Source organism: Pseudomonas sp. FW305-28, assembly GCF_017351395.1.
GTDB lineage: Bacteria > Pseudomonadota > Gammaproteobacteria > Pseudomonadales > Pseudomonadaceae > Aquipseudomonas > Aquipseudomonas fluorescens_AA.
Genome location: NZ_JACNDD010000047.1, coordinates 1 through 43,296, shown reverse-complemented (window position 1 = coordinate 43,296; position 43,296 = coordinate 1). Strand labels below are relative to the sequence as shown.

General features: G+C 63.3%; 44 protein-coding genes and 1 pseudogene. 28 read left to right on the top strand and 17 right to left on the bottom strand.

Annotation, left to right across the window (positions count from 1 at the left end; all coding sequences use genetic code 11):
* Positions 1 to 45: 45 nt before the first annotated feature.
* A complete protein-coding gene (locus tag J4E53_RS13260; protein WP_060739489.1) occupies positions 46 to 348 on the bottom strand; it encodes a cell division protein ZapA in 303 nt (100 codons plus the stop codon).
* A complete protein-coding gene (locus tag J4E53_RS13255) occupies positions 345 to 575 on the bottom strand; it encodes a hypothetical protein (RefSeq protein WP_053117769.1) in 231 nt (76 codons plus the stop codon). The genes J4E53_RS13260 and J4E53_RS13255 overlap by 4 nt, the downstream gene beginning before the upstream one ends.
* Positions 576 to 831: 256 nt before the next feature.
* Here J4E53_RS13255 and J4E53_RS31085 point away from each other — a divergent pair.
* The 5 genes and pseudogenes from J4E53_RS31085 to selO all read left to right on the top strand — a co-directional run.
* Positions 832 to 1,554 (top strand): annotated as a pseudogene (locus J4E53_RS31085) (MCP four helix bundle domain-containing protein); the annotation flags it as partial.
* Between the two features lie 30 nt (positions 1,555 to 1,584).
* Positions 1,585 to 2,457: a methyl-accepting chemotaxis protein gene (locus J4E53_RS31080; protein ID WP_409077846.1), complete on the top strand. Its 873-nt coding sequence runs from the start codon at positions 1,585 to 1,587 to the stop codon at positions 2,455 to 2,457.
* Positions 2,458 to 2,741: 284 nt separating this feature from the next.
* Positions 2,742 to 4,484 carry a potassium/proton antiporter gene (locus J4E53_RS13245; RefSeq protein WP_060739492.1) on the top strand — a complete coding sequence of 581 codons (1,743 nt, stop codon included), beginning with the start codon at positions 2,742 to 2,744 and terminating at the stop codon, positions 4,482 to 4,484.
* Positions 4,485 to 4,518: 34 nt separating this feature from the next.
* Entirely contained in the window at positions 4,519 to 7,881 is a 3,363-nt protein-coding gene (gene mscK, locus J4E53_RS13240; RefSeq protein ID WP_060739493.1) for a mechanosensitive channel MscK, read from the top strand.
* A 37-nt stretch (positions 7,882 to 7,918) separates the two neighbouring features.
* Positions 7,919 to 9,382: a protein adenylyltransferase SelO gene (selO, locus tag J4E53_RS13235; RefSeq protein WP_060739494.1), complete on the top strand. Its 1,464-nt coding sequence runs from the start codon at positions 7,919 to 7,921 to the stop codon at positions 9,380 to 9,382.
* Positions 9,383 to 9,627: 245 nt separating this feature from the next.
* On the opposite strand, the gene J4E53_RS13230 is transcribed toward selO, so the two are convergent.
* From J4E53_RS13230 to J4E53_RS13215, 4 genes are all read right to left on the bottom strand, one after another.
* The gene (locus J4E53_RS13230) at positions 9,628 to 10,029 is read right to left on the bottom strand and encodes a type II toxin-antitoxin system HigA family antitoxin (RefSeq protein ID WP_103308865.1); all 402 of its coding nucleotides are present in this window, start codon (positions 10,027 to 10,029) and stop codon (positions 9,628 to 9,630) included.
* Positions 10,026 to 10,322 carry a type II toxin-antitoxin system HigB family toxin gene (locus J4E53_RS13225; protein WP_103308864.1) on the bottom strand — a complete coding sequence of 99 codons (297 nt, stop codon included), beginning with the start codon at positions 10,320 to 10,322 and terminating at the stop codon, positions 10,026 to 10,028. Before J4E53_RS13225 ends, J4E53_RS13230 begins: the two co-directional genes overlap by 4 nt.
* A 165-nt stretch (positions 10,323 to 10,487) precedes the next feature.
* Positions 10,488 to 10,766: a hypothetical protein gene (locus J4E53_RS13220; RefSeq protein WP_060739497.1), complete on the bottom strand. Its 279-nt coding sequence runs from the start codon at positions 10,764 to 10,766 to the stop codon at positions 10,488 to 10,490.
* A 266-nt stretch (positions 10,767 to 11,032) separates the two neighbouring features.
* Positions 11,033 to 11,941: a LysR family transcriptional regulator gene (locus J4E53_RS13215; RefSeq protein WP_060739498.1), complete on the bottom strand. Its 909-nt coding sequence runs from the start codon at positions 11,939 to 11,941 to the stop codon at positions 11,033 to 11,035.
* 204 nt (positions 11,942 to 12,145) lie between these two features.
* Between J4E53_RS13215 and ycaC the strand changes: the two genes are divergently transcribed.
* Positions 12,146 to 12,772 carry an isochorismate family cysteine hydrolase YcaC gene (ycaC, locus tag J4E53_RS13210; RefSeq protein WP_025211469.1) on the top strand — a complete coding sequence of 209 codons (627 nt, stop codon included), beginning with the start codon at positions 12,146 to 12,148 and terminating at the stop codon, positions 12,770 to 12,772.
* 175 nt (positions 12,773 to 12,947) lie between these two features.
* The gene (trxC, locus tag J4E53_RS13205; RefSeq protein WP_060739499.1) at positions 12,948 to 13,370 is read left to right on the top strand and encodes a thioredoxin TrxC; all 423 of its coding nucleotides are present in this window, start codon (positions 12,948 to 12,950) and stop codon (positions 13,368 to 13,370) included.
* A gap of 3 nt (positions 13,371 to 13,373) precedes the next feature.
* On the opposite strand, the gene J4E53_RS13200 is transcribed toward trxC, so the two are convergent.
* The 8 genes from J4E53_RS13200 to J4E53_RS13165 all read right to left on the bottom strand — a co-directional run bounded on the left by J4E53_RS13200 (position 13,374) and on the right by J4E53_RS13165 (position 21,126).
* The gene (locus J4E53_RS13200; RefSeq protein ID WP_060739500.1) at positions 13,374 to 14,570 is read right to left on the bottom strand and encodes a PotD/PotF family extracellular solute-binding protein; all 1,197 of its coding nucleotides are present in this window, start codon (positions 14,568 to 14,570) and stop codon (positions 13,374 to 13,376) included.
* On the bottom strand, positions 14,570 to 15,574 hold the full coding sequence (locus tag J4E53_RS13195; RefSeq protein ID WP_060739501.1) for a GTP-binding protein: 1,005 nt from the start codon (positions 15,572 to 15,574) through the stop codon (positions 14,570 to 14,572). Before J4E53_RS13195 ends, J4E53_RS13200 begins: the two co-directional genes overlap by 1 nt.
* Complete coding sequence (locus J4E53_RS13190) at positions 15,571 to 15,870, bottom strand: hypothetical protein (protein WP_060739502.1); 300 nt, start codon at positions 15,868 to 15,870, stop codon at positions 15,571 to 15,573. Before J4E53_RS13190 ends, J4E53_RS13195 begins: the two co-directional genes overlap by 4 nt.
* A gap of 14 nt (positions 15,871 to 15,884) precedes the next feature.
* Complete coding sequence (locus J4E53_RS13185; protein ID WP_103308863.1) at positions 15,885 to 16,634, bottom strand: SDR family NAD(P)-dependent oxidoreductase; 750 nt, start codon at positions 16,632 to 16,634, stop codon at positions 15,885 to 15,887.
* Positions 16,635 to 16,704: 70 nt separating this feature from the next.
* Entirely contained in the window at positions 16,705 to 17,466 is a 762-nt protein-coding gene (locus tag J4E53_RS13180) for an SDR family NAD(P)-dependent oxidoreductase (protein WP_103308862.1), read from the bottom strand.
* Positions 17,467 to 17,477: 11 nt separating this feature from the next.
* Positions 17,478 to 18,818 (bottom strand): MFS transporter, encoded by a 1,341-nt coding sequence (locus J4E53_RS13175; protein WP_060739505.1) that lies wholly within the window; start codon positions 18,816 to 18,818, stop codon positions 17,478 to 17,480.
* A gap of 27 nt (positions 18,819 to 18,845) precedes the next feature.
* A complete protein-coding gene (locus J4E53_RS13170; protein ID WP_103308861.1) occupies positions 18,846 to 19,727 on the bottom strand; it encodes a polysaccharide deacetylase in 882 nt (293 codons plus the stop codon).
* 37 nt (positions 19,728 to 19,764) lie between these two features.
* Complete coding sequence (locus tag J4E53_RS13165) at positions 19,765 to 21,126, bottom strand: amidase (RefSeq protein ID WP_103308868.1); 1,362 nt, start codon at positions 21,124 to 21,126, stop codon at positions 19,765 to 19,767.
* Between the two features lie 345 nt (positions 21,127 to 21,471).
* Here J4E53_RS13165 and J4E53_RS13160 point away from each other — a divergent pair, with 345 nt between their 5' ends.
* Positions 21,472 to 22,473: a GntR family transcriptional regulator gene (locus J4E53_RS13160; RefSeq protein WP_060739507.1), complete on the top strand. Its 1,002-nt coding sequence runs from the start codon at positions 21,472 to 21,474 to the stop codon at positions 22,471 to 22,473.
* Positions 22,474 to 22,497: 24 nt separating this feature from the next.
* On the opposite strand, the gene J4E53_RS13155 is transcribed toward J4E53_RS13160, so the two are convergent.
* Positions 22,498 to 23,265, bottom strand: coding sequence for a ParA family protein (locus J4E53_RS13155; RefSeq protein ID WP_060739508.1), 768 nt, complete (start codon positions 23,263 to 23,265; stop codon positions 22,498 to 22,500).
* 358 nt (positions 23,266 to 23,623) lie between these two features.
* Here J4E53_RS13155 and J4E53_RS13150 point away from each other — a divergent pair, with 358 nt between their 5' ends.
* The 20 genes from J4E53_RS13150 to J4E53_RS13055 all read left to right on the top strand — a co-directional run bounded on the left by J4E53_RS13150 (position 23,624) and on the right by J4E53_RS13055 (position 41,170).
* Positions 23,624 to 24,343, top strand: coding sequence for a beta-ketoacyl synthase chain length factor (locus tag J4E53_RS13150; RefSeq protein WP_103308860.1), 720 nt, complete (start codon positions 23,624 to 23,626; stop codon positions 24,341 to 24,343).
* Positions 24,319 to 25,128: a 1-acyl-sn-glycerol-3-phosphate acyltransferase gene (locus J4E53_RS13145; protein WP_060739510.1), complete on the top strand. Its 810-nt coding sequence runs from the start codon at positions 24,319 to 24,321 to the stop codon at positions 25,126 to 25,128. Before J4E53_RS13150 ends, J4E53_RS13145 begins: the two co-directional genes overlap by 25 nt.
* Positions 25,109 to 25,366: a phosphopantetheine-binding protein gene (locus tag J4E53_RS13140; protein ID WP_060739511.1), complete on the top strand. Its 258-nt coding sequence runs from the start codon at positions 25,109 to 25,111 to the stop codon at positions 25,364 to 25,366. The genes J4E53_RS13145 and J4E53_RS13140 overlap by 20 nt, the downstream gene beginning before the upstream one ends.
* A gap of 9 nt (positions 25,367 to 25,375) precedes the next feature.
* Positions 25,376 to 25,630, top strand: coding sequence for an acyl carrier protein (locus J4E53_RS13135; protein WP_030140951.1), 255 nt, complete (start codon positions 25,376 to 25,378; stop codon positions 25,628 to 25,630).
* Positions 25,627 to 26,172: a hypothetical protein gene (locus J4E53_RS13130; protein ID WP_072407257.1), complete on the top strand. Its 546-nt coding sequence runs from the start codon at positions 25,627 to 25,629 to the stop codon at positions 26,170 to 26,172. The genes J4E53_RS13135 and J4E53_RS13130 overlap by 4 nt, the downstream gene beginning before the upstream one ends.
* Complete coding sequence (locus J4E53_RS13125) at positions 26,169 to 27,848, top strand: AMP-binding protein (protein WP_103308859.1); 1,680 nt, start codon at positions 26,169 to 26,171, stop codon at positions 27,846 to 27,848. The genes J4E53_RS13130 and J4E53_RS13125 overlap by 4 nt, the downstream gene beginning before the upstream one ends.
* A gap of 206 nt (positions 27,849 to 28,054) precedes the next feature.
* Complete coding sequence (locus J4E53_RS13120) at positions 28,055 to 28,789, top strand: glycosyltransferase family 2 protein (RefSeq protein WP_060739514.1); 735 nt, start codon at positions 28,055 to 28,057, stop codon at positions 28,787 to 28,789.
* Positions 28,786 to 29,730, top strand: coding sequence for a glycosyl transferase (locus tag J4E53_RS13115; protein WP_060739515.1), 945 nt, complete (start codon positions 28,786 to 28,788; stop codon positions 29,728 to 29,730). Before J4E53_RS13120 ends, J4E53_RS13115 begins: the two co-directional genes overlap by 4 nt.
* Positions 29,711 to 31,255: a histidine ammonia-lyase gene (gene hutH / locus J4E53_RS13110; RefSeq protein ID WP_060739516.1), complete on the top strand. Its 1,545-nt coding sequence runs from the start codon at positions 29,711 to 29,713 to the stop codon at positions 31,253 to 31,255. The genes J4E53_RS13115 and hutH overlap by 20 nt, the downstream gene beginning before the upstream one ends.
* Positions 31,248 to 31,673 (top strand): thioesterase family protein, encoded by a 426-nt coding sequence (locus J4E53_RS13105; protein WP_060739517.1) that lies wholly within the window; start codon positions 31,248 to 31,250, stop codon positions 31,671 to 31,673. Before hutH ends, J4E53_RS13105 begins: the two co-directional genes overlap by 8 nt.
* Complete coding sequence (locus tag J4E53_RS13100) at positions 31,670 to 32,263, top strand: outer membrane lipoprotein carrier protein LolA (RefSeq protein WP_060739518.1); 594 nt, start codon at positions 31,670 to 31,672, stop codon at positions 32,261 to 32,263. The genes J4E53_RS13105 and J4E53_RS13100 overlap by 4 nt, the downstream gene beginning before the upstream one ends.
* Positions 32,247 to 34,586, top strand: coding sequence for an MMPL family transporter (locus tag J4E53_RS13095; protein ID WP_103308857.1), 2,340 nt, complete (start codon positions 32,247 to 32,249; stop codon positions 34,584 to 34,586). Before J4E53_RS13100 ends, J4E53_RS13095 begins: the two co-directional genes overlap by 17 nt.
* Before the next feature lie 23 nt (positions 34,587 to 34,609).
* Positions 34,610 to 35,869: an NAD(P)/FAD-dependent oxidoreductase gene (locus J4E53_RS13090; RefSeq protein ID WP_103308856.1), complete on the top strand. Its 1,260-nt coding sequence runs from the start codon at positions 34,610 to 34,612 to the stop codon at positions 35,867 to 35,869.
* Positions 35,866 to 36,594 carry a class I SAM-dependent methyltransferase gene (locus J4E53_RS13085; protein WP_060739521.1) on the top strand — a complete coding sequence of 243 codons (729 nt, stop codon included), beginning with the start codon at positions 35,866 to 35,868 and terminating at the stop codon, positions 36,592 to 36,594. Before J4E53_RS13090 ends, J4E53_RS13085 begins: the two co-directional genes overlap by 4 nt.
* The gene (locus tag J4E53_RS13080; RefSeq protein WP_060739522.1) at positions 36,591 to 37,073 is read left to right on the top strand and encodes a DUF3261 domain-containing protein; all 483 of its coding nucleotides are present in this window, start codon (positions 36,591 to 36,593) and stop codon (positions 37,071 to 37,073) included. Before J4E53_RS13085 ends, J4E53_RS13080 begins: the two co-directional genes overlap by 4 nt.
* Entirely contained in the window at positions 37,070 to 38,266 is a 1,197-nt protein-coding gene (locus tag J4E53_RS13075) for a beta-ketoacyl-[acyl-carrier-protein] synthase family protein (RefSeq protein WP_103308855.1), read from the top strand. Before J4E53_RS13080 ends, J4E53_RS13075 begins: the two co-directional genes overlap by 4 nt.
* The gene (locus J4E53_RS13070) at positions 38,263 to 38,730 is read left to right on the top strand and encodes a hotdog family protein (protein WP_092203402.1); all 468 of its coding nucleotides are present in this window, start codon (positions 38,263 to 38,265) and stop codon (positions 38,728 to 38,730) included. The genes J4E53_RS13075 and J4E53_RS13070 overlap by 4 nt, the downstream gene beginning before the upstream one ends.
* Positions 38,727 to 39,455, top strand: a complete 729-nt coding sequence (locus J4E53_RS13065) for a 3-ketoacyl-ACP reductase FabG2 (protein WP_072407283.1) — start codon at positions 38,727 to 38,729, stop codon at positions 39,453 to 39,455. Before J4E53_RS13070 ends, J4E53_RS13065 begins: the two co-directional genes overlap by 4 nt.
* A complete protein-coding gene (locus J4E53_RS13060) occupies positions 39,455 to 40,681 on the top strand; it encodes a beta-ketoacyl-ACP synthase (protein ID WP_103308854.1) in 1,227 nt (408 codons plus the stop codon). The genes J4E53_RS13065 and J4E53_RS13060 overlap by 1 nt, the downstream gene beginning before the upstream one ends.
* A 42-nt stretch (positions 40,682 to 40,723) precedes the next feature.
* Positions 40,724 to 41,170, top strand: coding sequence for a hypothetical protein (locus tag J4E53_RS13055; RefSeq protein WP_003197008.1), 447 nt, complete (start codon positions 40,724 to 40,726; stop codon positions 41,168 to 41,170).
* A 276-nt stretch (positions 41,171 to 41,446) separates the two neighbouring features.
* Here the strand turns inward: J4E53_RS13055 and J4E53_RS13050 are convergent, their stop codons facing one another.
* Both J4E53_RS13050 and J4E53_RS13045 read right to left on the bottom strand, forming a co-directional pair.
* Positions 41,447 to 41,980, bottom strand: coding sequence for a PAAR domain-containing protein (locus J4E53_RS13050; RefSeq protein WP_060739527.1), 534 nt, complete (start codon positions 41,978 to 41,980; stop codon positions 41,447 to 41,449).
* A 251-nt stretch (positions 41,981 to 42,231) separates the two neighbouring features.
* Positions 42,232 to 43,230, bottom strand: coding sequence for a 4-hydroxyproline epimerase (locus J4E53_RS13045; RefSeq protein ID WP_103308853.1), 999 nt, complete (start codon positions 43,228 to 43,230; stop codon positions 42,232 to 42,234).
* Between the last annotated feature and the right edge of the window lie 66 nt (positions 43,231 to 43,296).

Sequence of the window (43,296 nt, the reverse complement as noted above, 5' to 3'; positions counted from 1 at the left end):
AGCTCGCTCCCACACAAGCCCCACAGTCAACATTCGTTAACGGTTTCAGGCCTGCTGGATCGTCTTGGCAATCACCTCGACCGTGGCGCTGACTTGCTCTTGGTAACGGTCGAGTTCCGCCTGATGGCTCTTCTGCATTTCGATCTGTTGCGAACACAGGTTCATGGCCGCCAATACCAGCAGGCGATCGCCGATCAGCGTCGGGTATTTCCTTTTCGTGTCGGCCAGGGCGGCCTTGAGCATCGAAGCGGCGTCCAACAGGGCCTGTTCCTGCCCGGCCGGCGCTTTGATTGAATAGTCTTCTCCCAGGATCGAGATGACCGTCACCCCATCGGCGCCGTGCTTCATGCGCTGACAGGACCGGCGCTGGCGCGCTCGATCAGGGCCTGGATGCGGGCGGCGGTGGCGCCGTGCAGTTCTTCCTGCTCCATCAGGCTCAGTTGCAGGCTTTCGTTTTCATCCTTGGCCCGGGCAAGTTCGGCGCTCAGGGTTTCGTTCAGGCCGGTGAGGTGCAGGTTCTGTTGCACCAGGTCGTTGACCAGTTGCTCCAGTTGGCTGAGGGATGTTTCCAACATATTGATTTCCAGGCTTTTCCAAGGGGCGCGTACGATAAAGAAAAGTCACCGCCGATGCCACGCTTTACCAGCGGCGGTGCTTCGCTGGCGAGTGGTAAAGACTGTGAAGGGGCGGTCTGGTTCCTACCCTTCGTCGCATTCCAGGGTGGTTCTGCGGCAAAAGCAAGGATCCCGTTCAAGACTTCAGTCGTATGACCGATAAGTCAGTTAACACCAGCCACAGTCCCGCACGGACGCGCCCCTCTCGGTACTTTCCATGTCCCTACGAAATATGAACATCGCGCCGCGGGCGTTCCTGGGGTTTGCCCTGATCGGCGCCCTGATGCTGGCCCTTGGGGTGTTTGCCCTGACCCAGATGAGCAAAATCCGCACGTCCGGCGAAAGCATCGCCCAGAACAGCGTACCCAGCATCAAGGCCCTGAATGAGTTCACCCAGCTCACCCTGCGCCTGCGCGTCTTGTCCTATCGCTTGCTGGTCAACCGCGAGCCGGACATCCAACAGAAAACCTACGATCTGCTCGAACAACGCAGCCAGCAGATCCGCGCGACCCAGACTACCTACGAAAAGCTCATCAGCGCCCCGGACGAACGGGCCGCCTACGATCAGTATGTGCAACTGCTCGGGCAGTACCGTCAGCTCGAAGAGCGCATGAAAACCCTGTCGCGAAATAATCAGGTCGATGAACTGCGGGCGCTGCTCAACACTGAACTGCTGAGCAACTCAGATGCCATCAATGCCGCAATCGACCACTTGGTGGAGATCAACAACCTGCAAGCCGAGGCGCTCAATAAGGGCGCGGCGCAACAATATTCAGGCGCTTTCAACTGGGTGGTCACCCTGCTGGTCATCGCCACCGGCCTGACCCTGCTGTTCGCCTGGCTGCTGACCAACAGCATCACCAAGCCGATCGCCAACGCGCTGGATGCCGCCGAAGAAATCGCCAAGGGCAACCTGACCCGACCGATCACCGTTGACGGCAGCGACGAAGCCGGTCGCCTGCTGCGGGCGATGTCGACCATGCAGGAAAAACTGCGCGATACCTTGCAACGGATCTCCGGTTCCGCCACACAGCTTGCGTCGGCGGCCGAAGAGCTTAACGCCGTCACTGACGAAAGCGCCCGGGGCCTGACCCAGCAGAACAACGAAATCGAGCAGGCCGCGACAGCGGTCAACGAGATGACCAGCGCCGTAGAAGAGGTCGCTCGCAATGCGGTCAGCACGTCGGAAGCGTCGAAACACGCCACCACATCCGCAGGCGACGGCCGCGACCTGGTGCAGGAAACCGTCGGTGCCATCGAACGCATGAGTGCCGACGTACAAAGCACCGCCACGCTGATCGGTAACCTGGCCAATGAGTCCCGCGATATCGGCAAAGTGCTGGACGTGATCCGCGGCCTGGCCGACCAGACCAACCTGCTGGCTCTGAATGCCGCCATCGAAGCCGCCCGTGCCGGTGAGGCCGGCCGTGGTTTTGCCGTGGTGGCCGACGAAGTCCGCGCCCTGGCTCATCGTACCCAGCAGTCGACCAGCGAGATCGAACGCATGATCGGCAGCATCCAGAGCGGCACCGAACACGCCGTGGACTCGATGCGCAACAGCACCGAGCGCGCCGAGTCGACCCTGAACATCGCCCGTGGCGCCGGCCTGTCCCTGGACACCATCAACACGGCCATCGTCGAGATCAACGAACGCAACCTGGTGATCGCCAGCGCCGCCGAAGAACAGGCCCAGGTGGCCCGTGAAGTGGACCGCAACCTGGTGAACATCCGCGACCTGTCGGTGCAATCGGCCACCGGCGCCAACCAGACCACCGCCGCCAGCGCCGAACTGTCGCGCCTGGCCGTGGACTTGAACAGCATGGTTGGGCGGTTCAGCCTTTAATCCGCGTAACGGTTGATCGTCCACAGACCGTGAGCGATCAACCCTCAAGCTTTGGTGGCGAGGGAGCTTGCTCCCGCTGGGCTGCGAAGCGGCCCCAGCATCTCAAAAGCGACGACTGCTTCGCAGCCGAGCGGGAGCAAGCTCCCTCGCCACGGTATTGCTGCCTTGTACCCCCAATCCCAAACCTTTTTTGACAGCATCACATTTCAACAGGTTAGAATCGCTGGCACGCAGACTGCATGGTCAGTCTGTGCCCGCCCCTCAGTTTTCCCGGAGTAACGCCTTTGACTGCAGCGACCATCAACAGCCTGTTCTTGATCGGCGCGTTGCTGGTAGGTGCGAGCATCCTGGTCAGTTCTCTTTCGTCCCGCCTGGGCATCCCGATCCTGGTGATCATCCTGGCCGTGGGCATGGTGGCCGGTGTCGACGGCGCCGGTATTCTTTTCGATAACTACGCCACGGCTTATCTGGTCGGCAACCTCGCCTTGGCCGTCATCCTGCTGGACGGCGGCTTGCGCACGCGGGTCTCGAGCTTTCGCGTGGCGCTGTGGCCGGCGTTGTCCCTGGCCACGGTCGGTGTGTTGATCACCACCGGGCTGACCGGATTGGCCGCGGCCTGGCTGTTCAATCTGAACCTGATCCAGGGCCTGCTGATCGGCGCCATCGTTGGCTCGACCGATGCCGCGGCGGTGTTCTCGCTGCTGGGCGGCAAGGGCCTGAACGAGCGGGTCAGCGCCACCCTCGAGATCGAGTCCGGCAGCAACGACCCCATGGCAGTGTTCCTCACCGTTACCCTGATCGGCATGCTCGCCAGCGGTGAAACCGGCTTGCACTGGAGCCTGCTCGGGCACCTGTTGCGTGAGTTCGGCATCGGCTCGGTACTCGGCCTGGGCGGTGGCTGGCTGATGCTGCAGCTGGTCAATCGCATCAATCTGGCCAACGGCCTCTACCCGATCCTCGTCATCAGCGGCGGCCTGGCCGTGTTCGCCCTGACCAACGCCCTGCACGGCAGCGGTTTCCTGGCGGTGTACCTGTGCGGCCTGGTGATCGGCAACCGTCCGGTGCGCAGCCGCCACGGCATCCTGCACATGCTTGATGGCATGGCCTGGCTGGCCCAGATCGGCATGTTCCTGGTGCTGGGGCTGCTGGTCACGCCCCACGACCTGCTGCCGATCGCCCTGCCGGCCCTGGGCCTGGCATTGTGGATGATCCTGTTTGCCCGTCCGTTGTCGGTCATAGTGGGCCTGCTGCCGTTCAAGGCGTTCCATGGTCGCGAGAAAGCCTTCATTTCCTGGGTCGGCCTGCGCGGCGCGGTGCCGATCATCCTGGCCGTGTTCCCGTTGATGGCCGGCCTGCCCCACGCCCAGCTCTACTTCAACCTGGCGTTCTTTATCGTGCTGGTCTCGCTGCTGGTACAGGGCACGAGCCTGCCGTGGGTCGCCAAGTTGCTGCACGTGACCGTCCCGCCCGAGCCGCTGCCGATTTCCCGGGCCGCGCTGGAAGTGCACGTCACCAGCGAGTGGGAGCTGTTCATCTATCGCCTGGGTGCGGAAAAATGGTGCATCGGCTCGCCCCTGCGGGACCTGAAAATGCCCGAAGGCACCCGCATCGCCGCCCTGTTTCGTGGCCAGCAACTGCTCCATCCGTCGGGTAGTACGGTGTTGGAAGTCGATGATTTGCTGTGTGTTATCGGCCATGAACACGACTTGCCGGCCCTTGGAAAACTGTTCAGCCAGGCGCCGCAACGGGGCCTGGATCTGCGCTTCTTCGGCGACTTCGTACTCGAAGGAGACGCCCAGCTGGCCGCGGTTGCCGCGCTGTACGGGTTGAAGCTGGACGGCATCGATCCGGACATGTCCCTGGGCCGCTTCATCGCCCAGAAAGTGGGCGGCGCCCCAGTGGTCGGCGACCAGGTGGATTGGAACAACACCCTGTGGACCGTCGCGGCCATGGACGGGAACAAGATCGGCAAAGTGGGCGTCAGATTCCCCGAAGGAAGTCGCCCGGGTCCCGGCTTGTTCCTCTAAACTGCTCCCACTCTCATTTGCTTGACCGGTCTCTATGCCTATCCTGCGCTCCTTTTTCGCCACCGCCCTGCTGGGCCTGAGTCTCTCCGTCTGCACGCTGCAAGCCGCTGATCTTCCCGCCAGCGCTTCGGTGCAGGCCAGCCTGGACAAGATCGCCGACCGCAAACTGCCGGAAGCCGACCAGAAAGCCCTGCAGGCCGTCTTGCAGAGCACGTTGACCCAGCTCAACAACAAGGCCGACTACGAGCAGAAGCTGCAGGCGCTCAAGCAGCAACTGGCCACTGCCCCCAAGCAGAACATCGAGAACCAGCGCGAACTGGCGCGACTCAAGGGCACCACGGTGGTGCCGGTGGCGCAGCGCTACGCCAACCTGCCGATTCCCCAGCTCGAGCAAATGCTCACGGATCGCTCCACCCAGCAGGGTGATCTGCAAAAAGCCCTGGCCGATGCCAACAGCCTGATCATCACCGCCCAGACCCGTCCCGAGCGGGCCCAGGCGGAAATTTCCAGCAGCCAGACCCGTATCCAGCAGATCAATACCATCCTCAAGGCCGGCCGGGACGCCGGCAAGACCCTGAGCGGCGAGCAACGCGACCAGCTCAACGCCGAGTTGGCGGCGCTCAATGCACTGATCCCGCTGCGCCGCCAGGAACTGGCCGGCAACAGCCAACTGCAGGACCTGGGCAACGGCCAGCACGATCTGCTGATGGAAAAAATCGCCCGCATGGAGCAGGAAATCCAGGACCTGCAGAACCTGATCAACCAGAAGCGCCTGGCCCAATCCCAGGAGACGGTGACCCAGCAATCCATCGAAGCCCAGAAGGCCGGTGGCAGCAGCTTGCTGGCGACCGAAAGCGCGGCCAACCTGAAGCTCTCCGACTACCTGCTCAAAAGCACCGACCGCCTCAACGAGGTCACCCAGCAGAACCTGCAGACCAAGCAACTGCTGGACAGCGTGACCCAGACCGACGCAGCCCTGGACGAGCAGATCAGTGTGCTCAAGGGCAGCCTGCTGCTCTCCAAGATTCTCTACAAGCAGCGCCAGACCTTGCCGCGCCTCAAACTCGACCAGAACCTGGCCGACCAGATCGCCGACATCCGCCTGTACCAGTTCGAAGTCAGCCAGCAACGTGAACTGCTGAACAACCCCAGCGCCTACGTCGACAGCCTGCTGGCCTCCCAGCCCTCGGAACAAGTCACCCCGCAACTGCGCAAGACCTTGCTGGAGCTGGCCCTGACCCGTGTCGACCTGCTGGAACGGCTGAACCGCGAATTGAGCGCGGTGCTCAACGAATCCATCACCTTGCAGCTCAACCAGAAACAACTGCTCAGCACCGCCCAGAACCTGCGGGCGACCCTCGAAGAGCAGATGTTCTGGATTCCCAGCAATAAACCGCTGGATTTCGAATGGATGCGTGCCGTACCGACGCGCCTGGAAAAACAGATCGACTCGTTGCCCTGGGCCTCCAGCCTCAGCGAGCTGGCCGATGGCCTGACCCAGCGGCCGCTGCTGTTCCTGCCCCTGGCGCTGCTGATCGGTGCGCTGCTGTGGCGGCGCAAGCATCTCTATGCCCGCCTGAACAAGGTTCACCAAGACGTCGGCCACTTCAAGCGCGACAGCCAGTGGCACACCCCCCAGGCGATCCTGATCAATATCCTGCTGGCCATGCCGGTGGCCCTGGCGCTGACCCTCTGCGGCTATGCCTTGCAGATCGACGCCCGCGGCCAGAACGCCAACCTCGGCGCGGCGCTGCTGCAGATCGGCCAGGCCTGGCTGGTGTTCTACACCGCCTATCGAGTGTTGTCGCCGGGCGGCGTGGCCGAGTTGCATTTCCGCTGGGAGAAACCCCAGGTCGAATTCCTCCAGGGCTGGATCCGCCGCCTCGGGCTGGTGGTGCTGGCGTTGGTGGCCGTGGTGGCCGTGGCCGAGTTGCAACCCGCGACCCTGGCCGATGACGTGCTCGGCATGCCGGTGGTGCTGACCTGCTACGCACTGATGGCGTGGTTGCTCAGCCGCCTGTTGCTCAGCAGCCCGACGCACAGGAACACCTCGCTGTTCCGCAAGGCCGTCGGGGTGCTGTTCACCGCGCTGCCAATCGCGCTGTTCGTGGCGGTGTGCTTTGGCTACTACTACACCGCGCTGAAACTCAGCGACCGCTTGATCAATACCCTGTACCTGCTGATGTTCTGGCTGGTGATCGAGGCGACCTTCGTCCGCGGCCTGTCGGTGGCGGCGCGGCGCCTGGCCTACCAGCGTGCCCTGGCCAAGCGCCAGGCGGCCAAGGAAGCCGGCGATGGCGAAGCGGTGGTCGAGGAGCCGACCCTGGACATCGAGAAGGTCAACGAACAGTCCCTGCGCCTGATCCGCCTGGCCCTGCTGGGCGGTTTCATCGCCGCGCTGTATTGGGTCTGGTCGGACCTGATCAGCGTGTTCTCGTACCTGGACAACATCACCCTCTACGAATACACCAGCGGCACCGGCGCCAATATGAGCATGGTGCCCATCAGCATCGGCGACATGCTCGGGGCGCTGATCATCATCGGCATCACCTTCGCCCTGGCGCGCAACCTGCCGGGGCTGCTGGAAGTGTTCGTGCTGTCGAAGCTGAACCTGGCCCAGGGCAGTGCCTACGCCACCACCACGCTGCTGTCCTATGTGATCGCCGGCGTCGGTTTCGTCACCACCCTGTCCACCCTGGGCGTGAGCTGGGACAAACTGCAATGGCTGGTTGCCGCGCTGTCGGTGGGCCTGGGCTTCGGCATGCAGGAGATCTTCGCCAACTTCATCTCCGGGATCATGATCCTGTTCGAGCGCCCGGTGCGCATCGGCGACACCATCACCATCGGCAACCTGTCGGGCACGGTGAGCAAGATCCGCATTCGTGCGACCACCATCACCGACTTCGACCGCAAGGACATCATCGTCCCGAACAAGACGTTCATCACCGGGCAACTGATCAACTGGTCGCTGACCGACACCGTCACCCGGGTAACCCTGAAACTGGGCGTGGACTATGGCTCGGACCTGGACCTGGTGCGTGAGTTGCTGCTCAAGGCCGCCCGCGAGAACCCACGGGTGCTGAAGGAGCCGGAGCCGATCGTGTACTTCCTGAACTTCGGTGAAAGCACCCTCGACCATGAGCTGCGCATGCACGTACGCGACCTCGGTGACCGCAACCCGGTGCTGGACGAAATCAACCGTTTCATCAATCGGGAATTCAAGAAGGAGCACATCAACATCTCCTTCCGGCAGATGGAAATCTATCTGAAGAACATGCAAGGCCAGGAATACAAACTGGTGCCTGCCGAGCCCGACAAAAAGACCATCACGCCCGTGCCATCGGCTGTCGCCAGCATCAAGCCGGTGCCTGAGCCACCGCAAGGCAAACTCGACTGATCGCGGGTTGCCTGCGGGCGTCCCGCCGGAGACGGCCATGAAAACCCTGGAAACCCTGACCTTCGATAACCGTTTCGCCCGCCTGGGCGACGGTTTCTCGGCCCACGTGCTGCCCGAGCCCATCGACAATCCGCGACTGGTGGTCGCCAGCCCGGCGGCCATGGCGTTGCTGAACCTGGATCCGGCAGAGGCCCAGGCACCGCTGTTCGCCGAGATTTTTGGCGGCCACAAGCTCTGGGCCGAAACCGAGCCACGGGCGATGGTGTATTCCGGGCATCAGTTCGGTCACTACAACCCACAACTGGGCGATGGCCGCGGGCTGCTGCTGGGCGAGGTGTACAACGAGGCGGGCGAGCACTGGGACCTGCACCTCAAGGGTGCCGGCCAGACGCCGTTTTCACGGATGGGCGACGGGCGCGCGGTGCTGCGCTCCTCGATCCGCGAATTCCTCGCCTCCGAAGCCCTGCACGCCCTCGGCATTCCCACCACCCGGGCCTTGTGCGTGATCGGCTCGGACACCCCGGTGTGGCGGGAAAAACAGGAGCGCGCCGCCATGGTGCTGCGCCTGGCCCCCAGCCATGTGCGCTTCGGGCATTTCGAATACTTCTACTACACCAAGAAACCCGAACTGCAGGCGGCCCTGGCCGAGCACGTGTTGAACCTGCATTTTGCCGAGTGCCGCGAGCAGCCGGAGCCGTACCTGGCGATGTTCCGCGAAATCGTCGAGCGCAACGCCGAACTGATTGCCAAATGGCAAGCCTACGGTTTCTGCCATGGCGTGATGAACACCGACAACATGTCGATCCTGGGCATCACCTTCGATTTCGGACCGTTCGCCTTCCTCGACGACTTCGATGCCAACTTCATCTGCAACCACTCCGATGATCAGGGGCGCTACTCCTTCAGCAACCAGGTGCCCATCGGTCAGTGGAACCTCAGCGCCCTGGCCCAGGCCCTGACGCCCTTCATCAGCGTCGACGCCCTGCGTGAGACCCTCGGGTTGTACTTGCCGCTGTACCAGGCCCATTACCTGGACCTGATGCGCCGCCGCCTCGGCCTGACCTGCGCCGAAGAAGACGACCAGAAACTGCTGGAGCGCTTGCTGCAACTGATGCAGAACAGCGGCGTCGACTACAGCCTGTTCTTCCGCCGACTGGGCGATCAAGCCCCCGAGCAAGCCGTGAGCGCCCTGCGCGATGACTTCGTCGACCTCAAGGGCTTCGACGCCTGGGGCGAATTGTATGTTGCCCGCGTCAACCGCGAAGGCCCCGTCAATCAAGACCAACGCCGCGCGCGCATGCACGCCGTCAACCCGCTGTACGTGCTACGCAACTACCTGGCGCAAAAAGCCATCGACGCCGCCGAGTCAGGCGACTACGACGAAGTGCGCCGCCTGCACGCCGTGCTGAGCAAGCCGTTCGAGGAACAACCGGGTATGGACAGCTACGCACAACGTCCGCCGGAGTGGGGCAAGCATCTGGAGATCAGTTGCTCGTCGTAACGCGGCGCCACGGCTGAAATCACCTTCCCGCCCAACACATAACTGTTCGGGGGCATGGCTAACCCTGTGGCGAGGGAGCTTGCTCCCGCTGGGCTGCGTTGTAGGAGCTGTCGAGTGCAACGAGGCTGCGATCTTTCCCCAGACACTTGAGTCTAAAGCGAAAGATCAAAAGATCGCAGCCTTCGGCAACTCCTACAAAACCAAGCGGGAGCAAGCTCCCTCGCCACAATGAGCGTGCCTAGCCATCAAATGAAAGTTTCCACCGATACGCCGAAGTGCTCGGCCAACCAGCGGATCTGCCTCAAATTGAGCTGACGCTTACCGCTCAATACCTCCGATACCACCGACTGGGTACCAACGCCCGGCAAGTCGCTCTGGCTCATGCCATGTTCACGCATCAGGTAACGCAGCGCCTCGACACCGCTCGCCTTGGGCATTGGCCGGTGCTGCTGGTCCCATGCCTCGATCCATTCGCCGATAATATCCACCAGGCTCATGAGAGGATGGGTTTCGTCTTCGCCCACCAACGCCAACAGCTCATCAAGAGCACTCGCCAATCGGTCATAATCCTCTTCGCTCCTGGGCTTACGCAGCAGGGGCGACACAAACTCCCAATGGGCGGCGACTTGTTCGATCAGTGCACTCATCCCTTTTCCTCCTTCCACTTGCCTCTGTCGTATTCCCGATGGTCAAGCACGCATTTGATATACAGACGCTGTGCTCGGTATCGAATCACCGCAATCAGCCGCAACTTGTTTCCACCGATGTCAAACACATGCAGCGGACCGACCTTATCGGTTGCCGGAAATATGGATTTCATCGCCACGAAATCAGCCGGGCTATTGCGCTTGATCAGCCGATACCATTGATCCAACGCATTCGCTGAATGTGGCCATTTCTCCTTGGCCTCCCAAATGCGTTTCTCAGTGATCACATGCATGCAACGTCCTTATCGCATTTTGCTATGGGGAAGTTAAACACAATTCTGGCGCATCGCAAATTGCGATAGCGCCAGTTAGACAAATGGTTAGCTCTTGCTGGTTTCCAGCCTAGTCGTCAAAAGATTTAGGTCTCGGTAAGAAATGTGAGCAGATATGAGTCCTGCTCACCCAACCTTATCGTTCCCCTGCTCAGGCGTCTCGATCCCCGGCTCCGCCTCTTCAACCCCCTTCTCCTTGGGTTTGGCCGCTGGTTTTTCCTCGGGATAACCGGGCATGCCGCGGGCGTCTTCGGGGGTCAGTTCATCCCGGTCGTGGCGGCGGTCGATGGCGTAGGCCGGGGCGGCGTTGGGGTCTTCGTCGCGGCCGGCGGTGCCGAGGACGAAGCCGTCGTCGTTGGGGTTGTCCACGGCCTGTGGGGTGTCTGGGTCTTGAGGATTGCTCATGGGACCTCCGGGTTGCGAACAGGTACGTTGTGATTTTTTTGAGGGCCTGGCGGGCGTTGAGTGCAACGCACCTGATGAATGGCAGCCTGGGTGGCTAATGCCGGTCAGTTAAGGATCAAACGACACAAAACCTGTGGGAGCGAAGCTTGCTCGCGATGGCGGCAGCCCCGTCAATGGCGTAGTCGACTGCTCACCCCAATCGCGAGCAAGCTTTGCTCCCACGGGCTTGAGGTTTAACTGACTCGCATAAATCAACGGGCCCGGCCCTACGCCATGTCGCTGTGACTGAATTCCTCAGCCAGAAAATCGATCAGCGTACGCACCGACGGCAGCAACCCGCGTCGTGAGGCAAAGATCGCGTGGACGATCCCGCACTTGGGCGTCCAGCCCGGCACCAGTTCCACCAGTCGACCGGCCGCTATGTCTTCGCGTACCACCACGGTGGGCAGGTGAGCGATGCCGATGCCGGCCAGCACCGCTTGACGCAGGGCCAGCAGGTCGTCGGTGACCATGCGCGGTTCATGGCGGATCAATGCGCGGCTGCCGTCCGGGCCGAACAATTCCCACTGATATTCCCGCTGCGCCCCACCCCAATGCACGCTCGGCAGGCCGTTGAGGTCCGCCGGCGAAGCGGGTGAAGACAAGCGCTCAAGGTAAGCCGGGCCGCCCACCAGGCATTGGGTGCTATTGCTCAGCACTTTCATGACCATGTCGGTGTTTTCCAGCGGCGGAAAGCGCACCCGCAAGGCGATGTCGAACCCTTCATGAATCAGGTCGACCCGGCGGTTGGTGCTCTCGATGAACAACTCCACCCGGGGATACTTGAGCATGTAGCGGGTCAGCATCGGCCCGACCCAACTATTGAGCAGCGCCGTCGGGCAACTGATGCGCACCAGCCCCTGGGGTTCGGAACGGTTGCGCTCGATCACTTCCGCCGCGCTCTCGGCCTCGACCCGCATCGCCAGGCAGCGCTGGTAATAGGCCTGGCCGATCTCCGTCAGCGTGCAATGACGACTGGTGCGGTGGAGCAGCCGCACCCCGAGTCGCTCTTCCAGCTGGGCGATACGCCGGCTGAGCTTGGACTTGGGCATGTCCAGTGCCCGGCCGGCGGCGGCGAACCCACGGTGTTCCACGACCTGGGTGAAGTAGTACAGCGTGTTGAGGTCTTCGATGATCGTTCTCCAAATAGAACGCTAAGGCGGATTTTTGCAGTCTAGCGCATCAAAGGTGCCAGTTTTAATCTACACCCATCGAAACGCAACACGGATTGAAGCCGGAGCGCTTCGACCGGATGAGTCACCGATCAATCGCAACACCGATATTAAAAACCTTAACCACGCCGAAACCTTCGGCAACCAAAACTTAATGAGGGCTACGCCATGACCACTTCCTACAACCGTCTCGACAAAGATAACGCCGCCGTTCTGCTGGTCGATCACCAAGCCGGCCTGCTGTCCCTGGTCCGCGATATCGACCCGGACCGTTTCAAGAACAACGTGCTGGCCCTGGCCGACCTGGCGAAGTACTTCCAACTGCCGACCATCCTCACCACCAGCTTCGAAACCGGCCCCAACGGCCCGTTGATGCCAGAACTCAAGACGCTGTTCCCGGACGCGCCGTACATCGCTCGCCCTGGCCAGATCAACGCCTGGGACAACGAAGACTTCGTCAAGGCGATCAAGGCCACCGGCAAGAAGCAACTGATCATCGCCGGCGTGGTCACCGAAGTCTGCGTAGCCTTCCCGGCACTGTCGGCCCTGGCCGAAGGTTTCGACGTGTTCGTGGTCACCGATGCATCCGGCACGTTCAACGAACTGACCCGTCAATCGGCCTGGGACCGCATGTCGTCCTCCGGTGCGCAACTGATGACCTGGTTCGGCCTGGCCTGTGAACTGCACCGCGACTGGCGCAACGACGTGGAAGGTCTGGCGACCTTGTTCTCCAACCACATCCCGGACTACCGCAACCTGATGACCAGCTACAACACGCTGACCAACGCCAAGTAACAGCCTCACCGATAAACCCTTGTGGGAGCGAGCTTGCTCGCGATAGCGGTCTGACAGTCGATGCAGTATTGACTGATACACCGCCATCGCGAGCAAGCTCGCTCCCACAGGTTTTTGTGCTGGTTTCTATATAGTGTTCAATCTGTGCCAATGATTTTTCCGGGAGACTGACCTGATGCTGATCCCCTGCCCCCATTGCAACGGGCTCAACCGCATACCTGCCGAACGCCTCGGCGACCAGCCCAAGTGCGGGCGCTGCAAGGCCCAGGTGTTATTGAGCAAACCGTTCGAACTCAAGCAAGGCGACTACGCCAGCCAGATCAAGGGTGACCTGCCGTTGCTGGTGGATGTGTGGGCCGATTGGTGTGGGCCGTGCAAGTCCTTCGCCCCGGTGTTCGAACAGGCCGCCGCGCAGTTGGCGGGCAAATGCCGCTTGGCCAAGCTCGACAGCGAGGCCAACCAGCAACTGTCGGCGCAGTTGGGGATCCGCTCGATTCCCAGCCTGATTCTGTTCAAGGAAGGCCGGGAAGTGGCGCGTCAGAGCGGTGCGTTTCCGTTGCCGCAATTGATGAGCTGGTTGCGCAGCCAGGGGATTTGATGCTCAGCGGCCTTTGTTGGCCGCACGCAGAAAATCCCCCCAACGGCGCACCAGGTAGTTGTGCTCGTCCATCACCGAGTTCCATACGGCGATATGGCCCATGCGTTGCTCATACGAACCGCCGTCACGCATTTCGCCGATATCGATCAGCGGTTCGCCATCGCTGCCTGGCAACACTTCACGGGCCGGTTTGCCGGCGTACCAATAGTCCCATTCGGCATCGCTCAAATGATCACGGCTGCGGGGCGGGTTGCTGATGTAATACCCCTGGCGCGCCATGACCGCGCCAGGCCATCCCGAGAGCCACCAGTTAAGGAACGCATAGGCGGCATCCAGCACCGCTCCCCGGGCATGGCGTGACACGGACAAACCGCCGAACCAGGCGCGATAACCTTCACGGGGCACGGCAAGGCGGTACTTGATCCCGGCCCGATGCAGGCGCATGAGGGTCGGAGACCAAAGGCTCTCGATGTCGATGGTCGGGCTGAGCATTAGTTGCGCCGCCTGTTCGTCATCCGACCAGAACGCCGCGAAATGACCTTCGCGCTGTTTGCGCACCAACACATCGGCCAGGCTGTCGATCTCTTCGATGCTGAGATTGCCGATGTCCTTGAACGACGCCAAACCCATGCCCTGTATCGCCAGCGCCGCGTCGATGGCACCAATCGCCGCGTCGCTTTGCAGCGCGGTACGCCCGCTCCAGGCCGGATCGAGCAGCCAGCCCCAACTCTCGTTGTCACGGGAAAACCCCGTGGGCAAGCGTTCCGGGCGATAGGCAAAACTGTCGGCGTTGTGGGTCAACGGCAACATGCTGATGTAGTCGCTGACGGTGCTGCCCAGGCTGCCGTCGTGTTGCACGTACAAGCGCTCATTGGGCACGCTGCCGCTGACCGGGCGATCCGCGGCGGACAACCGGCCGCGCTTGGGCAGGTCGTTGATCTCGTGCCACAGGGCGATGCGCCGGGTGTCGATGGGCTGGATCGCGCGTGCCGGCCAGACGAAATCAACATTGTGAAACCACTGGTCGTACAGGTCGTAGCTGTCCGGTTGCATCACCGCGATGCGCTGGGCCTGCTCGACACTGTGGACCTGATAGACCAGGCGAATGCCCAGGTCCTGTTCGGCGCGAACCCGCAGGGATTCGAGCAAGGTGACGGAGGTGCCAAGCACCCGCAACGTGATGGGTGAGCCGCTGTGCATCAGGCGCTCACCTCAACCGCCGGGGCGAAGCAACGGGCGAAGACATCGAACGAATGCCGCAACCGCTCCGGGTCCAGGCCCCTGACAATAAATACCAACCGCGATTGGCGCTCGGCACAGGGCCAGTGGGGCAAATGTACCGGCGCGTGCAGGCAATGCTGCACGCCATGGATGACGACTGGGGCCTGGAGGCTGTTCACGTTGAGCAATCCCTTGACGCGAAGAATGCGTTCGCCGTGGCATCTTAGCAGCATCGACAACCAGACTCCGAAGCCGATCCAGTCCAGCGGCTGATCGAAGGTCAGGCAGCACACCTGGGCCTCGCCGTGCGACGTAACCTGGCCTTGCGGACGATGCAATTGCCAACGGGCCACCTCGACTTCAGGCGCGGCGCCGCGCAGGCCTTCGCCCAACAATAATTGATCGCCACTGAGCACATCGTGGGTGTCGAGCAGCGGCACCCCCGGGTTCAATGCTTGCAGCCGCTGACGCAACGCGCTGACAGCCGACGCAGCGGCCTGATCGGTCTTGCTCAGCAGCAGGCGGTCCGCGGCGGCCACCTGGGCCAGCCACTCCGGATGGATGCGCGCCTGCAACTCGGCGTGACAGGCGTCGACCAGCGTCACCACCAAGCCGACATGGAAGCGTCCGCGCAATTGCACGTCGTTGTTGAGTGTCGCCAGGATCGGAGCCGGATCGGCCAGCCCGGTCGTCTCCAGGATCACCCGGCGAAAGGGCGGGATCTCGCCCCGGTCACGCCGCGCCAGCAGATCGAGCAACGCGTCTTTCAACTCGCCGCGAATGGAGCAGCAGACGCATCCACTGGGCAACAACACCGTGTCCGGCGCCACCTCCTGGACCAACAAGTGATCGATGCCGATATCGCCGAATTCATTGATCAGCAGCGCTGTGTCACCGAGGCTTTCGTCTTGCAGCAGACGGTTGAGCAAGGTGGTCTTGCCACTGCCGAGAAACCCGGTCACGACGTTCAGGGCGATGCTCATGAGGCCGGCTCCAACGACTGGAGCAGGACCGGGTCGAGGGGATCCGCCGCGCGGCCCGTCATCGACTCTGCCAGGCTCCACAGCTGGTCGAGCCCACTGGCCAGTTCCTGCCGCCCGGTGGCGCCCAGCAGCAGATATGCCGAGCCCTGGAAATCCTCGACCTTGAGCCGTAACGGCGCCAACACGCGATTGATCGCTGAAATCCGGCGCAATCGCTCGCGACGCCGGGGCAGCCCATCACCCAGCGGATCGCTCCAATGCACATCTTCGCCCAATAGACCGCACAAGCCACACATGCTTCAGCACTCCTTCATGGCATGACGTCGCCGGCATTCGGTCCCAGGGTTTGCCCCACGAACAGGTTGCCTCCCGGGTCACTGGCCAGCAACACGGCAGTGGGCGCCACTTCCGTGGCCAGGCCGAAGCGTCGCAAAGGCAGTTCGGCGGACTTGGCCTGTTTCCAACTTTCACTGATGCCGGCCACCAGCGGTGTTTCGATCGGCCCGGGGGCGATGGCATTGACCAACACGTTGTCGGCGGCCACTTCCAGGGCCAGTGACTTGGTAAAACCGATCACCCCGGCCTTGGCCGCCGCGTAGTGGCTGAGCTCGGCCCCACCTTTGATGCCCAATTGCGAGGCGACGTTGATGATCCGTCCCCAGCGCTGCGCCAGCATGTGGGGCAAGGCTCGCTGGCTGGCGATGAACACGCTGGTCAAGTCGACGCGGAGCATGTCATTCCACATGTCGATGCTCAGCTCGGTGCAACGCGCCTGGGTCAGCATGCCAGCGTTGTTGACCAGGATATCGATACCGCCGAACTGCTCGACGCACGCATCGACCCCAGCCTGGGCCCCTTCGACCGAGCCGACGTCGGCCACGCACTCGTACACCTCGACCGACAGCGCACGACAGTCGTTTGCGGTGGCGGACAGGCGCTCGGCATCGCGATCGGTCAGCACCAGGCGCGCGCCTTGCGCGGCATAAGCCCGCGCGATGGCGGCACCGATACCGCTGCCGGCGCCGGTGATCACGGCGCGGCGGTTGAACAGTTGTTGCATGGGACAATCCTCCAGATCCAGGGCAAACAGGGATGGCCATCACTGAAAACAAAACCCGTGACGCCCGGCTTCAATCCGGCCAACGCACGGTCAGACCGCCGTCAATGATGATGCTCTGGCCCGTCAGGTAGCTGGACTCGTCGCTGGTCAGGAACCGCACCAGCGACGCCACCTCATCGGCCCGACCGACTCGCCCCAGCGGAATCGCCCGGGCCGCCTTGGCCAGGCCTTCGGGCCCGAGGGAATTTTTACTGTCCAAGGACTGCGGCGTCTCGATCAGGCCCGGGATCACCGCATTGCAACGAATCCCCTGCCCGGCCAATTCCACCGCCAGCGAACGGCATAGCCCTGGCACACCGGCCTTGGCCGCGGCGTAATGAGAATGGTCCTGCCAGCCATACACGCCACCGGCGATTGAAGAAATCGCCACCAACGCACCGCCCTCGCTCATGTAGCGAACGCTGGCGCGGAAGGTGCGCATCACCCCGGTCAGATCGACATCGAGCATGGCGTTCCAGGCCTCGTCGCTCATTTCCAACAGAGGCGCACGGCGCAGCAGGCCGGCGTTGGCCACCGCGTAATCAAGACGCCCGAAGGTGCTGAATGCCTGCTCGGCCAGGTTATCCACCGAACGACTGTCGGTGACGTCCAGTGGCAGCATCAGGCATTCGCCACCCAACGCCTCGATCTGCTGGCGGGTGTCTTGCGGGTCGTGGGGGTCCGCCGGCAAGTAGCCGGCGGCCACGGCTACACCGTGGCGGGCATACGCCACGGCAAGGGCCTGGCCGATGCCGCTGGCGGCACCGGTAATCAATGCAACTCTACGAGTCATAAGCCGCCTCCTTACTTCACGGTTTCTGGACGGACATGGCGTGCCGCGAACATCAGCGCGCCAGAGAGGAAACAAGGCAGCGCGCCGAAGTACAGCGCCGAGGTCTGCCAGTTGCCGCCTGCCGCCAGCACCTGGGTGGCACCGAACCCGGCCACTACCGCGCCGATCGGCCCCATGGCATGGATAATCGCGCCGCCCGTGGCGCGGATGCTGGTGGGGAAACTCTCGCCGATGAAGAACAGCGCCGCCGAATAGGGCCCGATCAGGAAGAACAGGCCCAGGCTGTAAAGACCGACCACCATCGGCAGGTTGCTCGGACCGTAGAGCATGCCGGCAAACGACAGCCCGCCCAGCATCCAGCCCAACGCAATGACATTGCGCCGGCCGATCTTGTCGCCCATCCAGCCATGGCTCAGGTAACCGCAGTAGCCCACCAGGTTGGAGAGCACCAGGATGATCAACGAGTTTTCGAAGGAAATATGGTGCACGCTGACGATCACCGTCGTGCCGAGCACGCTGAACACCTGGATCGCCGCCCAGTTGAGCAGGATCGCGGCGCCGATCACCAGTGTCGCGCGCCGCGACGTGCCGCGAAAGGCCGACGCCAGGCCGGCCTTGCTGTGTTCCTCATAGTCGACGCCATAGGTGGACGCCACTGCCTGGGCATCGGCGACCGCGCCGCTTTTGCGCAACTGGCCGATACGCTGGTGGATCTGGAACTGCGGGCTTTCCTTGAGCTTGCGCGCCATGATCGCAATGACGATGGCCGGGATCGCCGCAAAGATAAAACAGCCCTGCCAGCCGATGGTCGGCAGCAACACGGCGGTCAATCCGGCGGCGGTCAGCGCGCCCACCGGCCAGCCACCCTGCACCAGGCTGTAGATGAAGCCACGTCGCTTGGCCAGCCTCGGGTCATCGGAGGCGGCGTAGAGCTCGCTCAGATAGGTGGCATTGACGGTTTCTTCCGCGTAACCCAACCCGCCGAGAGAACGGATCAGGATCAACGGGGACTTGCCCCAGGCACCGCCGATGGCCGTCAGGGCCGAACAGATCGCCGCGCCGCTGACGGTGAAGATGATCCCCATGCGCCGGCCCAAGCGGTCCACCAGCGGGCCGATGGCCAACGCCACCACCGCCGTGCCGACCGCCACCCAGGTGGCGATTTCGGCTTGCTCGACTTCGCTCCAATTGAAGTGCCGGCCGATTTCCGGCAACAACGTGCCGAACAGAATGAAGTCGTAGACCGCAAATACCCAGGCAAAAAAAGCGATCCAGGTGGCAAAGCGCACCTGGGCCGGCGTCAATTGCTCGGGTTTCCAACCAGTCAGGTCGAGTTTGTTGTAGATGGACATGAGAACACGCCTCGAATAAATGCCGGATCAGCGGCTGCGGGGGTTGCGGCGAATGAAGTCGTCGGCAATTTCATCGAACGTGACAAAGCGCACGCCGGCATGGCCCTGGATGTGTTCGATCAGGCGCTCCAACATCAGCAGCACCTGCGGACGCCCGGAGACGTCGGGGTGGATCGTCATGGTGAACACGGCATGTTCGTGTTCGCGATAGACCCAGTCGAACTGGTCGCGCCAAATCTCTTCGAGATGCCGCGGGTTGACGAAACCGTGGCTGTTGGGCGATTTCTTGATGAACATCATCGGCGGCAGGTCGTCGAGGTACCAATTCGCTGGGATCTCCACCAGATCGGTTTCCTGGCCACGCACCAGCGGTTTCATCCAGGTGTCCGGGTGCTGGCTGTAGTCGATCTTGGTCCAGCTGTCGCCGACGCGAACGTAGTAGGGATGGAAGTCGTTGTGCATCAGGCTGTGGTCGTACTTGATGCCTTTCTTGAGCAGCAGCTCGTTGGTCACTTTGCTGAACTCCCACCAGGGCGCGACATAGCCGGTAGGCCGCTTGCCGGTCACCTGGGTAATCAACTCGATGGATTTATCGAGCACCGCCTCTTCCTGCTGTGGGGTCATCGCGATGGGGTTTTCGTGGCTATAGCCGTGCACGCCGATCTCGTGGCCCGCATCCGCCACGGCTTTCATCTGCTCGGGGAAGGTCTCCAGGGAATGCCCGGGAATAAACCAGGTGGTGCGCAGGCCGTAGCGCTCGAACAACTTGAGCAGCCGCGGCGAGCCGACTTCCCCGGCAAACAGGCCGCGGGAAATATCGTCGGGTGAGTCTTCACCGCCGTAGGAGCCGAGCCAGCCCGCCACGGCGTCGACATCGACCCCAAATGCACAAAGAATATCTTTAGCCATGATCGGCCTCCGGTTGTGGTGGTTGTTCAAACATCAATCAGGAATTGGCGAGCGTCGCTTCGACCGAGCGCGCGACTCGCAGGAGCCGGGCATCCTCGCCTTGAGGCACGCTGAGCAGCAGGCCTGTGGGCAGCCCCTGGCTGTCCCGGCCGCTGGGCAGGTTGACGCCGGGCATGTCGAGCAAACTGCCGGGCATCGTCAGGCTCAGGGTCGCGAGATTGGTACGGGCAAACAGTTCGTCGTCGGCCTCCAAAGGCGCCAGCGGCGGGGCGACATGGGCCACGGTCGGCGTGATCAGCACCGCGCCGTCGAGCTCCTCGACGAGTTGGCGTTGCAAGGTCGATCGCGCGTCGTAAAGCTTGAGCACCTGGCTGGCGGTCATGGGCCGCGCCGCTTCGAGACGCCGGCGTACCCGCGGGTCGAGTCGTTCGGCATCGGCGCTGTTGAGCAAGGCCTCGTGCAAGGCAAACGCCTCGGCGGCCCCCAGCCAGCCGTGGTCGCGGATCAGCGCGAGGCTGGCCTGGAAAGCCGGCAATGGCCGAATCTCCACCAGCGCCCCAGCGGTGCGCAGCGCCTGGACACCGGCCAGCACATTGGCCCGCACCGCGGCCTCGACACGGGCATCCTCCAGCACCGCTTGCTCGACCCAGAAACGCTGCCCGGCCAGGCTGCGCACCGGTGGCGCTTGTCGTGGGTCGCGCCCCTGAAGCAGTTCGTCGATCATCCAGGCGTCACGCACGCTGCGAGTCAACGGGCCGATGCTGTCGATGCTGTGGGCCAGGGGAAATACCCCGTCACGACTGTGACGACGGGAACTGGCGCGAAACCCCACCAGAGCGTTGAAAGCCGCCGGGACGCGGATCGAACCGGCGGTATCGGTGCCCATGGCGATCGGCACGATGCCCGCCGCGACCGCGACCGCCGAACCGCTGGAGGAGCCGCCGGGGATCCGCGGTTGTGCATCGCTGAACGGGTTGACCGGCGTGCCGAAGTGCGGGTTGAGGCCGAGCCCTGAATAGGCGAACTCGCTGAGGTTGGTCTTGCCCAGGCAAACCATGCCGGCCCGGCTGAGCAGGCTGACACTGGCGGCATCCAACAGCGCGGGCGGTGCGTTCCGGCGCACCGCCGCTGCCGCGGTGGTGACACTGCCGGCCACGTCGAACAAATCCTTCCAGGCCATCGGCACACCGTCGAAGCCGCTCAACGGTTGCCCGGCACGCCAGCGCGCCGCCGAGGCCTGCGCTTCACGCCGGGCCCGGGCCTCGGTCAACGACACGAACACGTGTTCGGCGCGAGCGGCTTGCTCCAGCGCTTGTTCCAGCACCTGGACCGGATCGGTGCGCCCTGACGCGAAGGCTTCGGCGAGTGCAATGGCATCCAGCGAGGAAAATGGGCTCATGGGCTGCGGCATCCAAAATGTATCTATTATTAAAATGTACATTTTATACGGAGCAGATTTCGTGCCAGCTACGCTTGCGCAGTCCATAGCCGCTGAGCGCCAAAGTCTCCCGAGGGGCTGTAACCATCAGCTTAGAGCCGCGCGAATGACTTGGATGAGCAGGGCCCTGGCCAACATCCGGAAGGCATGCTTATCTAATGTATATTTTTATAAAAGATACATTTAGGTGCATAAAAGTAACGTTTTGATGGAGCGAGCCCCACGAAAGGGCGCGCCAATGTGACCCTCAGTGACACTGGACACTGTGAGAGAATCCCTCCATCGCCGTCATGCCCAGAGGAATCGATGAAAGCAGCGCCAGCCCAAGACCCGCGCACCGCGTCTCGCTACGCGATGATTCATCAGGTATTGCGTGATGCAATTACCGAGGGCACCGCACTGCAGGGCTTGGTGTTACTGGAAGCACCGCTGGCGGAGCTGTTCGGCACCAGCCGTGTTCCGGTGCGCAAGGCGCTGGACTTGTTGCACGAAGAGCGGTTGATCAGCCGTTTTGACGGGCGTGGGTACTTGATCAATCCCCTGGGCTTGGATATCGAGCCGCTGCGCCTGCCCTTGAGCCATGTTCACCTTGGCCTGGCGCGTGGCGAAGAACGGGTGGACACGCGACCATTGGGCGAGCGGATCCACGAAGAAATCGGCAGCGCGTTGCTGACCTGCATTACCTTCGGCCACTACCGCCTCGATGAACAAGCCGCCGCCGAGCATTACGGCGTGAGCAGGGCCGTGGTGCGAGAAGCCTTGATGCGCCTGAGGGACCGGGGCTTGCTGGAAAAAGAGCCCTACTCACAGTGGCTGGCCGGCCCGCTCACTGCCCGGGAAGTCACCGAAGATTATGAGCTGCGCGCCTGCCTGGAGCCTGAGGCGCTACGTCAAAGTGCGCCAGGGCTGAGCCGCGAGCAACTGCAAGCCATGCTGGAACGGGTAACCCAAGCACAACAGGCTGAGCATTGCCCGGAAGAGACGATCCAGCGCATCGAGGAAGACCTGCACCAGCACTGCCTCAGCGGCCTGCAAAATCGCAAAATGGCAGCACTGATTCGCCAGGCCCAAAGCCCGATGATCATCAGCCGGATTTTTTCCCGGCTGCTGGGAATCGGCGCGGACCCCGCCATGCTGGCCGAGCACCGCCTGATCCTGGAACTGTTGCTACACGGTGCCTTCGACGCCGCCGCGCTGAACCTCAAGGAGCATTTGCAACGCGCCCGGCAACGGATGTTGCAACGCCTCAAGGTGCTATCGGTCGTGCCGGAGCAGGACTTGCCACCCTACCTGAGCAAAATCAGCTGATCGCCCATGGTCGGCGGCCAGCCCTCAGCTTTCCAGCAACCCATGCAGGTCCACGAATTGCTGGGTCAGCTTGTGCCGCGGGTCAAGGTGGATCAGCGGCAGGCTGGCCTGGTGGGATTCGCGCATGCGCACCGAACTGCTCAGGTACACCGGCAATACCGGCAGGCCTTCGGCGATCAGTTCGTCGAGAATCTGCTGCGGCAGGCTGGCGCGGGCCTGGAACTGGTTGACCACGATGCCTTCGACTTCCAGGCCTTCGTTATGGTCATCCTTGAGCTCTTCAATTTCCGCCAGCAGGCCGTACAAGGCCTGACGGGAGAAGCTGTCGCAGTCGAACGGGATCAGCACCCGATCAGCGGCGATCAACGCTGAAACCGCATAGAAATTCAGCGCTGGCGGGGTGTCCAGGTAAATCCGGTCGTAATCCTCCTCCAGCTCTTCGAGCAATTTGCGCAGCTTGTTGATCTTGTGCTTCGCCTCGAGCTTGGGCTGCAGGTCCGTCAGCTCCGCCGTGGCGGTGATCACGTGCAGGTTGTCGAACGGCGTTTCGTAGATATCCACCTTGTTCTTTTTCGAGAAAGGCCCGGACGACAGGGTCTGCTTGAAGAAGTCGGCAATGCCCATGGGGATATCGTCGCCGGTCAGGCCAGTCAGGTATTGAGTGGAATTGGCCTGGGCATCCAGGTCCACCAACAGCGTGCGATAGCCCTCGCTGGCGCTGACTGCCGCCAGATTGCAGGCGATGCTGGACTTGCCCACGCCACCTTTCTGATTGAACACCACACGCCGCATGTCAAAACCTCCGTGTATCAAAGATTCCCGAGTGTAGTAGGCCGCGACACTGCTTAGCTACCTTCTGCGTAGAAGGACTACAGCAACAGTGGCTTTTCCAACGATTCAGACGTCAATCGTGCCCGGATAAAGACAGAAACAACCGACAGACAAGCCCGTGACGATCGCGATAATGGTCCAAGCCAGGCATCGAGCGGACCGACTCGTACATTTTGCTGGGCAAAATGTAACCAGTATTTGCTACAAGCCAACCGCACCGGGATAATGCGCGCCACTTGGGTCGCAAGGCCATGCAGGGTTGGACGCGGGTCAAACCACTGAACCGTGACAATAAAAGCCCGCAGGGGTGGGATGAGTTTTGATCAATTTCAGTATCGCCCAATGGCGCGCGTGGGCCCCTGGGCTCGAAAGCGTGGACGACTGGCAGGCCTGGAGCCGACAGCCGGTTGTATTGCCGGCCAGTGATGCCGCCCCTGACGTATCGTTCCTGCCTGCCATGCAGCGTCGTCGCCTCAGCCGCCTGGCGCGGATGGCCTTCAGTGTCGGCTGGCCACTGGCCGAGGGCCAGCCGGACCTACCGTTGGTCTTTATTTCCCGCCACGGCGAAACCCCGCGCACTTTTGAGATTCTCAAGGACCTGGCGGCCGACCAGCCCTTGTCGCCAACTCAGTTCAGCCTGTCGGTGCACAACGCGGTGATCGGCCTGTGGTCGATCATGCGCGGCGAAACCAGCGAAATGACCGCCCTGGCCGCCACCGGCGACGGCTTGGAACACGGTGTGCTGGAGGCCGCCGCTTTGTTGAACGAAGGCTCGCCAGCGGTGTTGCTGGTGATCACCGAAGAACAGCCGCCGCAGGTCTACGCACCGTGGGTCGATGACGTGCCCTTCCCCTATGCCATGGGCCTGCTGCTGACGCCGGGCGACGACTGGCAACTGGACCTGTCCGCGCAGGCCGACCAACGATCCGGCAGCGACTGGCCCCATGCCCTGGACCTGTTGCGTACCCTGCTGAACAACGAAACCACCTGCCAACATGCCTGGAAGAATCGTGTATGGACCTGGCAACGCAACCGGTGACCGGTAAACATCGCGACGCCTATTACTGGCGCCTGGTCGCGACCGCCGCAAGCTTCGCCCTGTTCGGGCTGGGCGGGCTGTGCCTGCGCTTGCTGGTTTTTCCGTTGCTGGCCTGGCTGCCCGGCGATGCCCAGGCCCACCGACAAAGGGCCCGCCGCACCGTCGGGCGGTTGTTCTGGTTCTTTATCCGGTTCATGGCCCGCACCGGCGTGCTCACCTACCAGATCGATGGTGCCGAACGGCTCGGGCGCCCCGGACAGATGATCATTGCCAATCACCCCTCGCTGATCGACGTGGTGTTCCTGATCGGGCTGGTGCCCAACGCCAACTGCGTGGTCAAGCAAAGCCTGTGGGACAATCCCTTTACCCGTGGTCCATTGCGTTCAACCCAGTACATCAGCAACGACGGCAGCATGGACATGCTCGATGCCGCCAGCGATACCCTGCAAGATGGCCAGACACTGATCGTGTTTCCCGAAGGGACGCGCACCCAGCCAGGCCAGGTGCCGGCCTTTCATCGGGGGGCCGCGGCCATCGCCCTGCGGGGTGCGAAAATCCTCACGCCCGTCACGATCAAGGTCAACCCCACGACCCTGACCAAGGCCGAACCCTGGTATCGCATCCCCCGGCGCCGCGTGCACTTCAGTTTTCACGTCGGGGCCGATATAGATCCACAGGCGTTCGCCGCGCTCGGCCCGCCGCCCCAGGCTTCGCGCAGGCTCAACGATTTCTTGCATCACTATTTCATCAAGGAGCTCGCCGAAGATGAGCGATCTGCACCGTGACATCAAACAGCTGATCATCGACGCCCTCGGCCTGGAGGATATTGGAGTCGACGACATCGGCGACCACCAGACCCTGTTCGGCGAAGGCCTGGGCCTGGACTCGGTGGATGCCCTGGAGCTAGGCCTGGCGATCCAGAAGGAGTACGGCATCAAGATCGACGCCGACGCCAAGGACACTCGTAACCATTTCAGCAATGTGGCAAGCCTTGCGGCCTTCGTCACTGCAAAACGCCCCTGAGACCGGACCATGCAAACTCGTGACGACATTTTCAACACCCTGCGTGACGCCCTGGTCGAGCTCTTCGAGCTGGACCCAGAGCGCGTGACGCTGGAATCGAACCTGTACCAGGACCTGGAAATCGACAGCATCGATGCGGTTGACCTGATCGACCACATCAAGCGCCAGACCGGCAAGAAAATCGCCGCCGAGGAATTCAAGTCGGTGCGCACCGTCAATGACGTGGTCGAGGCGGTCTATCGACTGGTTCAACCGGCCGCATGACCCGGCTGATTGGCCTCGGCCTGCTGCTGGCAGGCCTGCTGTACCCCTTTGCGGTGTATTTCGGCATGGAGCATTTCGCCCCGTGGCAGTTCGGGCTGCTGCTGGGTAGCCTGTGGCTGGCCCGGGCGTTGCTAGGCAAGGGCGGTGACGGCAGCCGCTGGATGGCGACCACGGCGATCGTGTTTTGCGTGTTGCTCGCGCTGTTCGACAGCCCGCTCCTGCTGCGTTGGTACCCGGTGCTGATCAGCGGGTTCATGCTCGGGCTGTTTGCCCTGAGCCTGAAATACGGCCCGCCAATGATCGAACGCCTGGCCCGCCTGCGCGAGCCGCAGCTGCCGGCCAAGGCGGTGGTCTATACGCGTCAGGTCACGGTGGCCTGGAGTGTGTTTTTCCTGTGTAACGGTTTGCTCGCCGCCGCCCTGACCCTCTGGGCGCCGCTGAGCTGGTGGATGTTGTACACCGGCCTGATTTCCTACGGATTGATGGGGCTGCTGTTTGCCATTGAATGGCTCATACGACAACGGGTAAGAGGCCGCCCATGAATTGGATAACACTTGAGCAAATGTTGCTCAGGGCTCAGCCGGAACGCACCGTCGCGGTCACTCCGGCGCTGGATCATTCGCAACTGCGGGACGCGGCGTTGCGCCTGGCGGCCGGCCTGCAGGCCCGGGGCGTACGCCAGGTGGCGGTGCACCTGGAAGATGCAGCCGACCTGGCCATCGCCCTGCTCGGTGCCTGGCACGCCGGCACACGCGTCCTGCTTCCTGCCGACCTGCAAGCGCAGACACGCCAGCGCTGGGCGTCGGAGGTGGACCTGTGGCTGACCGACCAGCCCGGCGACACCCATCCCGACGACTTGCAACACGCGCCGATGGACGCCGTCGAACTGGACCTCGATCACTGCTGGCTGAGCCTGTGTACCTCCGGCTCCAGCGGCGAGCCCAAGCGCATCGAGAAAACCCTGCGGCAGTTGAGTAACGAAGTCCAGGCCCTGGAACAGCTGTGGGGCGCCGACCTGGGCCCGGCCTGCATGATCGGCAGCGTTGCCACCCAGCATATCTACGGGCTGCTGTTCCGAGTGCTGTGGCCGCTGTGCGCCGGGCGTCCGTTCGGGCGCAGGCAATTGGCGTTCCCCGAAGACCTGCAACGCGCCAGCCGCGAGCAGCCGGTGTTCGCCTGGGTCGCCAGCCCGGCGTTGCTCAAGCGCATGGGCGATAACCTCGATTGGCCGGCCCTGAGCAGCGTGCGCCGGGTGTTCTCCTCCGGCGGCGCCTTGCCGGCCGAGGCCGCGCAAAGCTTGCAGCGACGCCTGGGACAATGGCCGACGGAAATTTTCGGCAGCTCGGAAACCGGCGGTATCGCCTGGCGCCAGGGTGACCCATGGTGGCAGCCCTTTGCCGACGTCGAGCTGCGCCAGGACAGCGACGGCGCCTTGCTGATCGCTTCGCCCTATCTGCCCGCCGGGCATGTGGAACACACCGCCGACGCGGCGCGAATCGCCGAAGATGGGCGCTTCGAGCTGCTCGGGCGACTGGACCGTATCGTCAAGCTCGAAGAGAAGCGCATCTCCCTGCCCATGCTCGAACAGGCGCTGGTGGCCCACGACTGGGTCAGCGAAGCGCGGCTGGGCGTGGTGCAGGAGAACCGCGCCTCCCTCGGCGCGCTGCTGGTGCTGAGCGACGCTGGCCTGCGGGCCTTGCGCAACCAGGGTCGGCGGGCCGTGACCGAGGGCCTGCGCCGGCACCTGAGCGAACATTGCGAAACCCTCGCCCTGCCACGGCGCTGGCGCTGGCTGCGGCAGTTGCCGCTCAACGCCCAGGGCAAGCTGCCCCAGGCCGAGGTCGAGGCGCTGCTGATGGCGCCACGCCCCAAAGCCCCCGACGTGTTGGAACAGGTCGAAACCGACGGTGAGTGGAGCCTGCGCCTGGTCGTGCCGCCTGACCTCGCGTACTTCAGCGGCCACTTCCCCACCGCGCCGGTATTGCCCGGCGTGGTGCAGGTCGACTGGGCCTTGAGCCTGGGCCGCCAATTGCTGGACCTGCCGCCGCGGTTCGTCGGCATGGAGGTGCTGAAATTCCAGCAACTGGTTCGCCCCGGTGACGACATCCAACTGCACCTGCGCTTCGACCGCGAGCGCGGCAAGCTGTACTTTGCCTACCGCAATGCCACGGCCGCCTGTTCCAGTGGGCGGATTGTGTTGGGGATGGCGAATGATTAATGCTCACACTGCCCTCCTGTGGCGAGGGAGCTTGCTCCCGCTGGGCGGCGTAGGAGCTGACGAGTGCAACGAGGCTGCGATCTTGTCCCAGACAGTTGAGTCGCAAGTGAAAGATCAACATCAAAAGATCGCAGCCTTCGGCAGCTCCTACAGCGGGAGCAAGCTCCCTCGCCACAAAATGCACCTTAGCCACCGAGACATGCCGCATGCATAACCCCTGCGCCGTCATCCCGGTCTACAACCACGAAACCGCCATCCCGGCGGTGGTCCAGGCGTTGCTCGCCAACGGCCTGCCCTGCGTGCTGGTGGATGACGCCAGCAACCCGGCATGTGCCGCCGTACTGGAACGGCTGGCCGAGGGCGAGCAGGTGCATCTGGTCAGGCTGGCCGTCAACCAGGGCAAGGGCGGCGCAGTGATGACCGGCTTGCGCGAAGCGTCGCGCCTGGGTTTCAGCCACGCCTTGCAGGTGGACGCCGACGGGCAGCACGACCTGGGCGACGTGAAGACCTTCATCGAGCAATCCCGCGCCCACCCGGACGCAGTGATCTGCGGCTATCCACACTACGACGCCAGCGTGCCGAAAGGTCGCCTGTACGCGCGCTACCTGACCCACGTCATGGTCTGGATCAACAGCCTGTCCCTGCAAATCCGCGACTCGATGTGCGGCTTTCGGGTCTACCCCTTGGCACCGACCCTGGCGCTGATCGACTCGGCCAATATCGGCAAGCGCATGGATTTCGACTCGGACATCCTGGTGCGCCTGGCCTGGCGCAATCAGCCGATGCACTGGCTGCACACCCGAGTCCATTACCCTCAGGACGGCGTTTCGCATTTTCGCCTGTTCCACGACAACGTGCTGATTTCCAGCATGCACACCCGGCTGTTCTTCGGCATGCTGGTGCGCGCGCCCCTGATCCTCTGGCGACGGTGGCGGACATGAGCCTTCAGGCAGACAAGCAACATTGGGCCGACCGCCAGGAGCGCGGCAGTTTCTGGCTGATGAAACTCACCGCGCTCGCCGCCAAGGTGCTCGGCCGGCGCTTGTTGACCCCGGTGCTGTACGGCATCGTCCTGTACTTTTTCATTTTCGGCCGCAGCGCGCGCCAGGCGGCCTGGCAATACCAGCAACGCTTGGCCGACTGGAGCGCACGCGCCGAACTGCGCCCGACCCGCTGGCGGGTGTTCGGGCAGTTCATGGCGTTCGCCGATTCCTTGCTCGACAAGCTCGACGTCTGGAACGGCAAGCTGAGCATCGACCAGATCGAAATCGTCGACCCGGCGCTACTGCGCAATCACCTGCGCGATGCCCGCGGGCAAATGCTGGTGGGCGCGCACCTGGGCAACCTGGAGATGTGCCGGGCCCTGGCCGAGCTGGGCGAGAAAGTGACCATGAACGTGCTGGTGCACACCAAGCACGCCGAGCAGTTCAACCGTTTGCTGGGCGAGGCCGGTGCCACGCACTTGCGGCTGATCCAGGTCAGTGAGCTGAACCCGGTGATCATGTTGCAACTGAGCGAGCGCCTGGAGCGCGGCGAGTGGCTGGCGATTGCCGGCGACCGCGTGCCACTGCACGGCGGACGCAGCGTGACCGTGGACTTCATGGGCCACCCAGCGGCATTCCCCCAGGGCCCCTGGCTGCTGGCCGGCCTGCTGAAATGCCCGGTCAACCTGCTGATGTGCCTCAAGCACGAGGGGCGCTATCGCGTCACGCTCGAACCCTTCGCCGATGCCGTAGTGTGGAAACGCAACGAGCGCGAACAAGTGATCGCCCATTGGGCCGGCCACTATGCCGAGCGCCTGGCGCAGTACTGCCTCCAGGGCCCCCAACAGTGGTTCAACTTTTACCCTTTCTGGAAGACCGATGACGATGCCCACTCTTGAGCCGGTAACCTTCGGCGAACGCCCCCTGCGCATCGAAGATGTGCTGGCCCTGGCCAACCGTCAGGCCCCGACGCAGTTGCAGGATGACCCGGCGTTCCGCCAGCGCATCGCCAAGGGTGCGCAATTCCTCGACTCCTTGCTGGACAAGGAAGGCGTGATCTATGGCGTGACCACCGGCTACGGTGACTCTTGCGTGGTCGCGGTACCACTGCACCACGTCGAGGCCCTGCCGCGTCACCTGTACACGTTCCACGGCTGTGGCCTGGGCAAACTGCTGGACGCCCAGGCCACCCGCGCGGTGCTGGCGGCGCGCTTGCAGTCGCTGTGCCACGGCGTGTCGGGGGTGCGGGTGGAACTGCTGGAGCGGCTCCAGGCCTTTCTCGAACACGACATCCTGCCGCTGATTCCGGAAGAAGGCTCAGTGGGCGCCAGCGGCGACCTGACGCCGCTGTCCTACGTCGCCGCCACGCTGTCCGGTGAACGGGAAGTGATGTTCCGTGGCGAGCGGCGCCTGGCCGCCGATGTGCACCGTGAGTTGGGCTGGACCCCACTGGTGCTGCGGCCCAAGGAAGCCCTGGCGCTGATGAACGGCACCGCTGTGATGACCGGCCTGGCCTGCCTGGCCTTCGCCCGGGCCGACTACCTGCTGCAACTGGCGACCCGTATCACCGCGTTGAACGTCGTCGCCCTGCAAGGCAACCCGGAACATTTCGACGAGCGCCTGTTCGCCGCCAAGCCACACCCAGGGCAGATGCAAGTCGCCGCGTGGCTGCGCAAGGACCTGGCGATCGATGCACCGACAGCGCCGCTGCATCGCCTGCAGGATCGCTATTCCCTACGCTGCGCGCCCCATGTACTCGGCGTGCTGGCCGACAGCCTGGGCTGGCTGCGTTCGTTCATCGAGACCGAACTCAACAGCGCCAACGACAATCCGATCATCGACGCCGAAGCCGAGCGCGTGCTCCACGGCGGGCATTTCTACGGCGGGCATATCGCCTTCGCCATGGACAGCCTGAAGAACCTGGTGGCCAACGTCGCCGACCTGCTCGACCGGCAACTTGCCTTGCTGGTGGACGAGCGCTACAACCACGGCCTGCCGAGCAACCTGTCCGGCGCAAGCGCCGAGCGGGCGATGCTCAACCACGGGTTCAAGGCCGTGCAGATCGGCACCAGCGCCTGGACCGCCGAAGCCCTGAAAAACACCATGCCGGCCAGCGTGTTCTCGCGTTCCACCGAATGTCACAACCAGGACAAGGTGAGCATGGGCACCATCGCCGCCCGGGACGCGATCCGCGTGCTGGAACTGACCGAACAGGTCGCCGCCGCCACGTTGCTGGCGGCCAACCAGGGCGTATGGCTGCGCAGCCGTGCCGAAGACGCGCGGCCGCTGCCGCCGGCCCTGGCCGCCATGCACCAGCAATTGGCCGAGGATTTCGCCCCGGTCATCGAAGACCGCGCCCTGGAAGGCGAATTGCGCCTGTGCCTGCAACGCATTGCCGAACAACATTGGAGGCTGCATGCGTAGCCAAGGCGTTCTGCACGTCGACACCCACATCGTGGTGCCGTTTTTCGACGTCGATTCGATGAACGTGGTCTGGCACGGCCACTACGTCAAATACCTGGAAGTGGCCCGCTGTGCGCTGCTCGACCTGATCGGCCACAACTACAACGACATGCTCGAATCCGGCCATGCCTGGCCGGTCATCGACCTGCAACTGCGCTACGTGCGCAGCGCCGTGTTCGGCCAGGCCCTGACCGTGCGTGCCAGCCTGGTGGAGTGGGAAAACCGGCTGAAGATCAATTACCTGATCAGCGACGCAGCCACCGGCGAGCGCCTGACCCGCGCCAGTTCGGTACAAGTGGCCGTGGACATCGCCAGCCGCGAAATGCTGCTGGCCTCGCCCCGGGTCTTTGTCGAAGCCGTCGAAAGGAAACTGCCATGAAACGTTTGTCGATCTGGTTGCTGCTGTGTTGCCTGGCGCCGTTGGCCCAGGCCTTCGACCTGCAGCAGTTGAGCGACCAACTGGCCCGCCCGGAGGTGATCCACGGCCAGTTCATCCAGGAAAAACACCTGCGTGCGCTGCCCCAGCCGCTCACCAGCAAGGGCCGCTTCGTGCTGGCGAAAAACCACGGCCTGCTGTGGCTGCTGCAAACCCCACTGCAACAGGACTACCGCATCACCGCCCATGGAATTGCCCGACGGGACGGCAATGCCTGGCAGATGCTGCCGAACAAGAGCGCCGGCGCCGAACAGAACCGCCTGTTCCTGGCGGTATTGCAGGGCGACAGCAGTGGCTTGCAACGGGATTTCGAACTGAGCCTGTCGGGCGAACCACAGCAGTGGAAACTCACCCTGACCCCGCGCTCGGTGCTACTCAAGCAGGTCTTCAACCAGATCAACATTGACGGCGGCGAACTGGTCCAGCGCATCGAACTGCTGGAAACCCAGGGCGACAGCACCGTGCTGCGCATGCAGGACGCCACCAGCGCGCAACCTTTGAGCGAAGCGGAGCAACATGACTTTGCCGAGTGAACGGATGCTGCCCCGGCTGTTCCTGATCCTGCTGCTGGCCGTGCTCGCGCTCGCCGGCTGGCAGTGGCGCAACGGCGCGCCGCTGTCGGCCAATCTCATGGAACTGGTGCCGGGCACGTCGCCCGATGCCCTGGAACTGATCGCCGAACAGCGCATGCAGGAACCGTTGAATCGCGAGGTGCTGGTGCTGGTCGGTCATGCCGATCGCCAGCAAGCCATCGCCCTGGCGCAAACCCTGGGCGAGCAATGGCAGGCCAGCGGCCTGTTCGACAAGGTGCAGTGGACGTTGCAGGCCGACTTGCCGGCGTTGCGTACGCAACTGCTCAACGGGCGCTTGGCGATGCTCTCGGCGGCGGACCGGCAGCAACTGATCGAACAGCCCCAGGCGTTCATCCAGCAACGAGTACAGGCCCTGTTCGACCCGTTCAGCGGCTTCAGCCTGGTGCCGAACCAGGACGATTGGCTGGGCCTGACCGGACGTATCCAGAACAGCCAGCCCCAACGCGGCGCGATCAAATTCGACATCGGCAGCGGGGCCTTGGTCGCCGATGCCGACGGTAAAAGCTGGGTGATGTTGCGGGCCCGCGCCCAGGGCACCGCCTTCGACATGAACCTGCCGCTGCAAGTGGCCGAGCTGCTGCAACGCAGCCGCGACCAGGCGGGCCAGGCCCAAGGGCAACTGCTGGCGGCCAGCGGCCTGCTGTACGCCGCCAGCGGCCAGCAACAGGCGTCGCGGGAAATCACCTGGGTCGGCGGTGGCGCGACGGTCGGCATTTTGCTGCTGCTGTTGCTGGCCTTCCGACGCTTGCGCGTGTGGCTGGCGTTCGTGCCGGTGCTGGTGGGCATGCTGTTCGGTGCCGTAGCGTGCGTGGCCTTGTTCGGACGCATGCATGTGATGACCCTGGTATTGGGTTCCAGCCTGATCGGCGTCGCGGTGGATTACCCCCTGCACTACCTGTCCAAGAGCTGGAGCCTCAAGCCATGGCGCAGCTGGCCGGCCTTGCGCCTGACCCTGCCGGGGCTGAGCCTGAGCCTGGCGACCACCTGCATCGGCTACCTGGCCCTGGCCTGGACGCCGTTCCCGGCCCTGACCCAGATCGCGATATTTTCCGCCGCCGGGCTGGTGGGTGCCTACTTGACCGCGGTGTGCCTGTTGCCGGCGCTGCTCAACGGCGCGGATTTGCGTCCGGCCCAATGGCCGCTGCGGCTATGCGAATGCCTGCTCCAGATCCGCCAGGCGTTGTTGGCACGGGTGCCGACGCCCGTGCTGCTGGTGTTGCTGCTGAGCTTCTGCGCGGGCGGCCTCTGGCACCTGACCACGAAAAACGACATCCGCCAGTGGATCGGCACGCCCCAGCACCTCACCGACGAAGCCCGCGACATCGCGCGCATCACCGGCTTCCAGCCCACCAGCCAGTTCTTCCTGATCCGCGCCGACAATCAGTCTCAACTGCTGGAGCGCCAGACCGCCCTCAACGAGCGGCTGGATCAGTTGATCGCCCTGGAAAAACTCCAGGGCTACCTGTCGCTGAACCAACTGGTGAGCCCGCCCGCCGAACAGCAGAAGGTACGTGAGGCCCTGGCCCGCTTGCCGGCTGTCTGGCAGCCGTTGCTGGACCTGGGCGTGCCAGTCGCCGCGCTGCAAGCGGAACTGGCGCAATTGCAGGCCTTGCCGGTAACCGACATCGATGCCGCACTGGCCGGGCCCCTGGCCGAGCCGTACCGCACGCTCTGGCTCGGCCCCACCGCCCAAGGCGTGGCCGCCATGATCAGCCTGCAAGGCTTGAACGACGCCGCGCTGCTGCGGGTGCAAGCCGTGGACCTGCCGGGGGTACAACTGGTGGATCGCCTGGGGGACCTGAACCGGGTCTTCGCCGCCACGCAGGTCAGCGCCGCCGAGTTGAAACTGGCCTCCTGCGTGCTGATCGTGCTGGTGCTGATCTGGCCGTTCGGGGTCGGTGCGGCCTTGCGCATCGTCGCCCTGCCATTGCTGGCCGCGCTGTGCAGCCTGGCGAGCCTCGGCTGGCTGGGGCAGCCACTGACCCTGTTCAGCCTGTTCGGCCTGCTGCTGGTGACGGCCATCGGCGTCGATTACGCGATCCTGATGCGCGAGCAGATTGGTGGCGCGGCGGTGAGCCTGCTGGGCACTTTCCTGGCAGCGATCACTACTTGGCTGTCGTTCGGCCTGCTGGCGCTTTCCAGCACACCGGCAGTGAGTAATTTCGGCCTGGCGGTGAGCCTGGGGCTGGCTTTCAGTTTCATGCTGGCGCCGTGGGCCGGGCATCACGAACACCCCACATCCGCTCAAGAAGACCAACGATGATTACGGATATTCAAGGAATCCCAATGCCTGTGACTGAAACGGAACATCGCCAGGTCGTCATCATCGGTGCCGGTCCCTCCGGGGCCATAGCCGCCGCGCTGCTCAAGCGCAAGGGCCACGATGTGCTGGTCATCGAACGCCAGCATTTCCCACGGTTCTCCATCGGTGAGAGCCTGTTGTCCCACTGCCTGGATTTCGTTGAAGAAGCCGGCATGCTCGACGCGGTGAATGCCGCCGGGTTCCAGCGCAAGAACGGCGCCGCGTTTGCCTGGGGCGAGCGCTACAGCGCCTTCGACTTCGGCGATACCTTCAGCAACGGCAAGCCCACCACTTTCCAGGTGCAACGGGCCGACTTCGACAAGTTGCTAGCCGACCAGGCCGCCCTGCAAGGCGTGGAGATCCGCTACGGCCAAGCGATTGCCAGTGCCGATTTCACCCTCGCCAAACCACGACTGGGCGTGCAGCGTGAAGACGGCAGCCAGTACTGCGTCGAAGCTGAATTCGTGCTCGATGCCAGCGGCTACGGTCGCGTCCTGCCGCGCCTGCTGGACCTTGAGGCACCGTCGAACTTCCCGCTGCGCCAGGCGGTGTTCACGCACATCGAGGATCGTATCGACACTCCGGCGTTCGACCGGGAAAAGATCCTCATCACCACCCACCCGAGCAAACGTGACGTGTGGTTCTGGACCATTCCGTTCAGCGGCGGGCGCTGCTCGGTGGGCGTGGTCGCGGCGGCGGAACATTTCGCCGGTCGCACCGACGACCTCGATGCCTGCCTGCGTGGTTTCATCGACGAAACCCCGAGCCTGGCCGGCGTGCTGCATAATGCGCTGTGGGACACCCCGGCACGCACCATCGGCGGCTACTCGGCCAACGTCAAGACCCTGCACGGCCCGGGCTTTGCCCTGTTGGGCAACGCCGCGGAATTCCTCGACCCGGTGTTCTCCTCCGGCGTAACCATTGCCATGCGTTCGGCGAGCATGGCCGCCGATGTACTCCACCGCCAGCTCCAAGGTGAAAGCGTCGATTGGCAAAGCGAGTTTGCCGAGCCACTCAAGCGCGGCGTCGACACCTTCCGCTGCTATGTCGAGGGCTGGTACGCCGGTACCTTCCAGGACGTGATTTTCTACACCGAAGGCTCGGACGACATCCGGCGCATGATCAGTTCGATCCTGGCTGGCTACGCCTGGGATCAGCGCAACCCGTTTGTCAGTGAACCCAAGCGGCGCCTGCGCATGCTCTCGGAAATCTGCGCAAGCCCGGCGCCGAGTCAGCAACCATGAGCTACCTGAGCGACAACTACGTCGAAGAAACCCGCTTCGGCTTCTGGTTCCTGCGCAGCCACACCTGGCAGCACCACGTGTTGCGCGTGGCGATCAACGACCTGCGCAGCCTGTTCAGCACCGCGCTGCCAGCCAACCCGGTGCTGCTGGACGCCGGCTGCGGCCAGGGTAAATCATTCCAGTACCTGCGCCAGGTGTTCGCGCCACAACGCCTGATCGGCGTGGATGCCGACCCTCACAGCCTGGACCTGAGCCGGGAGGAAGCCGCGCGCCAAGGCATGAGCGTGGAACTGATCGGCAGCGACTGCGCGACCTTGGCGGTGCCCGACGCCAGCGTCGACCTGCTGTTCTGCCACCAGACGTTCCATCACCTGGTGGAGCAGGAAAAAGCCCTCGCCGAGTTCTACCGCGTACTCAAGCCCGGCGGCTATTTGATGTTCGCCGAATCCACCGAAGCCTACATCGATACCTGGGTGATCCGCTGGCTGTTCCGCCACCCCATGCACGTGCAGAAAAGTGCCGCGCAGTACCTGCAGATGATCCGCGATCAAGGGTTCCGGTTCGAAGACCGCAACGTCTCCTACCCGTACCTGTGGTGGAGCCGCGCCAAGGATTTCGGCCTGCTGGAGCGCTTTGGCCTGCGCCGGCCCAAGCCATTTGGCGAGCGTGAGGAAACCCTGGTCAATGTGGTGGCGCGCAAGCCTGGCGAAGGGGCTGCCGGATGATCCGTGGCCTGCTGATCGCCTGTGTGTTGCTGCTCAGCGCCTGCGCCAGCCAGGCGCCACTGCCCGCCCGCACGCCGACCCTGGCGTTGCCAATGCAACTGCACATCGAGCGGACCCTGGCCGGCCAACGCCAGGACTGGCTACTGGTGATCCAGCGCGAAGACACCGGCATCCGTTGGTCGATGATGGACCCGCTGGGCATTCCCGTGGCCCGCCAGCGCCTGGTCGACGGCCAGTGGCAGGCCGACGGTCTGCTGCCACCCAATGCCGAGGCCCGAGAATTATTCGCCGCGCTGTTGTTCGCCCTGACCCCCGACGCCGAGCTGTCCGGCAACTATCCGGCGGCCCGGCGACAAGCGTCGCAACGGACCCTCGATAATCGCTGGCAGGTGCGCTACACGCAGCCGCTGGATTTCGAAATGAGCCTGCCCCAAGGCCCCCGCTACCGCATCACACCGTTGACCGAGAACGCCCCATGACCGCCTACCTGAATGCCCTCGGGGTGATCTGCGCCCTGGGCCGCGACAAGCACACTGTCGCGCGCAACCTGTTTGCCGGCGACTGCTCGGGCGTGCGTTGCGAGGATGGCTGGGTGGCCGAACGGGCCTTGCCGGTCGCCGCGGTACCGGGTGAACTCGCGCCCATCCCCCCTGCCCTGGCGGCGCAACGCAGCCGTAATAATCAACTGCTGTTGGAAGCGGGGCTGCAGATTCGCGCGGAGATCGACCAGGCCATCCAGGCCTACGGGCGCGCTCGCATCGGCATCGTCCTGGGCACCAGCACGTCGGGCATCGATGAGGCCAGCCAGGGCATTGCCCACTACCTGCGCGAGCAGCGCTTCCCCGACGGCTACGACTACCAGCAACAGGAACTCAGCGCGCCGGCCAACTTTCTTTCCGACTGGCTCGGCCTGAGCGGCCCGTCCTACGTGATTTCCACGGCCTGTACCTCCAGCGCCCGCGCCTTGATGAGCGCCCGGCGCCTGTTGGACCTGGGCCTGTGCGATGCGGTGCTGTGCGGTGGCGTGGACAGCCTGTGCAAACTGACCCTCAACGGTTTTTCCGCGTTGGAGGCGGTGTCGAACGAACGCTGCAATCCGTTCTCGGTGAACCGCAGCGGCATCAACATTGGCGAAGCGGCGGTGCTGTTTCTCATGAGCAAGACGCCAGGCGAGGGCACACCGATTGCCTTGCTCGGCGACGGCGCCAGTTCCGATGCCCACCATATCTCCGCGCCCGAACCCAGCGGTCGCGGCGCACGCCAGGCCATGGAAAAAGCCCTGCGCTGCGCCGGCCTCGACGCCCACCAGATCGACTACCTGAACCTGCATGGCACCGCCACGCAACACAATGACGCCATGGAAAGCCAGGCCGTGGCCGGGCTGTTCCCGGCCGGTGTGCCCTGCTCGTCCACCAAGCCCATGACCGGCCACACCCTCGGCGCGGCCGGGGCGCTGGAAGCGGCGTTCTGCTGGCTGGCCCTGAGCACACAGAACACCGCCCAGGCCCTGCCGCCGCACATCTGGGACGGCCAGGCCGATCCGGCCCTGCCAGCGCTCGACTGGGTCACCGCCGACACCCGCCTGAAACCCGCCACCGCGCGCCGCCTGATGAGCAATTCATTTGCCTTCGGCGGCAACAACGTCAGCCTGATTATCGGAGACGCCCCATGACTGACTGGCCGCTCGCCGAACTGCTGCCCCATGCCGGCGACATGATCCTCATCGACCGGATCCTGTCGTTCGATGACGAACAGATCCACACCCACGCCACCGTCAAGCCCGGCGGTTTGTTCAACCGCGACGACGGCGCACTGCCGGCCTGGGTCGGCATCGAGCTGATGGCCCAGAGTGTCGCGGCGTTTGCCGGTTGCCACGCGCGCCGACGCGGCGATGCCGTGGAGTTGGGCTTTTTGCTCGGCACCCGCAAGTTCGAATGCAACGTCGACTGCTTTCCCGTCGGCACCGAGCTGAGCATCCATGGCGTGCGCTCCCTGGAAGACGACAACGGCATGGGCGTGTTCGAATGCCACATCCACGCCCCCGGCATCCATGCCACGGCCCGGCTCAATGTATTCCGTCCGCCCCAGGCTGCCCATTACCTTCATGAACCGTCCGCAACAGGAACCCCGCCATGACTGAATCCGTACTGGTCACCGGCTCCAGCCGTGGCATCGGCCGCGCCATCGCCCTGCGCCTGGCCCAGGCCGGGCACGACATCGTGCTGCACTGCCGCAGCGGTCGCGCCGAGGCCGAGGCGGTCCAGGCACAAATCCAGGCCCTGGGCCGCAATGTCCGGGTGCTGCAATTCGACGTGGCCGACCGCGCCGCCTGCAAGGCCATTCTCGAAGCCGATGTCGAAGCCCACGGCGCCTATTACGGCGTGGTGCTCAATGCCGGCCTGACCCGCGATGGCGCCTTCCCGGCCCTGAGCGAAGACGACTGGGATGTGGTGATGCGCACCAACCTCGACGGTTTCTACAACGTACTGCACCCGGTGATGATGCCGATGATCCGTCGTCGCGCCGCCGGAAGGATCGTCTGCATCACGTCGGTTTCCGGGCTGATCGGCAATCGCGGCCAGGTCAACTACAGTGCTTCGAAGGCCGGTTTGATCGGCGCGGCCAAGGCGTTGGCAATCGAGCTGGGCAAGCGCAAGATCACCGTCAATTGCGTCGCGCCGGGGTTGATCGACACCGCCATGCTCGATGAAAACGTACCCGTGGAAGAACTGATGAAAATGATCCCCGCCCAGCGCATGGGCACCCCGGAAGAAGTGGCTGGCGCGGTGAACTTCCTGATGTCCGCCGAAGCCGGCTACATCACCCGGCAGGTCCTGGCCGTCAACGGAGGCTTGTGCTGATGAAGCGCGTCGTCGTCACCGGCATGGCCGGCATCACCTCCGTGGGCAGCGACTGGGAAACCATCGCCAGCAACTTCGCCGCCAACCGCAGCGGCATCCGGCGCATGGATGAGTGGGACCGTTTCACCGAACTGAACACGCGCCTGGCCGGCCCCATCGACGACTTCCAGGTCCCGGCCCACTGGACCCGCAAGCAATTGCGCAGCATGGGGCGGGTCTCGCGCCTGGCAGTCGCGTCGGCGGAACAGGCCCTGGCCGACGCCGGCCTGCTGGGCGACGAATCGATCAAGGACGGGCGCATGGGCGTGTCCTGCGGTTCATCCACCGGCAGCACCGATGAGATCAAGGCGTTCGGCAACATGCTGCTCAACAGCGTGGCCGAAGGCCTGAACGCCAACTCCTATGTGCGCATGATGCCCCACACCACGGCGGCCAACATCAGCATCTTCTTCGGGCTGACCGGACGCCTGATCCCCACTTCCAGTGCCTGCACCAGCGGCAGCCACGGCATCGGCTATGCCTACGAGGCCATCAAGTTCGGGCGCCTGCCGTTGATGCTGGCCGGCGGTGCGGAAGAACTGTGCCCGACCGAAGCGATGGTCTTCGATGCGCTCTACGCTACCAGCCTGAAAAACGATGCGCCGCAAACCAGCCCGCGTCCCTACGACAAAGGCCGCGATGGCCTGGTGATCGGCGAAGGTGCCGGCATGCTCGTGCTTGAGGAACTGGAACACGCCCTGGCCCGTGGCGCACGGATTCATGCCGAGATCGTGGGCTTCGGCAGCAACGCCGACGGCCAGCACGCCACCCGCCCCGAACTGGTCACCATGCGCCGGGCCATGGAACTGGCCCTGGAAGATGCCGGCCTCGAACCCTCGGCCATCGGCTACGTCAATGGCCATGGCACCGCCACCGAACAGGGCGACATCGCCGAAACCCTGGCCACCAGCAGCCTGTTTGGCGAGCACATGCCCATCAGCTCGCAGAAGAGCTTCCTCGGCCACACCCTGGGTGCCTGCGGGGCGCTGGAATCCTGGTTCAGCATCGAAATGCTGAAAAGCGACCTGTACGTGCACACCTTCAACCTCGATGAGGTCGACCCTCAATGCGGCCAGCTCGACTACCTGCGCAGCGAGTTCAGGTCGATGAGCAACGAATACGTGATGAACAACAACTTCGCCTTTGGTGGGGTCAACACCTCGTTGATCTTCCGCCGCTGGCGCTGAATCGGATTCAAAACCCGTTACCCCTACGTCAAGGAGACCATGATGTCGTTGAAGAAAATCGCCGTGACCGCCGCCCTGTTGCTCAGCACCCTGCCAAGCCTCAGCCAGGCCCGTGATACCGCGCTGTTCCTGCCGTTCGACAAGGTCGTCGCCGAAGCCATCCGCACCGGCAAGATCGACGGCAGCGTGAAGTTCTACCTGGCCGGCAACAAACCGGCTGGCAACGTCACCGTGGTCAGCCCCGGCGCCGTGACCAACAAGAAAACCAACGCCTTCAACAAGTCCGATGAAGTGGCCTGCGAATGGGTGCTGCAATCAGCCCTGATCAGCCTGCACCAGGCCGCCAAGAACGCCGGCGCCAACGCCGTCACCAACATCGTCAGCTTCTACAAGAGCAACGAACGCAAAGACCCCACCACCTACGAATGCCACGCCGGCGCGATCATGGCCGGTGTTGCGTTGAAAGGGGATTTGGCGAAGGTGCAATAAAAAGCGCCGTTTGGGCCATTAGAGAGGCCTGGCAATTGATGCCAGGCCATCCCGCAACCCTCATGTGGGAGCGAGCTTGCTCGCGATAGCGCTGGGTCAGTACCTGAGATGCTGGCTGTGCTGCCGTCATCGCGAGCAAGCTCGCTCCCACTGGGTTGGGTGGCGTACCTGGATACTGCCAGCACGCTGTCTGGAGCCCACCAGCCGTCCGAGTGTCCAGCACGAACCTTGTGGCGAGGGAGCTTGCTCCCGCTGGGCTGCGCAGCAGACCCTCGTTCATTGGATGTCTTCCTTCATCCCATTCGAGTGCAGGCGATGAACATCCGCCCGTTTAAGAGCAGGCAGGAAATCCTCCGCCATCGGCACGCCTTCACGCACGATGATCAGGAAACGTTTCTGAAGCGTATTGATGATTTCGTCGCCATTGCTCAAACGACTGCCGACCAGCGCGATATTGCTATTGGCTTCCCCCGCGCCGGTGATGATCCGTGCCGTGCTGCCATCGGCATACACCACCTGGTCGCCTTTCTGCGCGGCCCGCACTTTCCAGCCATTATCCAAGGTGAACGTCAATGACGATGACACCTGCTGGATCGTTCCGCCGTACCGCGTCTGGCTGCCCTCGGTGGCCACTCGATAAATAGCGATTGGCGGATGCGCTTGGACGAATGCTTTTTGTCGATTGACGAATGCCGCGACTTCTTCGCCGTAACCCTCCAGGTGGCGTTGCTCCAAGTACAAGTCATCCAAATGACAGAGCGCTTCACGGGAAATTTCGTTGGTGTAGAGGGCATCCAAAGGTGAGTGCATTTCCAGGGGCCTTATTCATGGGCTTCAGGCTGCGCCCCTTGCCGCTGGGAAGGAGCACCGAGCCGGAGGATTCGGAATGATGAATAAGACGTCGCAGCACAGGTGAGTGGCAATCCCAACGGCGTGGTACCTGGAACGAATAGGAAGTGTCTCAACTAGAAATGCGCGTTTTCCTACAGCACAGAGCGTTTATCTGGCGATTCGTTACGCTTGGCTTCAATCGCCCGAAGCGATGCACCCTGGAGAAGCGCTTACGCGAGCTGGAAACCGTGAGCGAGCGGGTCTCTGTCATCGACAAAAAGGGTGTTGTAGCCTGTCACCTGAGCCCAACCGGTGATGCTCGGGCGTATGCCGGCGAATTCGCCAACCTTTATCGCCGCCTCGACCTTGCCTTCGTAAAGCGTGCCAATCGGACTCTCGTGTCGATAGGTGTCGCCGACTCTCAGTCGCCCCTTGCCAAACAACTGCGCCATCCTGGCGGAAGTTCCGGTGCCACCAGGAGAACGATCAATGGCCTTGTCACCGTAAAACACCGCGCAACGACCATCCGCTGTGCTGTTCTGCGGTTTGTCGCACCAGATGACGTGATGCACGCCAGTGATCCGCTCATTTTCCGGGTGCAACGGATTGCAGATTCCGGCCAGCGCCGCGCGCAGTTTCACACTCAGACCGACGATATCGGCGGTGCTGTGTCCATCAAGGCCTGGCCAGCATTGCTGCGGTTCGACCACCGCGTAAAAGTTACCGCCGTAGGCGATGTCGACAGTCAGTTGGCCAATGCCAGGCACCTGCACCACAACATCCGCGCTGTGCAGATAGCTGGCGACGTTGAACAGTTTGATCGAGTCGACGTATTCACCGTCCAGGGTGTACTCGACATCGACACGGCCGGCCGGGGTTTCGATCGCCAGCTTGCCCGGTTCTTTCGGCGTCACCAGCCCCTCTTCGATGACCACCGTCGAAAGCCCGATGGTCCCCGCGCCGCACATCGGCAGGCAGCCGCTGACTTCGATGAACAACGCGCCAAAGTCGCAATCTTCGCGAGTCGAGGGGTAGATGATCACGCCGGACATGATGTCGTGGCCGCGAGGCTCGAACATCAGCGCGGTGCGTACCCAGTCGTGATCGCGGACGAATATCTCCCGTCGCTCGGCCATGGAAACCGACGGCAACAACGGACCGCCACCTGCGACAACGCGAACCGGATTGCCGCAGGCATGGGAATCGATACAGAAAAAACTGCGTCTCATGGTGACGTCCTGTTAAACCATTTTGCTGGGAGAATGGCGCTGCAGCGCGCCGCGAGACAGGCGATC

What these genes read in the sequence shown, in the direction of transcription:
- J4E53_RS13260 (WP_060739489.1), bottom strand. Translation starts at nt 348, where the DNA reads ATGAAGCACGGCGCCGATGGGGTGACGGTCATCTCGATCCTGGGAGAA.
- J4E53_RS13255 (WP_053117769.1), bottom strand. Translation starts at nt 575, where the DNA reads ATGTTGGAAACATCCCTCAGCCAACTGGAGCAACTGGTCAACGACCTG.
- J4E53_RS31080 (WP_409077846.1), top strand. Translation starts at nt 1,585, where the DNA reads ATGTCGACCATGCAGGAAAAACTGCGCGATACCTTGCAACGGATCTCC.
- mscK (WP_060739493.1), top strand. Translation starts at nt 4,519, where the DNA reads ATGCCTATCCTGCGCTCCTTTTTCGCCACCGCCCTGCTGGGCCTGAGT.
- selO (WP_060739494.1), top strand. Translation starts at nt 7,919, where the DNA reads ATGAAAACCCTGGAAACCCTGACCTTCGATAACCGTTTCGCCCGCCTG.
- J4E53_RS13230 (WP_103308865.1), bottom strand. Translation starts at nt 10,029, where the DNA reads ATGAGTGCACTGATCGAACAAGTCGCCGCCCATTGGGAGTTTGTGTCG.
- J4E53_RS13225 (WP_103308864.1), bottom strand. Translation starts at nt 10,322, where the DNA reads ATGCATGTGATCACTGAGAAACGCATTTGGGAGGCCAAGGAGAAATGG.
- J4E53_RS13220 (WP_060739497.1), bottom strand. Translation starts at nt 10,766, where the DNA reads ATGAGCAATCCTCAAGACCCAGACACCCCACAGGCCGTGGACAACCCC.
- ycaC (WP_025211469.1), top strand. Translation starts at nt 12,146, where the DNA reads ATGACCACTTCCTACAACCGTCTCGACAAAGATAACGCCGCCGTTCTG.
- trxC (WP_060739499.1), top strand. Translation starts at nt 12,948, where the DNA reads ATGCTGATCCCCTGCCCCCATTGCAACGGGCTCAACCGCATACCTGCC.
- J4E53_RS13200 (WP_060739500.1), bottom strand. Translation starts at nt 14,570, where the DNA reads ATGCACAGCGGCTCACCCATCACGTTGCGGGTGCTTGGCACCTCCGTC.
- J4E53_RS13195 (WP_060739501.1), bottom strand. Translation starts at nt 15,574, where the DNA reads ATGAGCATCGCCCTGAACGTCGTGACCGGGTTTCTCGGCAGTGGCAAG.
- J4E53_RS13190 (WP_060739502.1), bottom strand. Translation starts at nt 15,870, where the DNA reads ATGTGTGGCTTGTGCGGTCTATTGGGCGAAGATGTGCATTGGAGCGAT.
- J4E53_RS13185 (WP_103308863.1), bottom strand. Translation starts at nt 16,634, where the DNA reads ATGCAACAACTGTTCAACCGCCGCGCCGTGATCACCGGCGCCGGCAGC.
- J4E53_RS13180 (WP_103308862.1), bottom strand. Translation starts at nt 17,466, where the DNA reads ATGACTCGTAGAGTTGCATTGATTACCGGTGCCGCCAGCGGCATCGGC.
- J4E53_RS13175 (WP_060739505.1), bottom strand. Translation starts at nt 18,818, where the DNA reads ATGTCCATCTACAACAAACTCGACCTGACTGGTTGGAAACCCGAGCAA.
- J4E53_RS13170 (WP_103308861.1), bottom strand. Translation starts at nt 19,727, where the DNA reads ATGGCTAAAGATATTCTTTGTGCATTTGGGGTCGATGTCGACGCCGTG.
- J4E53_RS13165 (WP_103308868.1), bottom strand. Translation starts at nt 21,126, where the DNA reads ATGAGCCCATTTTCCTCGCTGGATGCCATTGCACTCGCCGAAGCCTTC.
- J4E53_RS13160 (WP_060739507.1), top strand. Translation starts at nt 21,472, where the DNA reads ATGAAAGCAGCGCCAGCCCAAGACCCGCGCACCGCGTCTCGCTACGCG.
- J4E53_RS13155 (WP_060739508.1), bottom strand. Translation starts at nt 23,265, where the DNA reads ATGCGGCGTGTGGTGTTCAATCAGAAAGGTGGCGTGGGCAAGTCCAGC.
- J4E53_RS13145 (WP_060739510.1), top strand. Translation starts at nt 24,319, where the DNA reads ATGGACCTGGCAACGCAACCGGTGACCGGTAAACATCGCGACGCCTAT.
- J4E53_RS13140 (WP_060739511.1), top strand. Translation starts at nt 25,109, where the DNA reads ATGAGCGATCTGCACCGTGACATCAAACAGCTGATCATCGACGCCCTC.
- J4E53_RS13135 (WP_030140951.1), top strand. Translation starts at nt 25,376, where the DNA reads ATGCAAACTCGTGACGACATTTTCAACACCCTGCGTGACGCCCTGGTC.
- J4E53_RS13130 (WP_072407257.1), top strand. Translation starts at nt 25,627, where the DNA reads ATGACCCGGCTGATTGGCCTCGGCCTGCTGCTGGCAGGCCTGCTGTAC.
- J4E53_RS13125 (WP_103308859.1), top strand. Translation starts at nt 26,169, where the DNA reads ATGAATTGGATAACACTTGAGCAAATGTTGCTCAGGGCTCAGCCGGAA.
- J4E53_RS13120 (WP_060739514.1), top strand. Translation starts at nt 28,055, where the DNA reads ATGCATAACCCCTGCGCCGTCATCCCGGTCTACAACCACGAAACCGCC.
- J4E53_RS13115 (WP_060739515.1), top strand. Translation starts at nt 28,786, where the DNA reads ATGAGCCTTCAGGCAGACAAGCAACATTGGGCCGACCGCCAGGAGCGC.
- hutH (WP_060739516.1), top strand. Translation starts at nt 29,711, where the DNA reads ATGACGATGCCCACTCTTGAGCCGGTAACCTTCGGCGAACGCCCCCTG.
- J4E53_RS13105 (WP_060739517.1), top strand. Translation starts at nt 31,248, where the DNA reads ATGCGTAGCCAAGGCGTTCTGCACGTCGACACCCACATCGTGGTGCCG.
- J4E53_RS13100 (WP_060739518.1), top strand. Translation starts at nt 31,670, where the DNA reads ATGAAACGTTTGTCGATCTGGTTGCTGCTGTGTTGCCTGGCGCCGTTG.
- J4E53_RS13095 (WP_103308857.1), top strand. Translation starts at nt 32,247, where the DNA reads ATGACTTTGCCGAGTGAACGGATGCTGCCCCGGCTGTTCCTGATCCTG.
- J4E53_RS13090 (WP_103308856.1), top strand. Translation starts at nt 34,610, where the DNA reads ATGCCTGTGACTGAAACGGAACATCGCCAGGTCGTCATCATCGGTGCC.
- J4E53_RS13085 (WP_060739521.1), top strand. Translation starts at nt 35,866, where the DNA reads ATGAGCTACCTGAGCGACAACTACGTCGAAGAAACCCGCTTCGGCTTC.
- J4E53_RS13080 (WP_060739522.1), top strand. Translation starts at nt 36,591, where the DNA reads ATGATCCGTGGCCTGCTGATCGCCTGTGTGTTGCTGCTCAGCGCCTGC.
- J4E53_RS13075 (WP_103308855.1), top strand. Translation starts at nt 37,070, where the DNA reads ATGACCGCCTACCTGAATGCCCTCGGGGTGATCTGCGCCCTGGGCCGC.
- J4E53_RS13070 (WP_092203402.1), top strand. Translation starts at nt 38,263, where the DNA reads ATGACTGACTGGCCGCTCGCCGAACTGCTGCCCCATGCCGGCGACATG.
- J4E53_RS13065 (WP_072407283.1), top strand. Translation starts at nt 38,727, where the DNA reads ATGACTGAATCCGTACTGGTCACCGGCTCCAGCCGTGGCATCGGCCGC.
- J4E53_RS13060 (WP_103308854.1), top strand. Translation starts at nt 39,455, where the DNA reads ATGAAGCGCGTCGTCGTCACCGGCATGGCCGGCATCACCTCCGTGGGC.
- J4E53_RS13055 (WP_003197008.1), top strand. Translation starts at nt 40,724, where the DNA reads ATGTCGTTGAAGAAAATCGCCGTGACCGCCGCCCTGTTGCTCAGCACC.
- J4E53_RS13050 (WP_060739527.1), bottom strand. Translation starts at nt 41,980, where the DNA reads ATGCACTCACCTTTGGATGCCCTCTACACCAACGAAATTTCCCGTGAA.
- J4E53_RS13045 (WP_103308853.1), bottom strand. Translation starts at nt 43,230, where the DNA reads ATGAGACGCAGTTTTTTCTGTATCGATTCCCATGCCTGCGGCAATCCG.